This is a genomic window from Streptosporangiales bacterium, assembly GCA_009379955.1.
In the GTDB taxonomy this organism is placed as follows: domain Bacteria; phylum Actinomycetota; class Actinomycetes; order Streptosporangiales; family WHST01; genus WHST01.
This window is the reverse complement of the sequence record WHST01000024.1, coordinates 1-54,649: the sequence shown is the minus strand read 5'-3', so window position 1 is coordinate 54,649 and position 54,649 is coordinate 1. Positions and strand designations below refer to the sequence as shown.

Sequence of the window (54,649 nt, the reverse complement as noted above, 5' to 3'; positions counted from 1 at the left end):
GATCACCCAGACCGACGACACGCACCTGCACTGGGTGATCTCGGTCGCGGGCCGGACGCGCGAGTTCGACGCGGAGATCACCGAGCAGCACCCGGACGAGCGGATCGCCTGGACGTCCACCGAGGGCGCCGGCCACGCGGGAGTCGTCACGTTCCACAGGCTGAGCGACAGCTCGTCGCGGGTCATGGTCCAGATGAGCTGGTCTCCCGAGGGCCTTGTGGAGAAGGCCGGCGCGGCGGTCAAGGCCGACGACCTGCAGGTCAAGGCCGACCTCAAGCGCTTCAAGAGCCTGGTCGAGGACAAGGGCGGCGCCGGCGGCTGGCGCGGCGAGGTCCCCCGCGACTGACGCGGGCAGCGGCCGGCAACGCGCACGGTGTGAAGGGCACCGTCACCACGTCATGGTGTGGTGACGGTGCCCTTCACACATCCGACGACCACCGTCTAGACGGACTGGCAGGGTGGTACGCCCACCGACCTGCCCGCGCTGCAGTGGCGTGCCGCAACGCGGGCAGCGACCGCCGTCGGGGTCGTCGCGGCGGCCGGTGAGCCAGGAGCGGTGGCCGGAGACGTGGCCGACCCTGGAGGCGGAGTGGAGCACCTCGCCCGTCCGGCGGTGGATCCGCGCCACAGCGTGCTCACTGAGCTCGCCGACCGGCGCCCGCGGGTCGATGCACGCGCGCCAGTGGATCTCGTCGACCGTGAGGTTGCCCAGGCCGGTGACCACCGTCTGGTCCATCAGTGCGGACTTGATGCGGCCGCGACGGCCGGAGAGCAGGTCGGCGAGGTCGCGGCGGGACATTCCGGCGGCGTCGGGACCGAGGCCTTCCACCAGGTCGGCCCATGCGGTGTCGTCGGCGAGCAGCCTGATACCGGTCAGCTTGCGCATGTCGCGGTAGCGCAGCTCTCCCCTGTCCGTCACCAGGATGACGCGGTCGTGGCGGTGACGATCCTCGTCGGCGGTGCACCAGGCGAGGGAGCCGGTCATGCCGAAGTGGTAGGCGACCGTGGGTTGGTCCTTGCGGTGGCGCCTGCCGGCGTCGCGCAGCGGGACGCCGAGCCACTTGCCGTGCCGTTGCGGGGTGCCGAGCACCGCCCCCCGGCAGGGCTCGGCGCAGGCGGGCGCCCGTCGTGTCTCGGAGCACGCCGATGTCCGTCACCACGACAACGTCGTCCCGCGGCCCGTGCCGCGACGCGGCGGAAGCCCTCGACGTCGGGGAGCTCCGGCATCGGCCTAGGCACATCCGCAGCCGGCGACGACGGTGCAGGAGACGACGATGTCGTGTGCGTCCTCGGTGCGGGCGCAACGGACGTCGACCATGCACTCGAGCTCGCCGTCGTCGTGGCGGATGAGCGGGCCGTGGCAGTGGTCCCAGCCCCGCACGCACCAGGAGCATGTCGGGGAGAGCGCGGGCGTCACGAAGCCTTCTTCCGTTGCTTGCGCGAGGTGCCCTTCTTGGCGGCCTTCCCGGACCCGTCGACGTCGAGGAGCCGGAGGACTTGCCGTCCTTGGTCTTCCTCGCCTGCGCGACGCTCTCCTGCAGCGCGTCCAATGAGGTTCACGACATTGGTCGACTCCGGCGGCTCGTTCTCCTCGATGACCTCCCTACCCCTGCGCTTCGCCCTGATCAGCTTGTCGACCTTCTCGCGGTAGGTGTCGGCGTATTGCTCCGGCTTCCATGCCGTGGTCATCGACCTGACGACGACGTCAGGCGTCGCCACCCCGCGCTCGGCCCGGTCGTCGTCGTGCGCCAGTTCCGGGCAGTCCAGCGGGATGCCACGTCCTTGGTGACGCGGAACGACGGACCGAAGATCGCCTTCGCCGCGGTCGCGCCGAGACACACCAGCACCGTGGGACGCAGGAGCGCCATCTCGGCCAGCAGCCATGGACGGCACTCCCGGATCTCGGTGCGGTTCGGCGTCTCGTGGATCCGCCGCTTGCCGCGGACCTCGCCGTACTTGAAATGCTTGACGACGTTGGTGCGGTACGTCCGCGCCGGCTCGATGCCCGCCTCGCCGAGCGCCTTCTCCAGCAACCCACCCGCCGGCCCCACGAACGGCTTGCCCTGCTCATCCTCCCGGTCGCCCGGCTGCTCACCGAGCAGGAGAATGGCGGTGTCGCTCGCCCCCTCGCCGAGGACCGCCTGCGTGGCGTTCTCATACGGCTCGCGGCCGCGGCACAGTTGCGCCGCCCCCCCGCAAGCTCCGTCAGCGACGCCTCGGCCGACACGTACGCGGTCGCATCCGCCATGCTTGTCTCGTTCCCCACTCGCGCGCGATCAAACGCTCGCAGCGGCCGATGACACGGTCGTGGCTGCCGCCCCATGCCGCCCGCAGCGAATCGCAGACGCAGGCATCGGGTGGCACACCGTCGCGCAGACCGGGTACCTCGATCAGCGCGAACGCCCGGCGCGGTAGCGGCGCATCTTGGCGCGTGCCCCGCAGCCGTTCATGCTGCACCAGCGTCTGCTGTGGTTCCGGCTGAAGTCGAGGAAGAGCAGCGAAGTGTCGATCGCGTTCGCACCACCCATACCGGCAGCCTGCCGCGACCACCGGAGCTCGAGGAGGCGATGCTGGCGTCCTCCGTCGGCGACCAGCGGCCGGACCCGGTCGACCGCTGGTACTGTCCCGCACGGGTGATCCGGCCCTTGTCGCCGGCCTGGTGGAAGACGTGGGCGGTGCCATGGGCGCGGAGCGGACCGGTGACGACGCATTGACGTGCTGGCCGCGGTGCCCAAGGTGGCCGAACTGCTGCTCACCGAGCAGCCCATGGACGTGAACCGGTTGCTGGAGCGGGTGGCGATGCTCGCTGCCGACGCGCTGCCGGAGGCGACGGCGTGCAGTGTGACGATCGCTGCAAGCGACGAACCTGCCGGGCGAAGACGATCGCCGGTAGCGGTCAGTTGGCCTTCGAGATCGATCAGCTCCAGTACGATCTCGACGAGGGCCCATCGTTGACCTGCCTGCGAGACGGTGTCGTGGTGCGGTTGCCCGACCTGGCCGGTGAGCGGCGGTGGCCGCGGTTCGGCAAGCAGGCGCTCGACCGGTTCGACGTCCACGCGATGCTGTTCCTGCCTCTTCAGCACGAAGCGCATACCTCCGGTGTGTTGAATATGTACCGCTCGCCGGCCCGCCGATATACCGACGGCGAACTCCTGGCCACCAGGGTGTTCGCGAACGAGGTCGCAGTGATGGTCACTGCTGCCACGCGTTTCGCCGGCCAGGACGAGCTGATCGGTCAGCTCAATCAGGCACTGACGAGCCGAGCCACGATCGATCATGCGATCGGGATCGTCATGGCGCAGAACCGGTGCTCGCCCGAGGCAGCGTTCGCGTTTCTGTCCACCACCTCACAGAACAACAACGTGAAGGTACGGCAGATCGCTGCGCATATCGTCGAGTCGGTCCACCAACTACCGAGCGACCGGACCCAGGAGCGCTGAATCTCGGCCCGGGCAAGTGGTAGCCGGGAATCCCGTAGTGCCGTGTTTACGACACCCCGCCGGCGGTACGTGTTGTGCATGCAGGACAGTGAGCGACGACACGAGGACGTCCGCAGAGTACGGGTGGTGCCGGGCGGCCCTGTGCTGGTCGAGGGACCAGTTGAGGTGGTGCTCGACGATGGCGGTGTGATGCGGTGCGACAGGTTCCAAGTCGCCCTGTGCACGTGCCGTCGCAGCCACCGCTTCCCTCTGTGCGACACCAGCCACCGCAAGCGTGTGCGAGACGGTGCGCCGTCCGAGGAGCACCGTTAGGGCGCGGGTAGCGTCTCGCGCATCGAGGTGCGCCCGGCCCGCCATGCAGTCAGCGTGTAGTCGGCGAAGCGGTCCTCGGTGAGGGTGGCGGCGCCGATGCCGAAGACGACGTCGGACGCGAGGTGCGGTTCGTGCCGGACCAGGTCGGCGATGACGTCGTGACGCAGCACCTGCTCGTGGACGGCATCGGCCTCGATGTGCTCGGTGTAGTAGTGGAGGCACGCGGGGTGGGCGGCGAGTCGTTCGAGTGCCTGCACCAGGCGGCGGGCGGCCGGTCCTGAGGTGATCTCGACCGTCGCGAAGTGGCCGACGAGGGCACCGCGCAGCGACCGGTGGAGTCCGAACAGCGAGATGACGTTCACGATCGCGAGCATCTGGGCGGGTGCCGTGTCGAGGTAGCCGCCGTAGGTGTGGTCGAGGCCCATGCCGTCCATCAGGTCCGCAAAGAGCCGCGAGTGGACGCGTTCGCCGCGTCCGCCGCCGAACTCGTCGTACTCGACGGCGACGAGGGCCGCTTTGGCCTGCCCGTCGATACGCGGGATTACCCAGGCGTACGGGTCGGCCTCCTTCAGGTGGTAGATCGACCGGTGCGCGGCGTACTCGCGCATGTGCCACCACTCGCCGTCGTCGCGCAGGAAGTGCGAGACACCGGCCGCGTCGATCGGCTCGACGAGCAGTTCGTCGAGGGCAGAGGCGACGTCGTCGTGGCGGGGGGCGTCCTCGCGCAGGGCACGCAGGAAGCGTCGTTCGAGCGCGCCGCGCAGGCCGAGTAGGCCCGCGTCCCACTCCCACTCGGGGTCGACATCGTCGAAGCCGCGGTAGCTCAGCTCGTAGCTGAGGTAGAGGGTCAGTTGGACGTCGTCGCCGTACGCATCCGTGGGAACGGGAATGTCGGCGAACGAGGTGTGACCTGGGACGCCGCGCAACGCGTCGAGCACGGCCCCGGACAGCGGGCCGCGCGCCCGGGGGAGCGGCCCGCCTTCCCGGCTCACGTGTCGCGTCCTTCCAGCGGCCGGGTGGCCGGGCCGTTCAGCACGGCGCCGTCCACACCGAACCGTGACCCGTGGCATGGGCAGTCCCACGACGTCTCGGCGTCGTTGAACGCGACGACGCAGCCGAGGTGCGTGCATGTCGCGGACACCGCGTGTGCGGCGCCGGCGCCGTCGCGGTAGACCGCGCAGCGTTCTCCCCGCAGGCGCACGATCGCGCCGGATCCCGGGTCGACGTCCTCGACGGAGTCCACATGCGTCGGTCGCAGCCTGTCCCCGACGAGGTGCCTGGCCACCTTGGCCTGGGCCGTCACCGCGGCGCCCGCCTCTCGCAGCGGATGAAGCCGGCGCGGATCGTAGATGTCCGCCCACGGCGGCTGCGCCACCTGGTCGGTGATCAGAGCCGCGAGCAGCAGGCCGCTCACCACCCCGTTGGTGAGGCCCCAGCCGCCGAAGCCGGTGGCGACGTAGGCATGCTTCGCGGCGGCGTGGAGCAGGCCGATGTACGGCAGGCCGTCGGTCGGCTGATTGTCCTGTGCGGCCCAGCGGTGCGTGATCTCCTTCAGCGCGAACCGTTCCCTGGTCCACGACTCTAGTCGCTCGTACCTCTCGGTCACGTCGGCCTCGCCCGGAGTGAACGACTCGCCGGTGACGATGAGCAGTCGCTGTCCTGGTCGATACGGCGCGGTGCGTACCGACCGCTTGCCGTGCTCAGGCGTGATGTACATGCCGTCCGGTGCCCGGTCCTCCGGAAGCGGGCCGGCGACCACGACCTCGCGGTGCGGTACGAGCCGAGCGAAGAGCAGCGCGCGATCGAAGATCGGGTAGTGCGTGGCGACGACGACGTCGCGCGCGGTGACGGTGGCGCCGGTATCGGTGGTGAGCTCGCAGGGTTCACCCTCGTCGAGGTCGACGACACGGGTGCGTTCATGGATCACTCCACGACGCTCCACGATCCCCTCGGCTACCGCGAGCAGGTACCGCCTCGGATGGAACTGCGCCTGGTTCTCGACCTTGACCGCTCCGGCCACGTCGTACGGCAACGGAGTGTCGGTGACGAGTGACGCGGAGAGGCCAGCGTCGCGTGCCGCGTCGGCCTCGGCGCGCGCTTGGTCGACGCCGTCCGGCGACTCCACGTAGGTGTACGCGGCGGCGCGCTCGAAGTCGCAGTCGACGCCGAGGGATTCTGCCGTCAGCTCGACGCGGTCGATCGCGTCCTGCTGGGTGCGCGCGTACCAGCGTGCTGTGTCCGCACCCGCAGACCTGCGCAGTCGGTCGTACGTGAACGTCTGCAGCGCCGACAACTTCGCCGTGGTGTGGCCGGTGACCCCCGACGCGATGCGGTCGGCCTCGAGCACGGCGACCGAGCGGCCGGCCGAGACCAGCTCCCAGGCGGTGCACAACCCGGCCACTCCGCCACCGATCATCGCCACGTCGACGCTCAGGTGGCCGTCGAGCGGAGGGTAGGCCGTGGCCTCCGTCGTCTCGACCCAGTACGACTCGCCGGTCCGATGAACGTCCATGACTACTGCGTTCCCACGCTGCACCGGTTTACACCTCGACGGCCGCGCTGCCACCGACTACGGCCCAGGACTTGAAGGCGAACTCGCCGTGCTCGAGCCGAGGAACATCGCTCCCGGGTTCGCCGCCACGGCGGCCACGGCACGCGTCGGGTCGCTGGCTCGCTCGTACGCGAGAGGTCTCATCGGGCAACCTCCCTGATCGTCGCCACGATGGTGACGTACGCACCGCAGCGGCACAGGTTGCCGCTCATCCGCTCCCTGATCTCGTCGTCGTCAAGCGCGGCGGTGGCCGCGAGGTCTCTCGTCGCGTGACTCGGCCATCCGGCGGTGACCTTGTCGAGCATGCCGACGGTGGAGCAGATCTGGCCGGAATCCACCAACACTGTGCAGCTGCCGCACTGGCCGTGGTCGCAACGCTTCTTCGGCGACGTCACGCCGAGCCGTTCGCGCAGCGTGTCGATCAGCGTCGCGCGGACGTCGACTGCGAGCTTGTGCCGCTCCCCGTCCACGTCCAGGCTGATCCGCGTGTCCATGGCACTCCGCACGAGCCGATGAGGACGTTCTCCCCACAGGTGTACGGCCTAAACCTGACGTCGGCCGTGCGCACCATGCTCGTCCTCGACCAGTGACTTGAACCGGTTGAGATCGACTCTGACCAGCAGGTCGTCGGCGCCGACGACCGAGCCGGCATGCTCCACGAGATCCTCCGGCGACCAACTCAGCTCGACCGTAACCCGGGACGAGCCCTCGCCGAGCCTGTGAAACGTGACCACGCCGGCGTGGCTGCTGGTGCCACCGCGGGACATCCAGGCGATCCGCTCGTCCGGGCGCTGCTCGGTGATCTCCGCATTGAACTCGCGGGTCACACCCGCGAGCGTGATCACCCAGTGCAGATGCGTGTCGTCGGTCCGCACGATCGAGTCGACGCCGACCATGAACCGAGGGAACGACTCGAACTGGGTCCACCGATCGTAGGCCGCACCGACCGGGACCTCGACGTCGATAGACTCCTCAACTGTCGGCATGGTGGGTAACCCCTTCCGTTCCGACCTGTTGGCGTTCTGATCACCTACCCGAACCGCCGGCGGACCACACGCTCTCGGCGGTAGTGGTGGGGCGCGCCTCCGGTCCGCGGTGTGGCCGAGCTGACCCGAGCCACTCGGCGGTGCACACTGTCCTCGGAAGGGGACAGATGACAATTCTACGACAGACCCACGTGAAGAGCGCGTACGCGGCCATCAGGGAAGAGATCCTCAACGGCCGACTTGCGGCCGGGTGCCAAGGTGGCGACGCAGCCACTGAGCGAGCGCCTCGGGCTGTCCGCCACTCCGTTGAAGGCAGCGCTCGCCGTGCTCGAGCAGGAGGGGTTCCTGACCGCCGTTCCGCACCGCGGGTACTTCGTGTCCGAGGTGACCGCGCGGGACATGCGGGAGATCTACGAGCTGCGGGAGGTCATCGACGGGATCGCCGGTCGTAGCGCCGCCGGACAGCAAGAGCACGAGTTCGCGGCACGGCTACGCGACCTGCTCGCCGAGCATGAGGCCGTCGCGACCGCCGGCGATCTGGTGGCGTGCCCGGCCGGTTGACCACCGCATTGCACGAGCACGCCGACATCATCGACGCGATCGCGGCGGGCGACCCGGTACGCGCGGAGAACGAGTGTCGTAGCCACGTGCGCAAGTCCGCCGAGGCCTTCTACCGCTACACGCGGGCGAGGGACGAAACGCTGGCCTGACGGCCGCCGTGCCTCACGAGCACGTGGCGTCCTCCAGGATCCGCAGGTTGTCCTCGGACATGGCACGGTCGCCCGATTCCAGCTGTCGCAACGTACTCGCGAGGAGCGCGAGGTGCGGAGTCGCTACTCCCGCGCGTTCGCCCATAGCGACCAACTCCTCCTGGCGGTCGGTCGCCTCGCTCGGTCGACGCCGGACGGCGATGTCCCGCCACACGCCGCTTCTGGTCTTGCTCTGACCGGCGAGCCAGGTGACGAGCCGGTCGAAGCCGGCAGCGCGTACGTCGGGCTCGGCTCCGTCGACGAACGCATGCGGCTGGTACCCGTCGAACGGTTCGAGCCGAACGGGCACCGTCGCGGCGACCCGGTAGACGTCACGCGCGAGCCGTGCCATCACGTCTCGGTGCCGGTCGATCAGATCCGCCATCGGTGCGTCGGCCAGCGCGGTGGCGGCGAGCATGGCACCGAATCCGAGCTTCGACCACAGGAAGCCCATGACGTTGTCCGTGACGGCGGCGGGGCCCCAGGCACTCAGATCCTCCGCAAGGGTGTCGACTCGCACGGACGGTGTGCCGTCGAGTTCGCCCACGACGAGCGAACCCGCCCCGCCGTCGGCGATCACGCCGGGCTCCGTCACGTCGGCGAAGAAGTCGACGAACGCTCCGACCGTACGTTCCTGCCCCACCCGTGCGGCGATCACCGGCTCGTGCAGGCCGTTCTGGACCGATACGACGAACCCGTCGGGCGCGAGCCTCGGGGCGAGCCAGTCGGCGGCCTGGGCGGTCGCACCCGGGCCCTTGACCGCGAGCAGGACACGCTCGAACCGCAACTCCAGGCCGTCGGCCTGTGCAGGGGTGTACGCGGACAGCCGGGCGCCGCGCTCCGTACCGTCGGGTGATCGGATCACCAGGCCGTTCCGCGAGATGCTGGCCACATGGTCATCGTCGACATCGACGACCACGACGGGATGCCCCGCGGTCACCAGTGCGCTCGCCAGGGTTCCACCGATGGCGCCACCGCCGATCACCGTGTACGCCCGTACGGTCACAACGGCGCCTCGTTCCCGGTCTGTACCTCGGTCGCGTCGGCCCAGTGCAACGGAAGCTGCAGGTTGCCAGCGCTCGCGCCGCCGTCGACGCGGACCGTCGTCCCGGTGATCCACGACGCGTCGGACGACGCGAGCCAGCGGATCGCACGGACGATGTCCGCCGGCTGACCTCGCCGACCGAGCGGGTTCACGGAGACCCTGGTCGCGTAGTCCTCGGTGACGGGATTGACCTGGCTCGCCACGTCGACGAACCCGGGACTCACCGCGTTCACCCGAATGCCGTGCTGGCCGAGCTCGAGTGCCGCGGCCCGGGTCAGCATCTCCAGGGCCGCTTTCGACGCGCAGTAGTGGGCAGCACCGGGCCGTGCCCTGTTGGCCGCGCCGGACGAGATCAGCACGGCGCAAGCGGTACGACCTGCCCCTGCCACCAGTCGACCGAGCTCCTTGACGAGCAGCATCGGCGCGCGGACGTTGACCGCCTGCACCCGATCCCATACCTCGGCGGTCATCTCGACGAACGGTGTCGCCGGATAGATGCCGGCGGCCGCGACGACGAGGTCGACCGGCCCCTGGCGTTCCCACGCGGTAGACACGACACCACCAGCGAACGCGGCGTCAGCCAGGTCGCCCTGGACGAACTCGCCGACGTGGTTCCGCGGCTCACGTAGATCGACGGCGGTCACGCGGTCGCCATCGAGCCTGAACGACTCACACACCGCGGCACCGATTCCACTCGCTGCGCCGGTCACCACCACATGTCGGGCAGACATCAGACACACCCTAGTCCAACGGTTTGTCCTTGGTCTCCGGCATCGTCAGGTACACGACGAGCCCGATCGCGGCGGCCACACCGAGGTACAGCGGTGTCCAGGCGGCCAGCTCGTTCGCCTGCAACCACGTGGTGATGTACGGCGCGGTGCCACCGAACAACGCGACCGCGAGCGCGTACGGCAAGGCGATCCCGGTGCCGCGCACCGCGGCGGGGAACTGCTCGGACATGATCGCCGCGCAGTTGGCCGAGTAGCCGAGCAGGAACAACATGCCGACGAGCTCGATGCCGAGGATCGTCCAGAAGTCGTTGCGCAGCAACGCGAATGCGGGCCACGAGAACACCAGGAACCCGCCCGCGAACACCGACATCGTCACCTTGCGACCGACGCGGTCCGACAGGATGCCAACGAACGGGAGGGCCACGGTGAAGCAGGTGATCGAGATGGTCTTGATCAGCAGGGCTTCCGAGAGTGGCATACCGGTGGCGACGTTGACGTAGGCCGGCATGTACGAGATCCACACGTAGTAGAAGAGCGTGCCCGCGATCGTGATGCCGACCACGCGCAGTGCCGCCCGCGGGTGATACTTGAGCACGTCGAACAACGGCCGCGACCGACGGCGTTGCGCCGCCTTCTCCTTGTCGCGGAACTCACCGCTGTCCTTCGCCGCCACCCGCAGCCACAGTCCGACGAGACCGAGCACTGCCCCGAAGGCGAACGGGATCCGCCATCCCCAGGACTCCATCTGTGCGTCCGGGATGAGGAAGGTGAGAGCGGATCCGAGGCCGGCCACGATGATGTGCGCTCCGGCGACGGTCACCTGTTGCCAGGAGCCGTAGAACGCGCGCCGGCCCGGCGGTGCGGTCTCGACCAGGTACGCGGACGAGGCGCCGAACTCTCCTCCGTTGGAGAAGCCCTGCGCCAGCCGGGCGAGACACAAGATGATGGGTGCGGCGATCCCGATGGTCGCGTAGCCGGGGCACAGGGCGATCACCAGGGACGCACCGGCCATGATGCCGACGGTCAGGGTGAGACCGCGCTTCCGGCCGAACTTGTCGACGTACGGCCCGAGGACCGCGCCGCCGATGGGCCGCATGATGAATCCGACAGCGAAGACCGCGAGGGCCGACAGGAGCGCCGCCGTCTTGTCCGCGTTCGGGAAGAACTGGCTGGCGAAGACAGGCGCGAACGTCGCGTAGATGTTCCAGTCGACGAACTCGACCGCGTTGCCGACGCTGCCGGCGACGACGGATCGTCGACGCTCTCCCAATCCCGGTGTGGCTCGAACGGCGGTGGTCATGGGGTGCCCTCCGACTCTACGGATCGCAGGTCGGCCGCCACATGCTCGACGACCTGCTGGTGTGTTGCCAGCCACACGTCGTCGTGTCCGGTGATGTGGTCGAGCAGCTCCTCGAGCACCACGATGCGCGACCTGTGCCCGATGACATGCGGGTGCAGGGTCAGCTGGAACATCCCCCGTTCCGCACGCGCCTGGTCGAACTCGTCGCGCCAGATCGTGCCGAGCGCTCGCGGCGGTGTGTGCGGCCTGATGCCCGCGAACCGGTCCATCATGAGGTACGGCGCGTCGTCGCGGATCCACTCGACGGGGAGTTCGACGATGCCCGTCTCCACGCCGTCGGCGATGATCTCGTACGGCTCGTCGTCGCCCATCAGTGAGGAGTCGTAGCGGAATCCGAGCTGCCTGATCACGTCGAGAGTGTGGTCGCTGAACTCCCACGACGGCGTGCGGATGCCGACGGGCCGCGTGCCGGACAGTCGTTCGAGCGTGTCCAGGCTCCGCTCCGTGAGTTCGCGTTCGACTGCCGCGCTGAGCAGCGTGTTGCGTTCGTGGATCCAGCCGTGCACGCCGACCTCGTGGCCGTGTTCCACGTAGCTGCGCGGCTCGTGGGGATGCAGCAGACCGGAGACCGCGGGCATGAAGAACGTGGCGGGTGTGCGGAAGCGTTCGAGCAGCCGCAGGATCCTCGGTACGGCGACCCGCGCGCCGTACTCACCCTGCGACAGCCGCCCCGGATGGGTGTTCCCGTCTCGCAGGGCGGACGTCTCGTGGTCGGAGTCGAACGAGATCGCGACGGCGACGTGCGCGTCGTCCGGCCACGTGCGCACGAGCCGTCGACCTGCCCGCACCCGTGCGACCGGCCGCCGCCAGTCGTCCTCCGACCACTGCCAGGACTCGACCGTCACGGTGCCTCCAGCTCGGGCGGGCAGGATCCGCTAAGCGAGCTCATTAGATCTAAGATCCAAAGTGCCGTCAACGATGCGTCGCCGTGGCTCAGGCTGCTGGCAGGGTGAGGGTGACGACGGCACCGCCGAGCGGCTCGCCGTTCCTGACGTGCGCGGCGCCGTCATGGGCGGCGACGAGTGCGCGGACGATGGCAAGGCCGAGCCCGGCGCCGGTGTGGCGTGCGGGGCCGGCGTCGTCGCGGACGAATCGTTCGAAGGCTGAGCTCATGAGTGAGGGCGGGAAGCCCGGGCCGTCGTCGGCGATCTCGATGGTGACGGTGTCGCGCCCTCGCGTCACCCGCACCTGTACCTGCGCTGCGCCGGCCGCAGCGCTGTTGCCGGTGACGTTGGCCAGCACCTGGTTCAGCCGGTCGGCGTCGCCGTCCACCACGGCCGCGTCGCCGGTGACGTCGATGCGGAGTCCGAGGACCCGTTCGAGAGCAGTTGCCTCGGTGGCGAGCACGTCGTGGATGTCGACCGGTTGCCGGTCGACCATGACCGCGCCGGCTTGGGCACGTGCGAGGAGTAGCAGGTCGTCGGCGACGTCGGCCAGCCGGTTGGCCTGACCGAGAGCGGCACGCAACGACCGCTCTACCTCCTCGCGGTCGTCGGCGGCGGTCAGCGCGAGCTCGATCTCTCCGCGCAGCACAGCGATGGGCGTGCGCAGCTCGTGGCTGGCGTCGTCGACGAACGCCCGTTCCCTGGTGAAGGCGACGTCGAGCCGAGTGAACATGTCGTCGAGCGTGCGGGCCAACCGGGCGATCTCGTCGTCGCCGGGTATCGCGGGGAGCCGGCGACGGCCGTCGAACGAGGAGATCGCGGCCGCCTCCCTGGTGAGCGCGTCGACGGGCCTCAACGCTGCGCGGACGACGAGCCAGCCGGCCACGGACAGGGTTCCGACCAGGAGAGGCGCGGCGAGCAGGAGCACGACGAGTAGGCGACCTCGGGCTGCCTCGATCGGTTCCGCCGACGCGGCGACGCTCAGCACGCGTCCCGCGGGCAGGCGTTGCGACAGTAGCCGCACCGGCTCTGCCTGCTGTCCTGGACCCAAGGTGAGTCGCCGAGTGAGGAACGTCCTGCCATCGACCGCCCGTACCTGGCCGGTGTCGAGCAGCCGGCTACCAGACAGGGACGTGGAGCTGGCGACGATGCTGCCGTCGGGTGCGTAGAGCTGCGCCAGTGCGTCGCGCCGGATGACGGTGAGGTCTCCCGTGTTCGCCGTGGCGGTGAGGTCGGTGGCCCGGTTGGCGAGGCCGGCGTCGAGCGCGGCGCCGAGCTGACGGTCGAGCAGCACGTAGAGCAGGACGAGGCAGAGCACCACCGCTGCGGACGCGCCGCAGGCGAACCCCACCACGAGTCGGGCGCGCAACGAGCGCGGCAGCAACCGCACGTTCCCACCTCCGTGTCCTCATGATCCTCTCATCGACGCACGGCCAGGCTGGCCCCATGCGCCGACCAGATGCGCCTAGTCTGGACCTCATGAGGGTCCTCGTCGTCGAGGACGATGTCGGCATGGCCTCGCTGCTCGTCCGTGGATTGCGCAGGGAGGGCTACGCCGTCGACACGGCAGCTGACGGCGACAGTGCTCTGTGGAGCGTGCTCGAGAACGACTACGACGTCGTCGTGCTCGACGCGATGATCCCGCCGCCGGACGGGTTCGAGGTGTGCCGGCGGATGCGCGCCGCCCAGCGGTGGGTGCCCGTGCTCATGCTCACCGCCCGCGACACCGTGCCCGACCGGGTGCGTGGCCTGGACGCAGGTGCCGACGACTACGTCACCAAGCCGTTCGCGCTGGCCGAGCTGTTCGCACGCATCCGGGCGCTGACGCGCCGCGACCCGTTGGAACGTCCGCCCATCGTCCGGGTCGGTGATCTCATGCTCGACCCGAGCACCCGGGTCGTGCGACGGGGTATGACCGAGATACCGCTCTCGCCCAAGGAGTTCGCGCTCCTGCATGAATTGATGCGTCGCTCCGGGGAAGTGCTCAGTCGGACGTACCTGATCGAGCACGTATGGGACTTCGCCTATGACGGCGGATCCAACATCGTCGACGTGTACGTCCGCTACCTGCGCGACAAGCTCGACCGACCGTTCGGCCGGCACAGCGTCCGTACTGTACGCGGCGCCGGCTACCGGCTCGACGTCGAAGGCTGACCCGTCGATCGTCGACCGGTCGCATCCTCCCCACGTCACTCCGGCGGGCGGCTGTCCACCTGCACGGTCACGCGCAGCGCACCGCATCTCGGACAGGCGATCCCGCCAGGGACGGTCGGTGTGACGGTGGGCACGCCGCCCAGCGAGTAGTAGTCGCAGCCGTGGCCATGGTCGTCCTCCACGTGCCTGACGTCGTACTCGGTGACCCAGACGTACTGGCAATGCCAGCAGGTGAACCTGACTGCTTGTGCGGTCTGCTCATGGCGCATTTGCCGTCTCGCCTCTCGTCGCCTTCTGTCAGGTCGTCTACCAGCGTCCGGCAACCGGCATGAGAAGACGATGAGAGCCCGGTACGGCCCCCCGGTGACCGGTCCGGCAGTATGCGTGCGGACGATGATCACCGCTCGGGGAGGCCACGTGTCGGCGCTCGATGATCTGCAGACCAAGGCGCAGGCGGCGAGGGATGCGCTCGACACGCCCGAGGGTGTGGTGTCCGAGCTGGACTCCGAGACCGGTGACGTGGCCGGTCGGTTCGTGGCGCTCGGTTCCGAGACGCCCGCGCAGGTACTGCAGCAGGCTGGCAGCGACGCGCTGACCCGTGCACGGGAGTACCTGGTGCAGGCGCGGGGCGCGCTGGATGACTACGTGGCCGCGTGCGAGCAGGCGAAGGGCTCGGGTGGCGATTGACTGCCGCGAGGCTCAGGAACGCCAGCAACTACATCAGCGAGCAGCGAGCCTCCCATTCGTTCAGGATGGGAGGCATCAGGCGTTGGCGACCATCCCCGGCGGCCAGCATCGTTGACGCTGTCGGACCGGCGCCGCCGGCACATCCTGGACGGTGACCCGGACAGCACCAGCGGCGGTCACCGGTACGGCACCGGGAGGCCGGGCAAGACTGAGTTCCCCCAGGCGTGGAGCGACGAGACGATCGTGCAGCGCGTCCTGTCGGTGGCACAGTCACCGGATGAGACGCCGCGGCTGCAGAACAACGGCAAGTGGTACACCCATGGACTGCACGACGGCGTCGATGTGGTGGCTGTGGTGCACCGGAGGGATGGGATCGTGACGGGCTATCCGCTGCCGGGAGGCCGTGGTGTCAGACAGAACCCGGAGGAGTGAGCATGGATGAGAAGGAGACTGCGCGGCGTGCGAAGGCGTTGCCCGACCGGTTCGCGGACCGGGTGGGTGACGAGCTGTCCATCCTTCGCTCACATGCTGCCGGCGGTGAGTGGGGCGAACTGGTAGACGACCTCTTAGCCACGCTCGCCAAGCACAAGGCGCCCGTCACCCCCGCCGAGCGCGACGAGCTACGCGCGCTGGCGGAGGCGACCGGTGAGGGTGGGAAGTATGTCGACGGGCTGACCGTCCAGGCGTGACCAACGATCCATCCGGCTGCCTACCAGGGCTTCGTCCGGGGGGCCGAACGGCCTTCTACCGACACCGAGACGTCGGCCAGTTCGTGTAGTAGCGCGGCCCGCGTCGTGAGGTGCTGTGGGTCGTCCCAGAGGTTGACCAGCTCGTCGGGGTCGGCGGTCAGGTCGTAGAGCTCGCCGCTTCGTTCGCGTTCGGTGGTCGGGTGTCCGTGCCACACGACGAGCTTGTGGTCGCCGGAGCGCAGCATCGTCGTGTGGACCTCAGGCTCGTTGGCGTAGCCGGAGTCGCGGTACTGCGACAGGGCCCAGGTCCGTGCGGCGCAGTCGCCGCGTGCGACCGCGACGAGGTCGAGGCCCTGGTCCCTGGGAGAGGGCTCGACGTCGGCCGCCACCCGCACGGTGCGCGCCACGTCGTGGACGCCGACGAAGCCTGGCTCGCGGACGCCTGCCGGCACGTGTCCCGGCCACCGGACGACCATCGGAACCCGCACCGCGACGTCGTACATCATCGGGCCCTTGAGCAGCATGGCGTGGTCGCCGAGCATCTCCCCGTGGTCGCTGGTGAAGATCACCAGGGTGTCGCGCGCCAGGTCACGTTCGTCGAGGTGGTCGAGCACCCGGCCGACGCAGTCGTCGACCAGCGTCACCATGGCGTGGTACGTGCGCCGGATCTCGTCGATGCCGGCAGGGTCGAAGTCGGCGAATGCCGGACCGTGGCCCGCATAACTGGTGTGCGACGACTCGGTCTGGAACGGCGGCTTCGCGGCGAGCTCGTCCGGTCCGCCCACCGGTCCTGGCACCGACCCCGGCGGATACATCTCGAGATACTCCGGTGGAGCCGCGAACGGATGGTGCGGATCGAAGTAGTTCGCGACCAGGAAGAACGGCTGGTCCTCGGGCTGACCGTCGAGGAACTGCAGCACCTCCTCGGTGACCCAGGTCGAGTAGTGCGCCTCCGTCGGCATCTCGTCGAAGGCGGTGTTGGCGTGTGTGAAGCCCTCCAGGTCGGGAGTGACCACGTCACCGACCGCGGCGGCCCAGAGCCCGGGGAACCTTTCGGCGAGCCACTGGTGGTACGCGTTCTCCGGCGAACCGTGGAACGGGTCGTGCGCCCACCGGAAGACCTGGAAGCCGTCGTCCACCCGCTGCTCGGTCAGGCCCTGGTAGGCCGCAGAGAGGTGGAGCTTGCCGATCAGCCCGGTCCGGTAGCCGTCGGTGGCCAGCTCACGCGAGATCATGTCGGTGCGCTCGGGCATCGTCACGCCGTTCGCCCAGAGCCCATGGGCGCTCGGGTACTCGCCCGTCAGCATGGACGCCCGTGCCGGCGAACACACGGGGCTGGGTGAATAGCAGCCGTCGAACACCGCTCCCTCGTCGGCGAGCCGCTGCAGGCTGGGTGTTCTTGCCACGCTCCCCGGGTGCGTGGAGATCACGTCGTAGCGGTGCTGGTCGGTGCAGATGATCAGGACATTGGGGCGACGCGGCACGTCGAAACGCCTCTCTGAACGAAGGACATCACTTGATGCTTCCCACCGAAAGGCCGCCGATCATGTACTTACCGAACACGACGGCCAGCAGGATGAGAGGCAGGGAGAGGAGCACGACCCCGGCCATCATCTGGTTCCACTGCAACGAGTAGCTGCCAAGGAACTGCTGCAGCGCCAGCGGCACGGTACCGGCTCGGCTGCCGGTGAGGACCAAGGGGAAGAGGAAGTTGTTCCACGAGAACAGGAACGTCATGATCGCCACCGACGCCGTACCCGGCCGGGCGATCGGCAGGATGACCGACCAGAGGGTTCGCATCGGGCCCGCGCCGTCGATGGCGGCGGCCTCGTCGATCTCCCGCGGGATGCCGTCGAGGAACACCTTGAGGAGGACGGTGGCCAGGGCGACGTTGTACGGCAGGTAGACGATGAGCAGCGCCACCAGGGTGTCGTCGAGGCCGATCCGGTTGAAGATGGCGTAGGCCGGGATGCTCAGGCCGATGGCGGGAAGGGCGCGTGCGCACAGCAGCCAGAACCCCATCGGACCGGCCGCCGACGAACGAGAACGGCTGAGCGCGTAGGCAGCCGGCGTGGCGATGACGAGGGCGAGCACGGCCGATCCCAGACTCGACTGCAGGCTGTTCAGGAGCGGCCCGGTGAACGAGTACTCGGCGAAGAGTGAGCGGAAGCTCTCCAGTGTCGGCGTGAAGATCCACTGCGGTGTCGGCTCGTTGCTCACGATCCGCGGCTGGAAGGCGGTCAGCACGGCGTACACGATGGGCAACAGGAAGAATCCGAGCAGCAGGACGAGGACCGCGTAGCCGACCACGGCGGACAGTCCTCTCGGACGGCGCCTACCGGCTGCCGTCGGGGGACCGGACGTGCTCCGGCGCTTGCTCACAGGGCGCGCTCCATCCGCCGCTGCAGGGCGAGCAGCATGACGACGCAGGCCATGGTGAACACCACGACCAGGACCGCGATCGCCGCGCCGAGACCGAAGCGCAGCTCCCCGAAGAAGACCTGGTAGTTGAAGTAGGTGAGCAGCTGGGTGCTGCTGCCGGGACCGCCTCGGGTCAGCACGTAGATGGTCGGGAAGACCTGGATCGCGTCGATGAAGCGCAGCAGGGTGATCGCGACGATGGCCGGGGCGATGACGGGCAGCACGACGTACCGGATCACCGTGAGTGGCCCGGCACCGTCGATGTGTGCCGCCTCGCGCAGCTCCGGCGGAAAGCCGGCAAGGGCGGCCAGGGTGAGCAGGATGACGAACGGGGTGTACTGCCAGACGTCGACGGCGATGATGACGCCCATGGCCGACTCTGCCTGCGTGAGCCAGGCCTGGTCGATGCCCACCGCGGACAGGTAGTACGACACCAGTCCGATGTCACCTTGCAGCAGGTACTTGAAGACCAGCGCCACGGCGATGGGCGGGAGGACCGCCGGCCAGAGCAACAGCATCCGCACCACGGGGTTCCGCGGGACGAGCCGGTCCAGCAGCAGCGCCGCCGAGACGCCGAGGACGATCTCGATGGCAAGGGCGCCGACGAGGAACTCGACAGCCAGTGCGACCGACCGCCAAAGTGCGCCGCTTGCCAAGGCGGTACCGAAGTTCGCCACGCCCTGTACCGACGTGATCCCGAGGTCGCCATCTTCGTCGCCGAGCGCGAGAGCGACCATGTACCCGATCGGCAGGATGGTCGTGGTCACCAGGACCACGACCAGCGGTGCCATGAAACCCCGCTGCCACCGTCGGTGCCGCGACACCGCCGTCAAGAGCCCATGGCTCGCGCGGCGGCCTGGAGTGCCTTGGCAGCCGAGGTCTGGCCCGTCACCGCCTTGCTCAGCTCCTCGGAGACGCGCTGGCCGAGCGTGTTCCACCGTGAGGTCCGCGGCAGGTAGCTCGCGTCGTCGAAGGGGGTGAATCCTCCCTTGTTCGCGGTCGCGATCGTCCCCTTGACCGAGTCGACGAAGTCGTCGAACGCGTACCGCTTCCGGTACGCCGGGCTGTCGTAGACGGACGCCAGCGGCGGTGTCGAGAAGGCGACCTTTCCCGTGGTGGCCGCGGTCAGCGTCTGGCTGAGCGTGGCCCACTGCGTGAACAGCCACGCCGCGTCGGCGGCCTTGCTCTTCGCCGAGATGGACCAGCCATGGGCGTTGTAGGGCACGAAGGATCCTTCGGGTCCGGCCGGGATGGCGAACGTCCCGACCTTGCCGGCGGCCCGGGAGGCGTCGGGATCGTTGAAGGTGTCACCGAAGACCGCGCCCTCCTGCACCATCGCCACCTGCCCGGTGGTGAAGGCCCGAGTCACGTCCTCGACGCTCCAGTTCGTGGAACCGGTGGGCGCGTAGTGGCGCGTCAGGTCGATGTACAGTTCGAGCGCCTGCAGGGCCTCAGGACTGTCGATGGCGACGCCGGAGTAGGCGCCGTCCCGGTAGGAGTCGTAGTAGCGACCGCCGAACGCGTACAGCCAGGCCGACCACACGAACATCAGCTGCGAAGGGCTCGGGGCGCTGCGCAGCGCGATCGCCGAGACGCTGTCGCTGTGTACGGTCCGGCAGGCCTTCCTCAGCTCACCGAGGGTGGTGGGCGGCTCGACCTTCTTCGCCTCGAAGATGTCCGTGCGATAGAAGAAGATCTGGGTCCCGATGAACGACGGGGCTGCGTAGAGCCGACCGTCCACGCTGAGCTGTGCGGTGGTGCCCTTCCCGTACGCTGCCGGGTCCCACGCCGGAACGGTGGCCTTGGAGGACGCCTTCAGCTTCGTCATGTCGGCGAGCCACTCCCGCTCGACATACGTGGGCACCAGACCGGATGTCGACTGCACGACGTCGTACCCGCCGCTGCCCGACCCGAGGGCGACGGCCGCCCGGTTCACCGCCGACTGCTCGTCCAGGCTCGTCCACCTGACCTTGATCCCGGTCAGCTCGGTGAACTGGCCGATGATCGCCTTGATGGCGTCCGCCTGAGGCGCGGCGTAGGCGAGCACCGTGAGGTCGGTGGTGCCCAGCGTCGGGCCGATCTTCTTCAGGAAGGCGTCGGTGCCGCCACCCAGGCTCGGGGCGTCCGTCGCCGGCGCACCGCCCCCGCCGGCCGCGCAGGCCGACAGTGCCCACAGTCCTCCCAGCGCGGCGCCGCCCCGCAGCAGGTTCCGCCGGGTGAGGGGCTTCATCGGGTCTGACACGTCTCCTCCTCGGGTCCGCCGTGGACGCTCGTATGAGCGTGTTCACGCGTCCGCTCACGTGTAGATTGAAGTGACTGGGAGATCGGCGGTCAAGCCGGCGTCGCTGATCGCTCAAACGAGCGTTCAGATGTTCTGTGAGGGAGCGGTCGTCATGGGGTCGCGGCACCGGGTGACCACCAGTGAGGCGGTGCTGATGACCAATGTGGGGCGCCGCTACTACCTGCACGGGCAGTCCAAGAACGAGATCGCCGACGTGCTCGGGATCAGCCGGTTCCGGGTGGCCAGGCTGCTCGAGCGGGCGCGTGAGGAGGGCATCGTCCGCATCGAGGTCGGCCTTCCAGGACAACAGGACGCGGGACTGCGTCTGGAGCTGGAGCAGCGGTTCGGCCTCGGCCGCGTCGTCGTCCTCGACGTGCCGGACGAGGGTGGCAGGGACCTGCTGCGCAGGCTCGGCCGGGCGGCGGTGGAGCTGCTGGGCGAGGTGGCCACGGCCGATGACGTGATCGGCCTGGCCTCCGCGCGCCCGCTGCTGGGCATCCGCGAGGACGTGGACGCCTTCCCTGCATGCACGGTGGTCCAGCTCACCGGGGCGGTCTCACGCCCCGATGCCCTCGACATCATCCAGAGCATCCGTGACGTCACGAAGGTCGGCGGCGGCGAGGCCTACGTCTACTACGCACCCATCGTCGGCGCGGCACGGGCAGACGATCTGCGGCGCAATCCCGACGTCGCCCGTGCCTTCGCCATGGTCCCCAGGCTCACCGCCGCTGTCCTCGGAGTCGGGGCGTGGGCGCCGGGGTTGTCGACGGTCTACGACGCGGTCACCGACGCCGACCGGCAGCAAGCGGCCGAGGTCGGTGTCCACGCCGAGATTGCCGGCATCTATCTGGATCGTGACGGCGTGCCGATGCACCCGCGCATCGAACAGCACACTCTCGCGCCGTCGTTCGACGAGCTGACGAGGATCCCGACGAGGGTCGGAATCGCCTTCGGCTCCGGCAAGGCTTCCGCCACCCGCGCCGGCATCGTGGGTGGCCTGCTCAACAGCCTCATCACCCACCGCAGCGCCGCGGAAGAGCTCCTCGCGCTGCCCTGACCCGATACCGCAACGAGGAGCACCACCATGACGATGGCAGCGTCCCGAGGGCGAACCGGTGGAACGGCGATGATGCGCGGCGTCCGGCTGCCGGGCGACAGCACTGTCGAGCACGTCGAGGTCCCGGTCCCCGAACCGGGCCATGGCCAGGTGCTGGTGCGCATGCGCGCCTCGTCGATCTGTGGCAGTGACATCCGTGCCATCTACCGCGAGCATCTCGGGCACGGCGCCGAGGCGTACCAGGGCGTCATCGCGGGTCATGAACCGTGCGGGGAGGTGGTGGCGCTCGGCGCCGGCACGCGTCGCCTGACCGAGGGCGACCGTGTCGTCGTCTACCACATCGCCGGCTGCGGGATGTGCGACGAGTGTCGCCGCGGCTACGCGGTCGGCTGCCATTCGCCCTTCCGCGCCGCGCACGGCTGGCAGCGTGACGGCGGTCACGCCGACTACCTGCTGGCCGAGGAGGCGTCCTGCATCCTGTTGCCCGAGCCACTGACCTTCGTCGACGGTGCGCTCGTCTCCTGCGGGTTCGGCACGGCGTACGAGGGCCTGCTGCGGGCCGACCTGACGGCACGGGACCGGCTGCTGGTCACCGGGCTCGGGCCTGTCGGCCTCGCCACCGCGATGCTCGGGCGGGCGCTCGGCGCGTCCACGATCATCGGCTCGGACCCGTCGGCGGACCGGGTGGCCCTGGCCGAGCGCCTCGACCTGGTCGACCACGCGGTCGTCGACCCGGGCGCTCTCGACGACGCCGTCGCCGACGTCACGGGTGGCCTGGGCTGTGAGGTCGCCGTCGACTGCTCCGGCAGCGCCCATGCACGCGAGGACGCGCTGCGCAACACGCGAGCGTGGGGGCGGTGCGTCTTCGTCGGCGAAGGTGGCACGGTCACCTTCGCGGTGTCAGACCTGTTGATTCACAAGCAGATTCGGTTGCACGGCTCGTGGGTCACATCGATGCATCACATGGAGCAGCTTCTCGAGAACCTGATCCGCTGGGACGTGCGGCCCGAGCAGATCGTGACCCACCGCCTGCCCCTCGCCGAGGCGAACACCGCGTACCGGATCGCCGACGAGGGCCAGGCCGGCAAGGTGTGCCTCACCTGGGACTGACGTCCACGACCAGCCGCACCGTGACGGTATCGCCCTCGTCGAGCCCTTCGGTCCGGCGCACCGCATCCTTCACCGGTAGGACGTACAGCCCGTCCTTGGGGAACAGCGAGGTCGCCCACTCGGTGGCACCGATCCGCGCCCGGACCGGGATCATCCCCCAGCCGTAGGTCACGGCCTTGGACACCGCGTGCAGGTCGAGGCACTCCTCGTCCGGCACCGAGACGAAGTAGTACGGCGACGGGCCCCGCCAGTGCCAGATGTCGCCGGTGAAGTCCAGGTGCATCCCGTCAGGATCACCCCTCACGCGGTGTCCTCGGTGATGTGCTCCGCTCCGTCGGCCTGCTCACGCGCCATCCGGCCGGCGGGTCCTCGCCGGCCAGACCGTCGACCGCCTCGCGGAGCAGGTCGGCGTGCCCGGTGTGCCTGCCGTACTCCTCGATCAGGTCGCAGACGAGCCGACGCAGGCTGGCATGGCGACCGTCGGGCCCGGAGACGTGGACGAGCTGGTCGAGCCCGCCGTCGGCCAAGGCCGCGTGGAGCCTCGCGCGGGACCGTTCGACGGCGCCGTCCCAGAGCGCGTAGAGCTGGTCGGGGGTGTCGTCGGTGGCGGAGGCGAACTCCCAGTCGTTGCTGCCGTCCCAGTCGGTGGTGTCCCACGGCGCGCCGATCGGATCCCCGGTCAGCTTGGCGGTGAAGATGTAGTCCTCCACGGCAGCAAGATGCTTGAGCAGGCCGCCGAGGGTCAGCGAGGAGGCGCCGATGCGGGTCTGCAGTCCGGCCGCGTCGAGGTCGTCGGCCTTCCAGCGGAAGGTCGTGCGCAGGCGGTCGAGCGCACCGATCAGGTGCTCGAGCTCGGTGCCGGCGAGTGGGGGCTCCCACGGGTAGTCGCTGTCGGTCATGGCGCCACCGTAGAGCCCATTGCGGACGTTCTGTGTCCGGATGCCGTGTCACTCGTGCGGTCGGAGCCTGGCCGCCCGACGCGTGAGGTACGGCTGCGCGATGACCCACAGGTCAACGCCGGTCAACGCCGAGCGGCGCCGATGGTCCCGTCGTCGCGCATGCCCTTCAACACCGAACGTGCCGCCGTCAACGTGTCGTCGATGTGCTCACGCGTGTGCGCGCCGGACACGTGGTTCCTCTTGAGAGCGAGCGGAATCATCAGGAAGCCTGCGTCGGTCATGCGCCGGTGGAAGGTGGAGTACGCGACATCGTCGTTGGACATCAGGTCGCGGTAGCCCCGGATCGGGCCGGACGTGAAGTACAGCGAGAACACACCACCGAACCCGGCGACCGTGGCCTCGATGTCGAGCTCGGTGACGATGTCACGCAGCCCGCTGCGCATCGCGTCACCGAGCTCGTACGTCCGTTGGTAGAAGCTCGGATTCCCGGCGAGGTAGTCGATGGTGGCGATGGCTGCGCCGACGCCCACCGGATGGCCGTTGAAGGTGCCGGCGAGGAGCACGTCGCCACCGCGGCCGTCGAAGCGCTCCATCAGGTGCCTCGAACCGGCGAGACCTCCGATCGGATAGCCGTTGGCCATGCCCTTGCCGAACGTGGTCAGGTCCGGGTGGACGCCGCAGATCTCCTGGTACCCGCCGAACGCGTGCCGGAAGCCGGTGATGACCTCGTCGAAGACCAGCAGCGCGCCGTTGTCCGAGGTGAGTGCTCGCAGTCCTTCCACGAACGCTGCCGTGGGGAGCAACGCCCCGACGTTGTGCGGGATCGGCTCGAGGATGACAGCCGCGATCCGATCCGGGTGCAGCTCGAACAGGGTGCGCACCGACTCGAGATCGTTGAACTCGGCCACCAACGTCGAGTGGAAGGCGTCCGGGAGGATCCCTGCCGACAGGGGATCATCGCCGTAGGCCTTCTCCGGAGCGGAGATCACGTTGCGTGCCACCGCGTCGTTCGAACCGTGGAATCCACCCTGGAACTTGACCAGAAGGGGGCGACCGGTGGCGGCTCTGGCCAGTCGCACGGCCTGCGAGACGGCCTCGGATCCACTCATGGTGGCGATCATCATCTCCGCCGACGGGATCGCGTCGACGACCCGTCGGGCAAGCTCGACCTCGAGATCGGTCACTCCGATGCCGAAGAACTTGGCGTCGCGGACGGCCCGGTGGACGGCCTCGTCCACGAGGTCGCACCGGTAGCCGAGCAGGATGGCGCCGAAGGCGGCGTGGTAGTCGACGTAGCTGCGGCCGTCGGCATCGACCAGGTTCGCGCCGTCTCCTGAGCTGAACGCGTAGGGGACACCGATGGAGCGAGTCGCCGAGTTGACGCCACCGGGGATCAGTCGCTCCGCGGCGTCGGCAAGCGCCCTCCCGCGCGGTGCCACCTCGGGCGCGACGGTGCTGATCGCCGAAGGCATCAGGTCTCCAATCCAGCGGATCGAGTCGGCGACCCGGCCGCGCGATCGCGTTCTGCTCGTGGGTGTTGACCGGAGATTAGACGGTCGGACAGCGCCCTGGCAAGAGCATGGCAAAGTGTTCCATGTCGACACGTAGACGGCCTGGGCTCCTACGCAAGTCACGCAGACGACAGGTCAGGTCGCGTCTACTGCGCGTATCTGCAGGCATATCTTGACGTGCCGAGTCAGCCGTCATTACAGTCCCTCCACATGGAACAGCGTCCTATGTGTGGCTTCGATGGCCTCAGGCGGCGGAGATGATCGCCGTCTGGAGCGCGGGTGCGCCGTTCCTTCCCGCGACACGGCTGCACCTCGACGAGGCGGGAGCGTCGTACAGCGTCCTTGCCGAAGAGCCCGCCGACAGTGACTTCGACAGGGCGGCAGGGTCCGAGGTGCTGATCGTGGGCGGGAGCCCCGTGACCCGGGAGGTCCTCGCCCGCCTTCCCCGGCTCGAGCTCCTCGTCCGCGCCGGCGTCGGCGTCGAGAAGATCGACATCGACGAGGCGACCCGACGAGGCGTGATGGTCACGAACGTCACGGACTACGGAATCCAGGAGGTCGCCGACCACTCGCTGCTGCTGATGCTCGCTGCCGCGAGACGCCTCACGTACTTCGTCCGCCAGAACGAGTCCGACTGGGCGGACGCCTCGTATCTCCCGGTGGGTCGACTCAGCGGTCGTACCTGTGGACTGGTCGGTCTCGGCGCCATCGGCTCGGCCGTGGCCGCCCGTGTGACGGCGCTGGGAATGTCGGTCATCGCCCATGATCCGTGGGCGCCGGCCGAGAGGTTCGCTGCGGTCACGGCCCGTTCGGTGTCGTTGACCGAGCTCCTCGAGCTCAGCGACGTCATCAGCCTGCATGTCCCTTCGACGCCGGAGAACCGCCACCTGTTGAACGCCGAGGCGTTCGGCAGGATGCGTCGATCCCCGATCATCGTCAACACGGCCAGAGGCGCACTGGTCGACACCCCGGCGCTCGAACACGCCCTCGAGGCGGGGTTGGTCTCCGGCGCGGGCCTCGACGTGCTCGACGAGGAACCAGACGTCTCGCGGTGCGTCTCGCTGCTCCGGCGCGACGACGTCGTCGTCACCCCGCACGTGGCCTGGTACTCCGGTGCCGCCAGGGATCAGCTGGGTCGCACCGCGGCCGAGATCGCGCTCGAGTTCGAGCGGTCGGGAGTCGTGCCTCGCGTCCTGAATCCCGAGGCCGTACGGGTGGGTCGGCGATAATGCCTCGCTATCTGCTGCTGAGAGCGGGGCAGACGGTTCTGGTCATGTGGCTCGTGGCGACCACGACGTTCTTCCTCTTCAGGGTGCTTCCTGGAGATCCCGCGGCGATCACTCTCGGCGTGGACGCGTCGAAGGAGTCCCGCGCCGCGATCCGGCATGAGATGGGCCTCGACAGGCCGCTCTTCGAGCAGTACCTGACCTGGCTCGGCAGGCTCCTGCGCGGCGACCTGGGGGTGGCGTACGCGCAGGGCCGTCAACCGGTCCTCGATCTGCTCGGCGGCCCGCTGCTGCGGACGCTCGAGCTCGCCGTGATCGCGACCGTCCTCGCGATCGTGATCTCGATCCCGCTGGCCAAGGCGTCCGCGGTCCGGCCGGGCTCCGTCGTCGACCAGGTGAGCAGGGCGTTGGCGATCGTCGGGTTCAGCCTCCCGTCGTTCTGGCTGGGGATCCTGCTCCTGCTGCTGTTCTCGCAGGCTCTCGGTTGGTTCCCGGCCGGAGGCTACGTGCCCTTCGCCGAGTCGCCGATCGGCTACATCCGTTCGGTGACGCTGCCAGCCGTCGCCGTGAGCGTCATCCTCGCCGGCATCTTCATCCGTTTCCTCCGTGCCAGCATGTTGGAGGCTCTCGGGCAGGACTACATCCGTACCGCCCAGGCCAAGGGCGTGACCGAACGCCGCGTGTCGTACCAGCACGCACTTCGCAACGCACTGCTCCCCTTCGTGACGGTCGTCGGGATGCAGTTCGGTCTCCTCGTCGGCGGCCTGGTCGTGGTCGAGCAGGTCTTCAACTGGCCCGGCATCGGACTGCTCATGGTGCAGGCGATCCTCAGTAGGTCCTACGACCTCGTCCAGGGCGCCGTCCTGATCACGGCACTGAGCTTCGTCGTCGTCAACACTCTCGTCGACATCTCCTATCGCGTCATCGACCCGAGGATCACCCATGCCTGAGGGATCGGCGACACAGAGCACCGGGCAGCGGTTCCTCATGGGGCGAACACTCCGGCTGTTCCTCCGCGACCGCGTCACGGTGTTCGCGACCGTGGTCTTCCTCCTCTTCATGTTCGTGGCCGTCATGGCGCCGCTGCTGGCGCCGTTCACCGAGCGAGAGCTCGCCGGCATCCCCCTCCAACCTCCCTCGGGTGCGCACTGGTTCGGCACTGACGAGTTGGGCCGCGACATCTTCAGCCGCGTCCTGTACGGGGCTCGCACGTCGCTCACCGTCGGTGTGCTGGCAAGCGTGATCTCGTTGCTGATCGGGATGCCCTGGGGTCTGCTCAGCGGGTTCTACGGCAGCTGGGCGGATGCCGCCTCGATGAGACTCACCGATGCACTACTCGCCTTCCCCGGGATCATCCTGGCCCTGGCGGTGGTGGCCGTCGCCGGGCCGAGCACCGTCAACCTCGTCATCGCCATCGGTGTGATCCAGGCTCCCCGGTTCACCCGCCTGATACGTGGTGAGGTGCTGAGCCTGCGGGAACGCGACTTCGTCGCCGCCGCACGATCGTTCGGCGCCACCAACCTGTTCATCATCCGCCGAGCGATCCTGCCCAACGTGGTTCCCATCGCCACCGTCCAGTTCACCCTCACCTTCGCCACCGCGGTGCTCATCGAGGCCTCGTTGAGCTATCTCGGTCTCGGAGTCCAGCCGCCGACGGCCGCCTGGGGCGGGATGCTGCAGACGGCCAGGAGCTTCATGGCACAGAGCCCCACCTACAGCATCTTCACCGGCGGAGCGATCTTCCTCACCGTCCTGAGCCTCAGCCTCATCGGAGATGCGCTGCGGGACGCGGTCGATCCTCGGCAACTCACCTCCGGAGCGCGAAAGCTCGTGAGGCAGTCGGTATGACCTCCAGCTCGCCCGAACCCAAGGAGTTTCCATGAGGGGTATCTCAGCCAGACGACGACTCGTCTGCGTGACGCTGGCGATCGGACTGGCGTTGACCGGCTGCTCGTCCGGCGGAGGGACGGCGTCGCCGTCGAACGGCGGAAGCGGCCCCGGCAAACCCGTCTCCGGCGGCGAGCTGGTGGCAGCCGTCAACGCGGACCCGACCAGCCTGCATCCATGGCAGTACTCCTCGGTGGTCGACCGCCATGTGCTGGTCAACGTCTACGATCGGCTCATCGAACGGAGTCCCGTCGACTTCACCCTGAAGCCCTCCATCGCCAAGACCTGGAGCGTGTCGAAGGACGGCCTGACGGCAACGCTGAACCTCCAGGACGGCGTCACGTTCCACGACGGTTCGAAGCTGACGTCCAAGGACGTGGTCTTCTCGATCGAGCAGGCGCGGGACCCGGCCGCGTCACGCACGTCGGCGTTGCTGAGTGCGGTCGAGACCGTCGAGGCGAAGGACCCGCTGACCGTCGTCCTCGCGCTGAGCAAGCCGGACATCGAGATCTTCAACACGCTCGAGGACGTCTTCGTCGCACCGGCACGTCCCAAGGCCGACTACAACGCCGAGCCGATCGGGTCCGGGCCCTTCAAGTTCGTGTCCTGGAGCCCGAACAACCAGGTCGTGCTCGAGAAGTACGACGGGTACTGGCGCGACGCTCGGCCTTACCTGGACAAGGTGACGTTCAAGGTCATCCCGGACCAGTCCACCGCTCTCCTGCAGTTGCAGAGCGGCCAGGTGGACATGATGGCGGAGGTGTCCTACGCGCAGACCGACCAGGTCACCAAGGGGGGTGCGGCCCTCGAGGTCCCGCGCGACAAGGTCCCGGGCGGTTACTACGAGATCTTCGTCAACACGCGTGAGAAGCCGTGGTCGGACAAGCGGGTACGCCAGGCACTCAGCTACGCCATCGACCGCCCGGGGGTCAAGAAGGTGCTCCCCGGGATCTTCACCCCGACGTCGAATCCCGTGCCGAGCAGCAGGGCGGACTTCAGCGACGCCGCCGCGTCTTACGACGAGCAGAACATCGCCAAGGCCAAGCAGCTACTCGCCGACGCCGGGCACCCGAACGGGTTCGACGCCGGAGAGATGTACGTCTACAGCGACGCCGGCAGCGACTACCAGGTGCTGGCTCAGGTCATCCAGGACTCGGCCGCCAAGGCGGGCATCACGATGAAGATCCGTACCGTCGACCTGGCGACCTGGGCCGACACCGTCCTCGCGAAGGAGAAGTACGGGATCGCGCTCGGCGGTGCCGTGCCGAAGCCCACCGACTACGACTACATCGCGCACACCTGGGGCAAGGCTCTCGGTGCCGCCACCGGGTGGCAGGAGCAGGCGCCCGAGTTCTACCGGCTGTTGGCGAGTGCGCGTACCCAGACCGACAAGGCGGCGTACGCGGCCGATCTGAAGGAGCTGCAGAACCTCGGCATGGACGGGCAGGCCATGATCGTCGTCGGCGGTCGGACCGTGCCGGTGGCCCGCAGTGCGAACGTCCACGGGTTCGTCGCGAACTCGCAGAACTACCTGCTCTTGCGTGACACCTGGAAACAGCGATGACCTGCGGCGCGGCGGTCGACGATCCGAGGCAGCCGGACTCTGATCGAGCGGGTGGCCTCTCGATCAGGGAGTTGGAGGTCGCCTACGCGACCGACCAGGGTCTGGTGAAGGTGCTCAACCGGGTGAGCTTCGACGTACGGCCGGGAGAGACTCTCGGGGTCGTCGGGGAGAGCGGCTCGGGGAAGACCCAGACGGTCCTCAGCGTCCTCGGTCTGATTCCCCGGCCGCCGGGTCGCATCCTCGGAGGAGAGGCGATCCTCGACGGCCGAGACCTGCTGACCCTGTCGGCGGGCGAGATGCGCCAGGTGCGCGGCGCGCAGATCGGCATGGTCTTCCAGGATCCGATGACGTCGTTGAACCCGGTCATGCCCATCGGGAAGCAGGTCGCCGAGGCCGTCAAGGCGCACTCACCACAGCAGTCGCGTGCGCGCCTCAGGGCGCGGGCGACCGAGCTGCTGGACATGGTCGGGTTGCCGAGCCCGGCCAGACAACTCACGCGCTACCCGCACGAGCTCTCCGGCGGCATGCGACAGCGGGTCGGTATCGCGATCGCCATCGCCAACGGTCCCCAGGTGCTGATCGCCGACGAGCCGACGACCGCACTGGACGTCACCATCCAGGCGCAGGTGCTCGAGGTGCTCCACCGCCTGAAGGCCGAGACTCGGGCGTCGCTCGTCCTGATCACCCATGACCTGTCCGTGATCGCCGAGTTCGCCGACCGGGTGGTCGTCATGTACGCGGGCCAGGTCGTCGAGTGCGGTGACGTCGACCAGATCTTCCACGCTCCCAGGCATCCGTACACGGTCGGTCTGATCGCGAGCAAGCCGGCCATCGGCGGGCCGGGCAAGGACGGTCACGACCTCGCTGCGATCCCCGGGCAGCCGCCGAGTGCGCTGAACCCGGCGAAGGGGTGCTCGTTCCAGCCACGTTGCCAGCTCTCCGGCGACCGGGCCGTCTGTCGCGAGGACCCACCCGAGCTGGTCGACGTCGGCGAGTCGCACACGTCCAGGTGCCATTGGACCGACGAGGTGCAGGCGTTCGCGGAGAGCCGGATCGATGTCTGAGGTCGTGCTCCGTGTCGACAACCTGGTCAAGCACTTCCGTCCGGCCGCCGGAAGGTCCGGCTCTATCGTCAAGGCGGTGGACGGCGTCTCGCTGACCCTGCGGGCGGGTGAGACCTTCGGACTCGTGGGGGAGTCGGGCTGTGGCAAGTCGACCGTCGGCCGGACGGCGGCTCGGCTGATCGAGCCCACGTCGGGAACGGTGAGCTTCCGCGGGGAGGACATCACCCGCTACGACTCTCGACGACTGCGCCCGATTCGCCGGCAGGTGCAGTTCGTCTTCCAGGATCCGTACGCGTCGCTGAACCCCCGCAGCACCGTCAGGCAGCTGCTGACCGAACCGCTGCGGGCGCAGGGGTGCTACGAAGGTCGAGCGTCGAACGTGCGCGTGCAGGAGATGCTCGAGCTCGTCGGCCTCAGCCCCGACCACCTGAACAGGTTCCCGCACGAGTTCTCCGGCGGTCAGCGCCAGCGCATCGTGATCGCCCGGGCGCTGATGCTCGACCCGAGCCTCCTGATCCTGGACGAGCCGGTCTCGGCGCTCGACGTCTCCATCCAGGCGCAGATCATCAACCTGCTCGCCAGGCTGCAACGAGAACTCGGTGTCGCCTACCTGCTCATCGCTCACGACCTGTCCGTGGTGCACCACATCTGCGACCAGGTGGCGGTCATGTATCTCGGCCGGATCGTCGAGTCAGGGTCCCGTGACGAGATCTACCGGTACGCGAACCACCCGTACACGCAGGCGCTCTTCTCGGCTGTACCCGTCTCCGATCCACGGCTGCGCGGGCAGCAGGCGCGCATCCGGGTCCAGGGCGAACTGCCCACGCCGTACGACCTGCCGTCGGGCTGCCACTTCCGCACGCGCTGCTGGAAGGCCGACGAGCGTTGCGCCGACGAGGACCCGGCGCTGAGCGTACGTGGCGAGGCACGTCACCCGAGTGCGTGTCACTACGCGGCCCCGCTGACCTCGTCGACGACGAACGTCTCGTCGTCCGCACATCAGCCGCTCGACGAAGGTGAGGGACCTCGGTGAGGATCGACGACCCCGTTCCCATGCTTCCTGACTTCCCGATGACGAGGGAGTCGCCGCTCGATCCCCCGTCGGGATATCGGCGGGTACGAGACGCCGGGGGGCTGGCAAGGGTCAGGCTCTGGGACGGTCGGGTGGCCTGGCTCGTGACCGGTTACGAGGAGGCGCGCTCGTTGCTGAGCGATCCGCGGATCAGCGCCGACCGGACCAACGAGGACTTCCCCTATCCGAGTCCGGGGCGTGCGGCGCTGGAGACGTCGGGCCGGACCTTCATCATGATGGACCCGCCCGAGCACGGCAGGCTGCGTCGCGTCTTCACGCGCTACTTCGCCATCAAGCGAATCGAGACCCTCCGGCCGATCGTGCAGGAGATCGTGGACGACCTCGTCACGGGCATCGCGAACCTCGGCCCACCGGTGGATCTCGTGGAGCTGTTGGCGCGTGAGGTGCCTGCCCGGACGATCTGCCGCGTACTCGGCATCCCGGTGGAGGAGCGGTTCTTCTTCCAGCGGCTCGACAACGAGCGCAACACCTTGGGCACGTCTCCCGAGGCCGTCCGGCGTGCCACCGACCAGATGCTCGACTACGTCGACCGGCTCATCGCCGTCAAGCAACGTCAGCCCGACGACGGGCTCGTCAGCGTGCTGGTGCAGGAACAGCTCGCGGCCGGGACGATCGAGCGCGACGAGCTGATCGCGGCGATCCGGCTCCTCATCACGGCGGGCCACGAGACAACCACGAACATGATCGGCCTCGGCGTCCTCACCCTGCTGAGCAATCCCGAGCAGCTCGCCCAGCTGCGGACAGATCCCACGCTCGTGCCGCAGGCGGTCGAGGAGCTGCTGCGCTACATCAGCGTGTTCCACATCTCGCCGACCCGGGTCGCCACCGACGCCATCGAGATCGCGGGAGAGGTCATCGCGGCAGGCGACGGTGTGATCCCGGTGATCGCGGGCGCCAACCGCGACGGAGCCGCCTTTCCCGACCCTGACGCGTTCGACATCCACCGGGAGGCGCGGCACCATGTCGCGTTCGGTTACGGCGTGCATCAGTGCCTCGGTCAGTCACTGGCACGGATCGAGCTCCAGGTGGTCTTCGAGACATTGTTCCGGCGCATCCCCACCCTGCGTCTGGCGGTCGAGACCGGTCAGCTCACCGTCAAGGAGTACGCGTTCCTCAGCCTCGTGGAGCTGCCGATCACGTGGGACCCGCCCGTGGACGGCGACCGACAAGGAGTCCGGGCATGAAGGTCAGCGTGGATGTCGATGCCTGCGTCGGCGGTGGTCAGTGTGTCCTCGCCGCCTCCGACGTGTTCGACCAGGACGACGACGGTCTGGTCCTGGTCCTGCAGAGCGCTCCCGGCCAGGACCAGGCCGACGCGGTCAGGTTGGCGGCCCGACTGTGTCCTGCCCGGGCGATCACCGTGGACGACGCGTGACGGTCGCACCTCGACGCATCGTGGTCGTGGGTGCGTCGGCGGCCGGTCTCACCGCCGTGGAGACGCTGCGGGCAGAAGCGTTCGACGGAGAGATCACTCTCGTGGGCGCCGAGAGACGAGCACCCTATGATCGTCCGCCCCTGTCCAAGCAGGTTCTCTCGGGCACGTGGGCGCCGTCGCGGACCGAGCTGAGACCCGAGGCGAGCTACGAGGAGCTCGACCTGAGCATGCGCCTGGGGAGGTCGGCCGTCGGCCTCGACGTGCGCGACCGGACGGTGACGCTCGACGACGCGAGCCGGCTCGAGTACGACGCGCTGCTGATCGCGACAGGCGTGCGACCCCGTGAGATCCCGGCCATGGCCGGATCCCCCGGCGTACACGTGTTGCGAACGCTGGACGACGCCCTCGCCTTCCGGGCCGCGGCTCTGACCGCCGATCCGGTGCTCGTCGTCGGGGCAGGTTTCCTCGGAACCGAGGTGGCCGCCACGCTCACCGTGCTCGGCAGGCAGGTGACGATGGTCGACGCCGAGCGGGCTCCGATGCGTCGACAACTCGGTCGTGTCGTCGCGGAGCGTCTGCACCGGCTGCACACCGAGCGTGGGGTGGATGTCAGGACGGAGACCGCGCTCCGGCACTGCCTGCCCCGAGACGGCGGCGGCGTCGACGCGGTGCTCACCGACGGCACCGTCGTGCGGACCGGCTGCATCCTGATAGCCATCGGTGCGACCCCGGCGACGCAGTGGCTCGGGCACAGTGGCCTGCGCATCGATGACGGCGTCGTCTGCGATCCCAGGTGTCAGGCGGCACCCGGAGTCCATGCCGCCGGCGACGTCGCCAGCTGGACTCACCGGGGGAGCGGAGCCCGTCTGCGTGTCGAGCACCGCACGAACGCCACCGAGCAGGCGATCACCGCGGCTCGCAACATGCTCGGTGCGGACGAGCCGTACCTGCCCGTGCCCTATTTCTGGAGCGACCAGTTCGGGGTCAAGATCCAGGTGTACGGGAGTGTGACCGCCGCCACCGAGTTCGCAGTGATCCATGGCGACCCGAACGAGGACACGTTCGTCGCTCTCTACGGTAGCGGCGGGCGCGTGGTGGGCGCGCTCGGATGGCGTGCTCCGCGAGAGCTTCTTCGAGCACGTAGCCTGGTCGCCGGTCAGGTTCCATGGCAGGAGGTTTGCGTTGCCGAGCGTACCTAGTTCGAGGCGTAAGAGCGCTGTCTCGAGCGCGGCTCGAGTGCTCGAGGGCGGCCCGGAGTCGGCCACCTACCACTCGAATGCACTGGCCCGTGGGCTCGCTCTGATGGAGTCGTTGGCCGGCAGCCAGGAGCCACGGACCCTCAACGACTTCGTCGACGCCACCGGGCTACCGAAGAGCACTCTCGTGCGGTTGCTCAGTGTGCTCGACGAGATGGACTACGTGGTCCGGGTGGATGCGCGACCGTCGTATCGACTGGGACACAAGGTCCTGCAGCTGTCCGACGCCTACCTCGCGGCTCTCGACCTGTCGGTCGTGGCGGACCCCTACCTGGCGCCGTTGGCAGAACGGACCGGCCAGACCGCCAACCTCGGGATGCTCGACGGGACACAGGTCATCCACGTGTGCGTGCACGAGCCCGATCGTCCCATCCGGTTCCAGGCCGCCGTCGGCATGCGCGACCACGCGTACTGCACGGGCCTGGGCAAGGTGCTGCTCGCTCATGCGAACCCGGACGAGCTCGCCGTGCACCTGCCGCCCGAACCGTTCGTCCCCTTCACCGAACACACGATCACCGGATACGACGAGTTCGTCCGCGAGCTGCGACGCACCCGGCGACGCGGCCATGCCTTCGACGACGACGAGCGCAGCCACGGGCTCCGCTGCGTGGCCGTTCCGGTCACGGTCGACGGCGAGTGTCTCGCAGCGGTGAGCGTGTCCGGTGCCTCGGGCGAGTTCGGCCCCGACCGGCGACAGTCGTACGTCGACCGGCTCACCGAGACCGCTGCCGAGCTGGCCGACGACCCGGACACCGTGGCCGCCCTGCGCGTCGCTCGTCGGTCCCTCCAGCCGGCAGTACACGAGCGATAGGACCTTGTCGCGTGTTCGACATCCATACGCACTGCCAGCAGCCGCAGCACTGGGGCCCGGAGTGGGACGACCACTGGAGACCGGTCTACGGCCGTGCCGCCGACAGCTTCACCCCCGGTGAGTACGACAAGGCGATGGCCGCCGGTGGGGTGACCGTTGCCGCGGTGTTCGGTCTACGGGCGACGGCCGTGGGCGTCGCGACACCGAACGAGTACGTCGAATGGTTCTGCGCCGAGACGACGACCGAGACCATCGGTTTCATGGCACTCGACCCGACCGACCAGGACGTGCGCGAACAGTTCGCCGACGGCGTGGCTCGTGGTCTGCGCGGGATCAAGCTGTACCCGGTCCTGGCGCGGTTCGATCCCAGGGACGAGCGCTTCGATCCGTTCTACCGAGCCGCAGCCGACGAGGGGATGGTCGTTCTCTGGCACATGGGCGCGACGCCCAGTCCGGCCGGCGAGCTGGCCGTCAGCCAGCCACTCGTGGTCGACGAGGTCGCTCGACGGCACCCGGACCTCACCCAGGTGATGGCACACATGGGTCACCCTTGGCAGCGCGAGACCATGGTGGTCTGCCGAAAGAACCGCAGGGTCTTCACCGACGTCTCGGCGGCCTGGGCCCGACCGTTCGACGGTTACCACGCACTCGTGAGAGCTCAGGAGTGGGACGTCGTGGACAAGCTGCTGTTCGGCTCCGACTTCCCGCTGTGGACCCCGACCGAGGCGGTCGAAGGCCTGCGGGAGATCGCGAGCGTCCAGCCGCCGGGCTTCCCCGCGATTCGTCCCGAGACCCTCGACTGGCTCGTCGACGGTGACCCGCGTTCTGCGTTGGGCCTGACCTGAACGGTCAGCCGGCGAGGTGGGAGAGGACCTGCCCGACGACCACCATCGTGATGCCGCCTGCGATCGTCAGGTACGGGAGGACGCCCGCGCGGCGTACCGGCGCTACGGCGGTGCCTTCCGGGCCCTCGTACATGGACGGCGGGAACGTGCCCTTGTCCCTGCCGTAGTGGCGGAACAGGAACACCGGCACGATCAGCGCCGCGAACACCAGGCCGGTCCACAGCGCACCCGGTCCCCAGACCGCCGCGCCCCAGCCGAGCAGCAGCGCGTTGCCGAAGCCGAGGATGCCGCCGATCGCGATGAGCGCGGTCGGTGCGCGCCACGGTCGGTGCGCGTCCCTGTTGTCGATGCGGTGCAGCCAGCCGGCGTTCAGGTTGAGGAAGTTGAAGATCATGTAGCAGACGGTGGACGCCGCGAGCACGAACACCGTGTCGCTCAACAGCAGCAGCACCAGGTTGAACGCCAGGTCGGTCCACATCGCGCGGGTCGGTGCGCCGTGCTTGTTCGCCTTGCCCAGGTACTTCGGCAGCCAGCCGTCCAGCGACCCCTGGTACAGGGTGCGCGACGAGCCGGCCATCGTGGTCATGATCGTGAGCAGCAGTGCCAGGATCAGCATCACGGTGAGCAGGTTGCCGATCACGGCCCCACCGCCGACCATGTCGACCATCGCGGAGGCCACACCCGTGCCGGCCACGATGGGGTCGGTCAGCAGTCGCTCGACGCCGAGGGCTCCCTGGAAGCTGAACGGCACCAACGTGTAGATCAACAGGCACACCAGCCCGGCGGAGACGATCGCCTTCACCGTGTCGCGGCCAGGGTCCTTCAGCTCGCGCGTGTAACAGATCGCGGTCTCGAAGGCGTACGCCGACCACGCCGCGAGGAACAGGCCGCCGGCGAACAACGTCCAGCCGTCCAGGTCCCACGCTCCGCTCAGTGGCGCGAACGGCGCGAAGCTCGTGCTGACGACGTCACCGGTGAGCAGCGGTACGACGCCGACGACGACGAGCGGGACGAGCACCGCGATGCCCACGATCATCTGCACCCGGGCCGCACGCAGGATGCCGTGGTGCTGCAGCGCGAACACCAGCAGCAGGAACGCCACCGCGATGACGAACTGCGCGTTCAGCCTGATCGCCAGGCCGTCCTTCAGGAACCCGAGGTCGACGAGCGAGAGCGACCAGGTGTTGATCGCGGCGTCCGCGGGGAACAGCGCGGTGAGCACGTACCCCGCGGCGAGGCTCGCGCCGATGGTGAGCACGGGTGACCAGGCGAGCCAGTTGCACCAGACGGAGACCGGCGCGATGAACTTCGAGTACGGCAGCCACGCCATCGCCCCGTAGACGGACGCGCCGCCGGACTTCTGCGGGTACATGCCCGCGATCTCCGCGTAGGTGAGGCACTGCACCAGCCCGAGCACCACCGACACCGTCCATACCAGGACGGACGGCGTGCCGATGGTCGCGGCGATCGAGCCGACGGAGAACAGCACGAGCGCCGGGACGCCGCTGGCGATCCAGAACGCGCCCTTCCAGCCGATCGTGCGCTGCAGACCGTGGTCGGCGGTACCCGTGACCGTCGATGGAGTCGCCGTGTTGTCCGTCATGACGGGCTCCCCAGATTTCTCACCCCCGCTGGTGGTGTCGGTCAGTGCCCGACCGGTGGCTGCCAGCCCTCCAGTCGGGGTGGGCTCCAGTCCTCGCCGACCGTCGCCGACCCCTGCAGCCACGACCCGAGCTCGGGCTGGGGGAACTTCGCGTGCTGGTGTTTGAGCCAGATGCCGTACGAGTTGCCCTCCTGCAGGTGCTTGATCAGCACCTTGCGCGCGTACTCGTCCTCGCGCCCGGCGGGGATCTCGAAGTGGATCTTGAGGAATGCGTTGGTGTAGCGGTCGAAGACGGCGGGCACGCCGTCCTCGGTCATCAGGTGGATGTCCTCGAGCCAGTTCAGGTCCTCGCCGGGTGTCGCGGCGACCAGGTCGATGTCGTCGACCAGGCTCTGGTCGAACTGGTAGGGGAACGTCCGCCCGGTGAGCTCCTCGGTGTCGATGCCGCTGGTGCCGGACAGCCGGCGGTCGGCCAGGTCGAACTGGGTCTTCGGAGAGACGTCAGACATCGTGGCCGCCTCCCATGCCGTCGTTCGCCACGTGCTTCTCCAGCAGCGCCTTGATCTCGCCGAGCGTGCGCTCCTCGGTGACGCCCGGCACGTAGTTGGTGCCGGCCAGCGGCACCTTGGCCATCGCCGCCGCCTCCGTGGTGAGCGCGCAGAGGTCCTCGGGCTCGAGGCTGTGCACGTTCGTCTTGCCGCACGCGCGCGCCAGCATCTGCACCTCGAGGGTCAGCGTGTGCAGGAAGTTGTAGACGCGCTCGGCGGCCTCGTCGACCTTCAGCCGCTTGCGCAGCTCGGGGTCCTGGGTCGTGATGCCGACGGGGCAGCGTCCGGTGTGGCAGTGGTAGCACTGGCCGGCCGGCACCCCGATCGTGCCCTCGTAGTCGGTGACGCCTGGGATCTCCTTGTTGCAGTTCAACGCCATCAGCGACGAGTGCCCGATCGCGACGGCGGTCGCGCCGAGCGCGATGCACTTCGCGACGTCGCCACCGTTACGTATCCCGCCCGCGACGACGAGGTCGATCTCGTCCGCGAGGCCGACGTCCTCGAGCGCGCGACGTGCCTCGGGTATCGCCGACATCAGTGGCACGCCGGTCTCCTCCGTGGCGAGGTGCGGGCCCGCACCGGTTCCACCTTCAGCCCCGTCGAGGTAGATGATGTCGGGCCCGCACTTCGCGGCCATGCGCACGTCGTCGTAGACGCGTGCGGCGCCGAGCTTGAGCTGGATCGGCACCTGGTAGTCGGTGGCCTCGCGGATCTCCTGCACCTTGAGCGACAGGTCGTCGGGGCCGAGCCAGTCGGGATGACGTGCCGGGCTGCGCTGGTCGATGCCGGCCGGCAATGAGCGCATCTCGGCGACCTGCTCCGTCACCTTCTGGCCCATCAGGTGCCCGCCGAGGCCGACCTTGCAGCCCTGCCCGATGAAGAACTCGACGCCGTCGGCCAGCATCAGGTGGTGCGGGTTGAAGCCGTACCGGCTCTGGATCACCTGGTAGTACCACTTGGTGGACAGGTCGCGTTCCGGCGGGATCATCCCGCCCTCGCCGGAGCACGTCGCGGTACCGGCCATCGAGGCGCCCTTGGCCAGCGCCATCTTCGCCTCGAGTGACAGCGCGCCGAAGCTCATCCCCGTGATGTAGACGGGGATGTCGAGCTCGAGCGGCTTCTTGGCGAACCGCGCGCCGAGCACCGTCTTGGTGGTGCACTTCTCCCGGTACCCCTCGATGACGAACCTGGTCAGCGTGCCCGGCAGGAACATCAGCTCGTCCCAGTGCGGGATCGGCTTGAACATCGAGAAGCCGCGCATCCGGTACCGACCGAGCTCGGCCTTCGTGTGGATGTCGTTGATGACCTCGGGCGTGAAGATGCGGCTGCGGCCGAGGGCGTGCACCGACTCGTCGTTGGACATGCCTACCCCTCTACAGGACGAGCTTGCGTTCGTTCGGCTCCAAGTTGTCGTAGTTCCACAACTTCTTGCCGCACACGAACTTGCGGAAGGTGTCTGGACGGTCGAGCCGGTAGCTCTTGAACTTGCGGTCGAGGAACTCCTCGTCCTCCGCGACCAGCTCCGCCTCCACGCAGTCGATGCCGAGCGACGCCACCTTGCCCGCGACGTAGATCGCGCCGTCGTACATCGAGTCGCCCATGCCGTGGCCGACGTCACCGCAGAGGATCTGCCGCCCACGCTGCATCATGAACCCGGTCATCGAGCCGGCGTTGCCGCCGACGATGATCGTGCCGCCCTTCTGGTCGATGCCCGTCCGCGCGCCGACGTGACCTCGCACCACGAGGTCACCGCCGCGCAGCGCGGCACCGGTGAGCGAGCCCGCATTCTTGTCGATGACGATGACGCCGGACATCATGTTCTCCGCCACCGACCAGCCGACGCGTCCCGTGATGTGGATCTCGGGACCGTCGATCAGGCCGCAGCCGAAGTAGCCGAGGCTGCCCTCGATCGTGATCCTGCACCGCAGCAGCAGCCCCACGGCGAGCGAGTGACGCGCGCCCGGGTTCTGCAGGGTGACCTCGGTGACGCCGCAGGAGTAGAGCAACCTGCGGAGCTCGAGGTTCACCTGGCGCGTGGTCAGGTCGGCCGCGTCGAGCGTCGCGGTGTGGCCGCTGACGACTGCCGTCTCGGGTGCGACGGTGTCGGGCTCGGCCAGGCCGCGGTTGTCGTACCTACCGCGCTGAGTCACCGGTGCCACACCATCACCTCCCCTTCGTAGGGGTCGTACGTGTCGATCTCCCGGTTCACCACCGCACGGATCGAGCCCTCCTCCGACGCCATTGCGACAAGGTCGTCGGTCTCGTACAGGACGAGCGGCTTGGCGGCCATCTCGTCCTTGGCCATGCCGAGGCTGTCCTCGGTCACCACCAGGTACGTGAACACGCCGTCGAGGTCGTCGAGGCTCTGCTTCATCGCCGTCTCCAGGGACAGCCCGTCGGCCATCCGCTGGGCGAGGTAGACGGCGATGATCTCCGAGTCGCATTCGGACTGGAACCTGTGCCCGAGTCGTTCCAGCCGGCGCCGCCACCCGTGGTAGTTCGTCAGCTGTCCGTTGTGCACGACCGCGACGTCGGAGAACGGGTACGCCCAGTACGGGTGCGCGCCCGCGATGTCGACGTCGGACTCGGTCGCCATCCTGACGTGGCCGATCGCGTGCGTGCCCTGGAAGTCGTCCAGCCGGTACTGCTCGGCGACCGTCGCGGCGTCGCCGAGGTCCTTCACGATCTCGAGCGAGTAGCCGATGGAGAGGATCTCGGCGCCGGGCACGTCCTCGACGTAGTCGGCGAGCGGCTTCAGCTCACCCTCGTAACGGAACGTCGCCCGGTACGCGTACTCGTTCGCGCCGTCGACCCTGTCGATGGTCGCGCCGATCTTGGCGAGCCGCGACTCCACCTCGCGCCTGCTGCGCGCGAGCCGGTCCCCGTAGGAGAAGTCGCCGGAGTCGTTCGGGTCGGCGAGCTTGAACCGCATGACGAGGAGGTCGGTCTTCTCGCCGTACAGCGCGTAGCCCGTGGAGTCCGGGCCGCGGTGTCTCATGGCCTGCAGCATGGATGCCATCTCGTGCCCGACGGCTCCGCTGTCGCCTCGATGGATGATGCCGGCGATCCCGCACATCGGCGCGGCTCCTTCCCCGTACGGAGTGAGGGTGGGTGGGGGGAATCAGGGCAGGATGTCCAGGTACTCCGCGACGTCCCACTCGGTCACCTGCGCGCAGAAGCGCTCCCACTCGTCGCGCTTGTAGTGCTCGAAGACTCGATACATGTCACCGGGCAGCGCGCTCTTGACGACCTCGTCGGCTCGAAGGGCGTCGAGCGCGTCGCCGAGGGTCATCGGGATCTTGCGTACCTGCTTGCCCTCGGCCATCGCGTCGTAGATGTTGCGCTCCTCCGGCTGGCCCGGGTCGACGTTGCGGGCGATGCCGTCCTCCATCGCCTTCAGCAGGCCGGCCATCGACAGGTACGGGTTGACCGCCGAGTCGACCGAGCGGTACTCGAACCTGCCGGGAGCGCTGACCCGCAGCGCCGTCGTGCGGTTCTGGAAGCCCCAGTCTGCGTACAACGGCGCCCAGAAGCCGGTGTCCCAGAGCCTCCGGTACGAGTTCACCGTCGGCGCGGTGAGGCAGGTGAGCGCGTCGAGGTGCTCGAGCACGCCGCCGATCGAGGCGAGGCCGACCTTGCTCGGCATCCGCGGGTTGTCGCCGTCGGGCAGGAACGCGTTCTCGTCGCCGGTCCAGAGGGAGATGTTGTGGTGGCAGCCGTTCGCCGAGACGCCCATGAACGGCTTCGGCATGAAGCAGGGGAACGCGCCGAGCTCGCGTCCCACCTGACGGCAGATCTGCCGGTAGGTGGTGAGCCGGTCGGCGGTGAGTTCCGCGCGGTCGAACTGCCAGTTCAGCTCGAGCTGCCCGGGCGCGTCCTCGTGGTCGCCCTGGATCATGTCGAGACCCATCGCCGTGGCGTACTCGTTCACCTTGTGGATCAACGGCTGCAGCTCGGCGAACTGGTCGATGTGGTAGCAGTAGGGCTTCGTCTTGCCCTCGACGGACGGTGTGCCGTCGGGGTTGAGCTTGAGCCACATCATCTCCGGCTCGGTGCCGACCCGCAGGTGCAGTCCGGTCTCGCGTTCGAAGTCCTCGTGCAGGCGTCGCAGGTTGCCCCGGCAGTCGGACGTCAGGAACGCGCCGCCGTCGACGTCCTCCTCACGACCGCGGAACAGCGTGCAGAACACCCGCGCGGTCTTGCTGTCCCAGGGCAGGACGCAGAACGTCTCGACGTCGGGGATGCCGATCAGCTCACGCGCCTCCGCGCCGTAGCCGATGTAGTCCCCGTGCCGGTCGGTGAAGAGGTTCGCCGTCGCGCCGTAGACGAGCTGGAAGCCGTCGTGGGCGAACTTCTCCCAGTGTTTGGCGGGCACCCCCTTGCCGACGATCCTGCCGGTGACCGAGACGAACTGGAGGTAGATGTACTCGACCTCGCGTTCGTCGATCTCGCGACGTACCTCGGCGATCTGGTCCTCGCGGCCTGGTCGGCCGACGAACTGTTCGAGATCGGAACTCATCTGATGGTCTCCTCGGCCAGGCCCATGACGTCCACGGCCAGTAAACTCTGTCCCGTGCAAGGAGACAACACCTCGACGGTGATTTCGTCCGCGGTGGGCCGTAGCGCACACGGGGTTCACGATGCGTCCCGCCCGGGTTGCCATACTCCACCGGTGACCGAGAAGGGGGCGCGTCCCCATGACTGAGGACGAGACGACGGGCGACGAGCTCGTCGTGGCCGGTGGTATCGGCGAGGCGCTCGGTGCCGTCATCGCGGAGCGCGTGCGCGACTTCCGCCAGGACAGGGGCTGGACGGTCGGCCGGCTCGCCGACGAGAGCGGCGTCTCCAAGAGCATGCTGTCGAAGATCGAGAACGCCCAGGCGTCGCCGAGCCTGATGACCCTGGTGCGCCTGTCCGAGGCGCTCACCGTGCCCGTGACGGCGTTCTTCCGCGGGTTGTCCGAAGAGCAGGACATGGTCTTCGTCAAGGCGGGCAAGGGCCTCGACATCCACCACAAGGGCTCGGGCCCGGGGCACAGGTACCAGATGCTCGGCGCGATGCGCGCGCCGCACGACAGCCTCGAGCCGATGCTGGTGACCTTGACCGACCGCTCGGAGGTCTTCCCGCTGTACCAGCACGCGGGCACCGAGCTGATCTTCATGATCTCGGGGAAGATGGAGTACAGCTACGGCAGCTCGCGGTATGTCCTCGAACCCGGTGACTCCATGCAGTTCGTCGGCGAGGTGATGCACGGGCCCGGCGAGCTGATCACGCTGCCGATCCAGTTCATCGCCGTGAAATCGGTGCATCCAGGAGGCTGACGCTGGTAGCGCAGCGTTGAATTCGCTGCAACGAAGTCTCCTCGAGGGGTTTACAGCAAGCCGCCGCTGGTCGCATGATCTATCCACTGAAACTGACGGCGACACCTCCGTGCGAAGACGCCGACATCGAGATGGCGCCGCTGCTGTGGTGCGTCACGGTGCCGGAGGAGTGTGGGATGTCCGACCAGGCCAAGGCGCAACGACTTCGAGTCGACCACCGCAACCGCCAGGTTCGCTGGGGTTTCATCTGGGCGATCTGGTGCGCGGTGCTCTGGGGCGCCTGGTACGTGCCCGGCACCGCGATCTACTCGGAGGGCCCGTTCGTCGACCTGGCCGAGACCACGGGTGACTACCTGCTCGCGGCGATGGTGATCACGTCGCTCAACGCGATCGCCGTCCTCCTCGCGATGTTCGTGTGGATCGGTGTGCTCGGCAAGACCAAGGACTACGTCCGCACCATGCGGCAGGTGAAGATCTCCCGCTGGTACGCACCCGCGGGCCTCGCCGGCATGCTGGCCATCTTCGGCTCGATCCTCGCCATCGCCTACGTCGGCGCCGCGTTCGCCGCTGTCGCCGGACTGCTGTACCCGATCATCGGCGCGCTCGTCGCGAAGGTCTGGTACAGCGAGCGCATCACCAAACAGGCGGCGATCGGCATCATCGTCATCGTCGCGGGCGGCGTCGTCATCTTCGCGCCTGGCATCGTCGGTGAGCTGACGGGCGCGGGTGGCGGCGGCTTGCTCGGTTACGTCGGTGGCGCGCTCGCGTTCGTCGGCTGGGGACTCGAGGGCGCGATCGCGGGACGCGCGCTCGACGTCAGTGACCCGGACGTCGGCCTGACGTTGCGGTTCACCGCCGAGGTCGCGCTGTGGCTCATCGTCGCCGTGCCGATCACGATCATCCTCGCCGGCGGCGAGTTCTTCGCCACCGTCGGCAGGTCGCTCACCAACCCGAACGTCCTGCTGCTGCTCGTCCTACTCGGACTCACCTTCGGGTTCTGCTACGTGTCCTGGTACAAGTCGTTCCCGCTCATCGGGGTCGGCCGCGGCCAGGCCATCGCGGCGCTCTACGGCCCGCTCGCGCTGGTCTGGCTGTTCATCTTCACGCTGGAGCCGCCGGGCATCCAGTTCGCGATCGGTGCGGTCATCACGGTCATCGGCAGCTTCGTCCTGTTCACCGAGAAACGTGACGTGCTCGAGGTGATCAGGGCGGTGCCCGCACGCGCCTCGGCTGCCCCCACGAAGGAGGTGTCCTCATGAGCGACCTGCACATGAAGGGTTACATGCTGCAGCTGCTCGCGAAGCGGGGACCGAGCTGGGACCACGAGATCGCGGCCGCGGTGATCGAGGAGTACGGCCTCGCGGGCGAGTACTGGTACGGCACGGTGCGGCTCACCCTCACCGACCTCTTCTCCGGTGGGCTCGTCGACGAGATCGAGACGACGATCGACCCGGAGAAGTCGTTCGGCAAGGAACGGCTCCTGTTCAAGTTCGCTCTCAACGACTTCGGCCGCGAACGCATGCGACAGTCGGGACTACTGGAGGCCACATCATGATGGACTTCTTCGCGTACGCGTTCGGGCCCGTGCTCGCCGTGATCCTGTTCGTCGGCCTGCCCGCGCTCGCCCTCTACCAGGCGAGGACGTTCGTCAAGAAGCTCTGAGGGGGACCATGACCGTAGTCACACCCGCACCGCGACTGCGACTGCCCGGACTCATCCCGCTGGAGCCGGGCCTGGAGACCTACCTGGTGCGTCCCGGCGGCGTGACGGCCGTTGCGTTGGACGGCGGCGACCGGTTGACCGTGATCGACCGCGCCGGCAGGCAGCCCGCCGAGCTGACAGTGCTCGGCGCCGGCGGTGCTGACGGTGCCGCGCTCGGCGTCACCGCCAACACTCCCGCGTGTACCCTGCGCGCGCTGGCCGCGGCGGAACCCGGCGGGGGACGCGACCACATCATCGGCGTGCTCGCGGCGGCCGAGGTGGACCCGACGCAGACGACCGCGACCGAGCTGTTCGGCGAGTGGTCGCCGGCGGGGGCCAGCGAGACGTTCACCGCGCAGGAACCGGTACGGGTGCTCGTCGCCGCACCGGCTCGGGTGATGAGTGTGGTCGAGGAGGCCGCCAACCCGCCGTCGGAGCTGATGCTCGAGGTGCGCAGGGCGCGGGAACGTCCCTCGCACGGGGCCATGGTGCCTGAGCCACTGGCCGACCCGGTGCTCGACATGCGCATCGACGCCGCGACGGTGAGCAGCTACGAGGTGAAGAAGGGCCAGTACATCCAGGTGATCGACGTGGAGGGCCGGCAGTGCTCGGACTTCCTCGCGTTCCACGGCCACCGGTTGCAGGAAGGCGTCGAGCGCGGTCTCGACTCGACCACGACCAGGTACTTCATGGGCAACGCGTACCCGCAGCCGGGCCTGTTCGGCAAGTTCTACGACCAGGACACCCAGCCGCTCATCGAGATCGTGCGCGACACCGTCGGCAGGCACGACACGTTCGGGCTCGCCTGCAACGCCAAGTACTACGAGGACTTCGGCTACCCGGGCCACGTCAACTGCACCGACAACTTCAACGCGCAGCTCGACCGTTACCGCATCGCGCCGCGTAAGGGCTGGCCGGCGCTGAACCTCTTCTACAACACTGCCTTCGACGACGCGAACCTGCTGGTCTTCGACGAGCCCTGGTCACGGCCTGGCGACTACGTGCTGATGCGCGCGATGACCGATCTGGTCTGCGCGTCGTCCGCCTGTCCCGACGACATCGACCCGGCGAACGCGTGGGTGCCCACCGACATCCACGTCCGGGTGTACGACGCGGAACGGAAGTTCTCCATGGCCATCTCGCATCGGGTCACCCCGGAGTCCGAGGCCACGTTGACCAAGGAGACCGCGTTCCACACGCGGATCGCCGAGCGCACCGGGCAGCTGACCGAGTACCGCGGCTACTGGCTGCCGACGAGCTTCGACAACCACGGTGCACTCGAGGAGTACTGGGCGTGCAGGGAGCATGCGGCGGTCATGGACCTGTCACCGCTGCGCAAGTTCGAGGTGCTCGGCCCGGACGCGGAGGCGTTGCTGCAGGCGTGCGTGACACGCAATATCCGTAAGCTCTCGCACGGTCAGGTCGTGTACTCCGCGATGTGCAACGACACCGGCGGGATGATCGACGACTGCACCGTGTTCCGGCTCGGCGACACCAACTTCAGGTTCGTCGGCGGTGACGAGTACGACGGCGTGTGGCTGCGGGAGCAGGCGGAACGGCTGGGGCTCGACCGGGTGTGGGTGAAGCACTCCACCGACCAGCTGCACAATCTCGCCGTCCAGGGGCCGTCGAGCAGGGACCTGCTGACGGAGCTGGTGTGGACGCCTCCCACGCAACCGGACTTCACCGACCTCACCTGGTTCAGGTTCGCGATCGGCAGGCTCGGTGACCACAACGGCATCCCGCTGCTCGTGTCGCGCACCGGGTACTCGGGAGAGCTCGGCTACGAGATCTGGGTGCACCCGAAGGACGGACCCGCGCTGTGGGACGCCGTCTGGGCGGCGGGGGAGTCGTACGGTCTCCGTCCGCTGGGCCTCGACGCGCTCGACATGCTGCGGATCGAGTCCGGTCTGGTGTTCGCCGGCTACGACTTCGACGACCAGACCGACCCGTTCGAGGCCGGCATCGGCTTCACGGTCCCGTTGAAGACGAAGGACGACGACTTCGTCGGCAGGGACGCGCTGCTGTCCCGCAAGGCGAGCCCGCAGCGCACCCTGGTGGGACTCGAGCTCGCCGGCAACGAGCCGGCGGAGCACGGCGACTGCGTGCACGTCGGCAGGTCGCAGGTCGGCGTGGTGACGAGCGCGACGCGTTCGCCGATCCTCCGCAAGAACATCGCGCTGTGCCGGATGGCCGTGCAGTACGCGGACATCGGCACCGAGGTCGAGGTCGGGAAGCTGGACGGTCATCGCAAGCGCATCCCCGCCGAGGTCGTCCGCTTCCCCTTCTACGACCCGGAGAAGGCCCGCCCCCGTTCCTGAGGTGAGTCATGGCCGAGGCGCTCCGCGTCCTGTACGTCCAGCATCAGGACGACTGTCCGCCCGGCTATGTGGGGGAGCGGTTGGCGCAGCGCGGTGCGCGCGCCGAGGTCGTGCGCGCACAGGACGGTTCGTTGCCCGACCCGCGGGACTTCGACCTGGTCGTGCCGCTCGGTTCCGACGATGCCGCGTACGACGAGTCGTTGCCGCACCTGCCCGACGAGTGGCAGCTGCTCAGCACGGCTGTCGAGGCCGACGTACCCGTGTTCGGCATCTGCTTCGGCGCCCAGCTGCTCGCCCGCGTCCTCGGCGGTCGGGTGCGCAGGATGGAACGGCCGGAGATCGGCTGGCTCACCGTCGACACCACGGCGCCTGAGCTGGTCGAGCCGGGCCCGTGGCTCGTGTGGCACCTCGACGTCATCCACGACCTGCCCGCAGGCATGGAGGTGGCGCGCACGTCCGAGGGCGTTCAGGCGTTCGCGTACGGTCCGCACGCGGGCACGCAGTTCCACCCGGAGGCGACGGTGGAGAGCGCGCAGACCTGGGCCGACCGTTACACCGACTCGCTGGCGAGGGTCGGCGTCGACGGCGACGCGCTGATGGCGGAGACGGTCGCCAGGCAGGCGGAGTCGCGGCAGCGCGCGTACGACCTCACCGACCGGGTGCTGGACCGCGCCCTCGCGCGCCGTGCCCGCTAGGACACCGGCTAGCCGCCAAGACTCAGCTACCCAAGGAAGCGGGCCATGGAGTCGTCCATCTCGGTCCACCAGGGCGTGTGATGGACGGGCGCCTCGCTCGACGTGCACGGCGAGGAGAAGCCGCGGTCGCGGTAGCCGATGATGCTCTCCTCCTTGTCGTGCTCCCACTTCTTGAAGTGGGCACGGGTGAGATCGACGTCGAACTTCGGGTAGTCGACGTCCTTCAGCAGGTCGACCATGTGGTCGGCCTGGAAGTCGATCTCCTCGAACGCGCTGGAGAGCTTGTCCTGCCGGTCACGCCACAGCGCGATGTCGTCGGCCATCTCCGCGCGGGACGGCAGCTCGATCCTGCCGAGCACGTAGTCGCGTGAGTACCAGGCCTCGGCGTCGAAGAGCGTGAACGTGTAGTACTGGTCCTGCATGCTGAGGTACATCAGCTTCGGGTTGTCCAGCCAGAAGACACCCTTGTAGAGGCCGGGTGTGTAGAGCACGTTCGAGGTACGCAGCCGCAGGCTCTCCTCGATGAACGACAGGTTGTGCAGGTAGCCCGTGCACAGCACGATCGCGTCGACCTCACGGGTGCTGCCGTCGGTGAAGTGCGCGGTCTTGCCGTCGAGCTTCACCAGCAACGGCACCTCGGCGATGCCCTCGGGCCAGGGGAAGCCCATGGGAGCGGAGCGGTACGAGATGGTCACCGACTTCGCGCCGTACTTCTTCGACTGCAACGCGACGTCCTCGGCCGAGTAGCTGCTGCCGACGACGAGCAGGTTCCTGCCCTCGAACTCCCGCGCGTCCCTGAAGTCGTGCGAGTGCATGATCCGGCCGGGGAACTGCTCGAACCCCTCGTACGAGGGAACGTTCGGGGTGGAGAAGTGACCGGTGGCGACGATGACGTAGTCGAACTGCTCGGTGCGGGTCTGTCCCTCGGTCAGTGACTCGACGAGGACGTCGAACGTGCCCTCGTCCTCGTCGTAGCTGATCCACTTGACCTCGGTGTTGAACTGGATGAACTTCTGCAGGTTGTCCTTCTTCGCCCGGCCCGTGACGTAGTCGTGCAGCACCTCGCGTGGCGGGAACGAGGGGATCGGCTTGCCGAAGTGCTCGTCGAACGTGTAGTCGGCGAACTCCAGGCACTCCTTCGGGCCGTTGGACCACAGGTACCTGTACATGCTTCCGTGCACGGGCTGGCCGAACTCGTCCAGTCCGGTGCGCCACGTGTAGTTCCAGAGGCCGGCCCAGTCGCTCTGCTTCTCGAAGCAGACGAGCTCGGGCACGTCGGCGCCCTTCTTGCGCGCCTCCTCGAACGCGTGCAACGCGCTGAGTCCACTGGGTCCTGCGCCGACGACAGCGACACGTGAAGTCATGTCATACGCTCCTCGAGGAGGGGTCGACGTCACCGGCCAGAACTACATCGACATGAGACTCTGTCCACTCCCGGTGGATGCTAGTTGCAGGCGCGACAGCGTGTCCAGAGGGGCGGGTACGGCAGCGCCGGCAACGGCGAGGCCGCGTACCGAGGTCACGGTACGTGCCCGAGTGCCCGTCTCCTCTCGTTCACCATGCGTGTGCGGTGTGGCGCCCCGTTGATCACGTTGACGTGATCAACGTGGACTTCACCTCGTGCCGGGACGAGGTGAAGTCCACGTCGGTGAGGTGAAGCTCCGCCGACGACCCTCGCAGCGCACCCGTGAACGGCACCCTCACCGTGTCGGGGCGCGGTGAGGGTGCCGTTCACGGGTGGCGGCCGCGAGGTGACCGACGCCATCTTCGTCTACACCGTGGTGGAGCCGGTCAGACCGTGTCGGGGCGTGGGCCGTGGCGGCCGTCGAGGAGGCGTTCGAGCAGCCGCGGGTCCTCCGGCCACGCGTCGAGTAGGACCGGTCGGGGGATGCTGCGTGCGGCGTAGCGCAGCAGCAAGACGACGGCGACCACGTCGTCGAGCGGCCCGATGACCGGCAGGAACTCCGGGATCAGGTCGATCGGGGAGAGAACCCAGACCACCGCGACGGCGAGTGCGATCTTCGCGCGCCGTGGCACCTCGGGTCGGCTGCGCAGTCGCCGTGCGGCGGTGACGCAGGCGGGCAGGAACGCGGCCAGGTCACGAAGTAGCCCGGGCGGCAGACGCCGAGCGAGCAGGACCAGCAGCCCCCAGCTGGCGACCCATACCGCCGCGGCCACGACGACCGACACCACCACACGCTGAACGAACACATCTCCACGTTACACTTGTGACATCGGAGGTGTGCGATGGTCGACGGTCCGCGACGGTGGATGGTGCTCATCTGTCGGATGCCCGCCGAACCCGCCCGACACCGCATGGCGTTGTGGCGCGACCTACGCCGCGCCGGCGCGATCCCACTCGCCCAGGGAGTCTGGGCGCTCCCCGACGTCCCCGCCGGCGAGCCGTTGCTAACACGGGCCCACGAGCACGCCGCGGCCGCCGGTGGTGATCTGGTCGTGCTGGCGGCAACGGGCCGAGACGAGCAGGCCGCCGAACGCCTGGAGGAGCAGTACAGGATGGCGCGGGCCGAGGAGTGGGCCGAGTTCGGCGCCGACTGCGCCAAGTTCCTCGCCGAGTTGGACAAGGAAGAGCGCATCGGCAAGTTCACCCTCGCCGAACTCGACGAGGAAGAACACAGCCTCGACCGGCTCCGCCGCTGGTACCGAGACCTACGCGCCCGCGACATCCTCGGCACCCCCGCCGCCAGCGACGCCGAGCACCAGCTCAAGCAGTGCGCCGCCCGACTCGACGAGTACGCCGAACACGTCTACGCAGCCCAAGGCACCCCCGCCAGCCCGACTGGTTAGAGCCCGGCGAGGAAGAGGGCGGCGGCGGCGAGAAGGCCCACCTCGACGGCGATGACAAAGACGCGGTCGCTGATCCGGTTGACCAGCTTCTTGCCGACCCAGGCGCCGAGCAGGGTCGCCGGGGTGAGCGCGAGGCCGTAGACCAAGACGATGCGAGTGAGGAGGTCGCCGGAGCCGTAGGCGGCGATCTTGGTGACGTGCATGGTCAGGGCGCTGGCGGCTTCGGTGCCGATGTAGGCGGCGCGGGTCAGGCCGGCGGCAAGGAAGAACGGCGCCGTCAGCGGGCCGACCGAGCCGAGCAGCGCGGAGCCAAGGCCGGAGCCGGCGCCGACCGCGGCGAACACCGGGTCGGCGGGCCGGCGTGGTCGGCGCTGGAGGCGGCGCCAGATGACCACGGCGATGAGGAAAACGCCGAGGAGTCGTTTCAGCGGCGCGAGTGGGGCGTGGGCGAGCAGGAGACCGCCGGCAACCGCGCACGGCACGGCACCGACCGCGAACCAGCCGATCAGGCGCCAGCGGAGGTCACCGCGGTTAAGCCAGACCCGAGAAGCGTTGCTGAACAGCTGGGTCAGCGTCAGCATCGGCACCGCGACCCGCAGGCCGAACAACGCCGTGAACACCGGGAGCAGCAGGACCCCACCGCCGAACCCGGCGACCGCGGACAACACCGCAAGCGCGAACGCGGTCGCCGCGGCAGCGAACAAGGTGGGGAGCTCGGCGACCATGTCAGTCAGCCTGCCAGCTGGCCGGGCCGGGTCAGCTACGGCGAGGTAGGGCATGACGTGACACGTGAAGAGAGCCCACCCCGCGCGCAGACAGAACGCTGGTTATCGGACATGCTTCCGAGGTCGCACCCTTTGGCATCAAGACCATGCTGGTCGAGCCTGGGTTCTTCCGAACCGAGTCCTGAGCCCGCAGTCCACGCAGTACGCCGAGCCCTCGATCGCGGACTACGCCGAGCGCACGGCCGCGACGGTGGAGGCTTGGTAGGGCATGGACGGCAAGCAGGGGCGGTGACCTCGCGAAGCTCGCCGACGCCCTCGTTCAGCTCTCGGCCCTCGAGGAGCCCTAGCGCGCTTTGCTGGCCGTCCTCGTTAAGCCGTTCCACTGACCTCGGGGCGGTCGGTGTAGTGGATCGCTTCGACCTCGTCGATGACCACGGTGCCATCGGTGATGATTTCGTCGAGCTGGGGGAGGAAGGCGCGGACGCGGTCTGGGTCGTCGACGATGATCACGATCAGGGGCAGGTTGTCGGCGAAGCTGAGGATTCGCATGGTGTGGACCACCCGGCCGGCGCCGTAGCCTTCCACCCCGCGGATCACGGTCGCGCCGGCGAGGCCGGCCTCGTACGCGCGATGCACGATCTCGTGGTAGAGGGGTTTGTGGTGCCAGTGGTCGGTGTCGTTGATGAAGATGCTGACTCGCAGGGCCGGGCCGCGGTGGCGCATCAGGATTCTCGTTCCAGATAGGTGTCGGTGTCGGGTCGCGGCTGGGCCGGCGCAGGGACGGGTCCGTCGGCGGTGTCGCGGCCGGGGTGGGCTGGCGTCGAGGTAGTGGCTGGTCTTGGTGGTGAGAAGTATCGCTGGGCGATCGCGGTCGGTATCACCGCGGAGAGCACCACGACGGTGACGAGGACGGAGAACTGTGCTTGGTTGATTAGGCCGGTGCTGTACCCGTAGGTCGCGGAGATCGTGCCGAAGGTCAGTCCGGTGCTCATCAACAAGGTGGTGAAGCCGGCGTGCGGGCGGGCGAAATGTCGGGCCAGCGGGTACACGGTCACCGATTTCATCGCGAGCTTGACCCCGAGCAGCGCGGCGAGCAGGCCGAGGTTCACCACGACCAGCGGCAGCGACACGTTCATCCCGGAGCGGAGGAAGAAGAACGGGGTCAGCAGCGCGAACGCGACCACCCGGAACCGTTGTTGGGTCGCGCGGTGCCGGGCCAGGGTGCGCGACACCGCGAGCCCGAGGACGAACGCCGGCAGAACCGCATGGCTGTGCGCCTGGTCCCCGAGCCACATCAACACCAGCAGGGCCGCGAACGCGCCCTTGATCTCCGGTTCGATGACGCGGTTGCCGTAGCGGGTGAAGAACCACTCGTCGAGCCGCGGCATCACGACCACCAGCGCCACCGAGACCGCGGCGAACGGGACCAGCCACCAGGTCGGGGAGACGAACAACACCGACAGCGCGATCACGGTGCCCATGTCGGTGACGAACGTGGCCGACATGATCAGCTTGCCGATCCCGGTGGCGTTCAGCCCGGTCTCCACCAGAACCGCGTACACGACGGCCAACGACGTGGTGGACAGTGCGATCCCACCGATCTGTGCGGCCTGCCAGGTCCAGCCGAAGCCGTACCGGCAGGTCAGCATCGCCGCGCCGAAGGGGATCAGGAACGACAGGCCACCGATCAACAGGCTCGCCCGCCAGGTTTGCGCCAGCTCGCCGGGGTCGACTTCCGCACCGGCCAGAAACGTCAACACCACGCTGCCGAAGCTGGCCAGGAACACCAGCCATTGCGGCGTCGACAGGTGCACGACGTTGCCGACCACCACGCCCGCGGCGATTTCGATCACCGCGACTGACAGGCCGACCTTGACCGAGATCATCGCGGCGACCAGTGCGACGGCCGCGAGTACCGCGGCAACGAACAACTCCGATCCCATCCTCGCCTCCAGCGGGGTTCCATGGCTCAGTGCCAGGAACCATCAGCCGCGGATGGCGGTTCGGGCCAAGAAGGCCCGGGCGGGATCCATCGCCACCTGCGAGCAAACCCGCTTCCTCGGTGCACGTCAAGCACCGTGACTGAAAGGACGGGGTCGAGGAGGAACGTGTCACCGAAGACCAAACCTGGACGGAAGGGTGGCGGGGGCTAGCGAGCGGTCGAGGGCGGTAACGGTTCGGTTGTTGGGTCGCCGTACCAGAACTCCAGATCGGCGTCGAGTTGCACCAGGTCGGGGTGGCCGAATAGGCACCGATCGATCGCGCGGGCGTGCCACCAGTGGGCAACCGTCACCGTGTCGTCGGGGATCAGTCGATCGGCGATCATCAGCGCCACCGGTACCAGGAACGCGCCTGTCACGATCACGGTCGCGAAGATCACGCCGAACACGGCACGCGCCGAGTGTTAAGAACGCCGTCGGGCCACGCCGACGACCGGAGTGTGCGAGCCATCGGATCCGCCGGACATGACCGGCCTCCGCTCGATCAGACACCCGCACCGCGACCTGCCGCATCACCTTGACTGGCGGCACCATCGACACCATCGCCGGTATCAGCGGGCGAGCCCTCACAGAACCGCAGCCCATTCCCGACACGACGCAGCCCGAGCACGGAACCGCGGAAGCTACGGCCAGTAATCGCCCTTCCGGGACCGTTTGTGTAGTGCCCCCGGCAGGAATCGAACCTGCGACACACGGTTTAGGAAACCGTTGCTCTATCCCCTGAGCTACGAGGGCCCGCGCCAAGCGTACCGGGCCGGCGTCGGCCGGTCCCTGGGTCCTACCTGCCGGCCGAGGTGACGCGCTAGTGTCGCCCGCCGGAAATTCGTAGGTTAAGTCGGTATGGTGGTGGCATGCCGAGAACTGGGCGTCCGAAGGCGGAGTTGGTGTTGACCGGTGCCGAGCGGGAGCAACTGATCGGCTGGTCTCGGCGGGCGAAGT

At 68.4% G+C, this 54,649-nt stretch carries 61 protein-coding genes, 1 tRNA gene and 2 pseudogenes (1 of these 64 cut by a window edge); 29 read left to right on the top strand and 35 right to left on the bottom strand.

Annotated features, from left to right (window positions below):
- Window positions 1–346, top strand: the 3' portion of a protein-coding gene (locus GEV10_10070) for a cyclase (GenBank protein MQA78804.1). 107 nt of this gene lie to the left of the window's left edge; only the last 346 of its 453 coding nucleotides appear in the window; its start codon lies beyond the left edge, outside the window; it ends in the stop codon at window positions 344–346.
- A gap of 42 nt (window positions 347–388) precedes the next feature.
- Here GEV10_10070 and GEV10_10065 read toward each other — a convergent pair.
- The 5 genes and pseudogenes from GEV10_10065 to GEV10_10045 form a co-directional block, all read right to left on the bottom strand.
- Window positions 389–1,227, bottom strand: a pseudogene (locus GEV10_10065) (Fpg/Nei family DNA glycosylase).
- A gap of 4 nt (window positions 1,228–1,231) precedes the next feature.
- Window positions 1,232–1,417, bottom strand: a complete 186-nt coding sequence (locus tag GEV10_10060; protein ID MQA78803.1) for a hypothetical protein — start codon at window positions 1,415–1,417, stop codon at window positions 1,232–1,234.
- Window positions 1,414–1,689, bottom strand: coding sequence for a hypothetical protein (locus GEV10_10055; GenBank protein MQA78802.1), 276 nt, complete (start codon window positions 1,687–1,689; stop codon window positions 1,414–1,416). The genes GEV10_10060 and GEV10_10055 overlap by 4 nt, the downstream gene beginning before the upstream one ends.
- Complete coding sequence (locus GEV10_10050) at window positions 1,686–2,180, bottom strand: uracil-DNA glycosylase (GenBank protein MQA78801.1); 495 nt, start codon at window positions 2,178–2,180, stop codon at window positions 1,686–1,688. Before GEV10_10050 ends, GEV10_10055 begins: the two co-directional genes overlap by 4 nt.
- A gap of 210 nt (window positions 2,181–2,390) precedes the next feature.
- Window positions 2,391–2,768 (bottom strand): hypothetical protein, encoded by a 378-nt coding sequence (locus GEV10_10045; GenBank protein MQA78800.1) that lies wholly within the window; start codon window positions 2,766–2,768, stop codon window positions 2,391–2,393.
- Between the two features lie 66 nt (window positions 2,769–2,834).
- Here GEV10_10045 and GEV10_10040 point away from each other — a divergent pair, with 66 nt between their 5' ends.
- Together GEV10_10040 and GEV10_10035 are read left to right on the top strand one after the other, a co-directional pair.
- Window positions 2,835–3,440 carry an ANTAR domain-containing protein gene (locus GEV10_10040; protein MQA78799.1) on the top strand — a complete coding sequence of 202 codons (606 nt, stop codon included), beginning with the start codon at window positions 2,835–2,837 and terminating at the stop codon, window positions 3,438–3,440.
- Between the two features lie 78 nt (window positions 3,441–3,518).
- A complete protein-coding gene (locus tag GEV10_10035) occupies window positions 3,519–3,752 on the top strand; it encodes a CDGSH iron-sulfur domain-containing protein (protein MQA78798.1) in 234 nt (77 codons plus the stop codon).
- Here the strand turns inward: GEV10_10035 and GEV10_10030 are convergent.
- The 4 genes from GEV10_10030 to GEV10_10015 form a co-directional block, all read right to left on the bottom strand.
- A complete protein-coding gene (locus GEV10_10030; GenBank protein ID MQA78797.1) occupies window positions 3,749–4,822 on the bottom strand; it encodes an iron-containing redox enzyme family protein in 1,074 nt (357 codons plus the stop codon). The two genes, GEV10_10035 and GEV10_10030, sit on opposite strands and share 4 nt — an antisense overlap.
- Window positions 4,741–6,264, bottom strand: a complete 1,524-nt coding sequence (locus GEV10_10025; protein ID MQA78796.1) for an FAD-dependent oxidoreductase — start codon at window positions 6,262–6,264, stop codon at window positions 4,741–4,743. Before GEV10_10025 ends, GEV10_10030 begins: the two co-directional genes overlap by 82 nt.
- 179 nt (window positions 6,265–6,443) lie before the next feature.
- Window positions 6,444–6,797, bottom strand: coding sequence for a 2Fe-2S iron-sulfur cluster binding domain-containing protein (locus GEV10_10020; GenBank protein MQA78795.1), 354 nt, complete (start codon window positions 6,795–6,797; stop codon window positions 6,444–6,446).
- A 48-nt stretch (window positions 6,798–6,845) separates the two neighbouring features.
- Window positions 6,846–7,289, bottom strand: coding sequence for a cyclase (locus tag GEV10_10015; GenBank protein ID MQA78794.1), 444 nt, complete (start codon window positions 7,287–7,289; stop codon window positions 6,846–6,848).
- Between the two features lie 240 nt (window positions 7,290–7,529).
- Between GEV10_10015 and GEV10_10010 the strand changes: the two genes are divergently transcribed.
- Window positions 7,530–7,850: a GntR family transcriptional regulator gene (locus GEV10_10010; GenBank protein MQA78793.1), complete on the top strand. Its 321-nt coding sequence runs from the start codon at window positions 7,530–7,532 to the stop codon at window positions 7,848–7,850.
- Window positions 7,835–7,999, top strand: coding sequence for an FCD domain-containing protein (locus GEV10_10005; protein ID MQA78792.1), 165 nt, complete (start codon window positions 7,835–7,837; stop codon window positions 7,997–7,999). The genes GEV10_10010 and GEV10_10005 overlap by 16 nt, the downstream gene beginning before the upstream one ends.
- 13 nt (window positions 8,000–8,012) lie before the next feature.
- On the opposite strand, the gene GEV10_10000 is transcribed toward GEV10_10005, so the two are convergent.
- The 5 genes from GEV10_10000 to GEV10_09980 all read right to left on the bottom strand — a co-directional run bounded on the left by GEV10_10000 (window position 8,013) and on the right by GEV10_09980 (window position 13,448).
- Window positions 8,013–9,158, bottom strand: coding sequence for a ketopantoate reductase family protein (locus tag GEV10_10000; protein ID MQA78791.1), 1,146 nt, complete (start codon window positions 9,156–9,158; stop codon window positions 8,013–8,015).
- On the bottom strand, window positions 9,041–9,817 hold the full coding sequence (locus GEV10_09995; GenBank protein MQA78790.1) for an SDR family oxidoreductase: 777 nt from the start codon (window positions 9,815–9,817) through the stop codon (window positions 9,041–9,043). Before GEV10_09995 ends, GEV10_10000 begins: the two co-directional genes overlap by 118 nt.
- A gap of 7 nt (window positions 9,818–9,824) precedes the next feature.
- Window positions 9,825–11,114 (bottom strand): MFS transporter, encoded by a 1,290-nt coding sequence (locus GEV10_09990; protein ID MQA78789.1) that lies wholly within the window; start codon window positions 11,112–11,114, stop codon window positions 9,825–9,827.
- Window positions 11,111–12,043, bottom strand: coding sequence for a polysaccharide deacetylase family protein (locus GEV10_09985; GenBank protein ID MQA78788.1), 933 nt, complete (start codon window positions 12,041–12,043; stop codon window positions 11,111–11,113). Before GEV10_09985 ends, GEV10_09990 begins: the two co-directional genes overlap by 4 nt.
- Window positions 12,044–12,107: 64 nt before the next feature.
- Window positions 12,108–13,448, bottom strand: coding sequence for a HAMP domain-containing protein (locus GEV10_09980; GenBank protein ID MQA78787.1), 1,341 nt, complete (start codon window positions 13,446–13,448; stop codon window positions 12,108–12,110).
- 89 nt (window positions 13,449–13,537) lie between these two features.
- Between GEV10_09980 and GEV10_09975 the strand changes: the two genes are divergently transcribed.
- Window positions 13,538–14,212 (top strand): response regulator, encoded by a 675-nt coding sequence (locus tag GEV10_09975; protein ID MQA78786.1) that lies wholly within the window; start codon window positions 13,538–13,540, stop codon window positions 14,210–14,212.
- A gap of 35 nt (window positions 14,213–14,247) precedes the next feature.
- On the opposite strand, the gene GEV10_09970 is transcribed toward GEV10_09975, so the two are convergent.
- Window positions 14,248–14,481: a hypothetical protein gene (locus tag GEV10_09970; GenBank protein ID MQA78785.1), complete on the bottom strand. Its 234-nt coding sequence runs from the start codon at window positions 14,479–14,481 to the stop codon at window positions 14,248–14,250.
- A gap of 148 nt (window positions 14,482–14,629) precedes the next feature.
- On the opposite strand from GEV10_09970, the gene GEV10_09965 reads away from it, so the two are divergent.
- From GEV10_09965 to GEV10_09955, 3 genes are read left to right on the top strand one after another with little or no spacing between them, the layout of a single operon-like run.
- Entirely contained in the window at window positions 14,630–14,899 is a 270-nt protein-coding gene (locus GEV10_09965) for a hypothetical protein (GenBank protein ID MQA78784.1), read from the top strand.
- Entirely contained in the window at window positions 14,900–15,331 is a 432-nt protein-coding gene (locus GEV10_09960) for a hypothetical protein (GenBank protein MQA78783.1), read from the top strand.
- 2 nt (window positions 15,332–15,333) lie between these two features.
- Window positions 15,334–15,588 (top strand): hypothetical protein, encoded by a 255-nt coding sequence (locus GEV10_09955; protein ID MQA78782.1) that lies wholly within the window; start codon window positions 15,334–15,336, stop codon window positions 15,586–15,588.
- Between the two features lie 20 nt (window positions 15,589–15,608).
- On the opposite strand, the gene GEV10_09950 is transcribed toward GEV10_09955, so the two are convergent.
- The 4 genes from GEV10_09950 to GEV10_09935 form a co-directional block, all read right to left on the bottom strand.
- Window positions 15,609–17,072: a sulfatase-like hydrolase/transferase gene (locus GEV10_09950; GenBank protein MQA78781.1), complete on the bottom strand. Its 1,464-nt coding sequence runs from the start codon at window positions 17,070–17,072 to the stop codon at window positions 15,609–15,611.
- A 28-nt stretch (window positions 17,073–17,100) separates the two neighbouring features.
- Complete coding sequence (locus GEV10_09945; protein MQA78780.1) at window positions 17,101–17,898, bottom strand: ABC transporter permease subunit; 798 nt, start codon at window positions 17,896–17,898, stop codon at window positions 17,101–17,103.
- Between the two features lie 68 nt (window positions 17,899–17,966).
- Complete coding sequence (locus GEV10_09940) at window positions 17,967–18,800, bottom strand: ABC transporter permease subunit (GenBank protein MQA78779.1); 834 nt, start codon at window positions 18,798–18,800, stop codon at window positions 17,967–17,969.
- A gap of 38 nt (window positions 18,801–18,838) precedes the next feature.
- On the bottom strand, window positions 18,839–20,251 hold the full coding sequence (locus tag GEV10_09935; protein MQA78778.1) for an extracellular solute-binding protein: 1,413 nt from the start codon (window positions 20,249–20,251) through the stop codon (window positions 18,839–18,841).
- A gap of 127 nt (window positions 20,252–20,378) precedes the next feature.
- Between GEV10_09935 and GEV10_09930 the strand changes: the two genes are divergently transcribed.
- Both GEV10_09930 and GEV10_09925 read left to right on the top strand, forming a co-directional pair.
- A complete protein-coding gene (locus GEV10_09930) occupies window positions 20,379–21,347 on the top strand; it encodes a transcriptional regulator (GenBank protein ID MQA78777.1) in 969 nt (322 codons plus the stop codon).
- A 72-nt stretch (window positions 21,348–21,419) separates the two neighbouring features.
- On the top strand, window positions 21,420–22,457 hold the full coding sequence (locus GEV10_09925; GenBank protein MQA78776.1) for an alcohol dehydrogenase catalytic domain-containing protein: 1,038 nt from the start codon (window positions 21,420–21,422) through the stop codon (window positions 22,455–22,457).
- Here GEV10_09925 and GEV10_09920 read toward each other — a convergent pair.
- The 3 genes from GEV10_09920 to GEV10_09910 all read right to left on the bottom strand — a co-directional run bounded on the left by GEV10_09920 (window position 22,444) and on the right by GEV10_09910 (window position 24,828).
- A complete protein-coding gene (locus GEV10_09920; protein ID MQA78775.1) occupies window positions 22,444–22,740 on the bottom strand; it encodes a DUF1905 domain-containing protein in 297 nt (98 codons plus the stop codon). The two genes, GEV10_09925 and GEV10_09920, sit on opposite strands and share 14 nt — an antisense overlap.
- A 10-nt stretch (window positions 22,741–22,750) precedes the next feature.
- Window positions 22,751–23,356 carry a DUF664 domain-containing protein gene (locus tag GEV10_09915; protein MQA78774.1) on the bottom strand — a complete coding sequence of 202 codons (606 nt, stop codon included), beginning with the start codon at window positions 23,354–23,356 and terminating at the stop codon, window positions 22,751–22,753.
- A gap of 122 nt (window positions 23,357–23,478) precedes the next feature.
- Complete coding sequence (locus GEV10_09910) at window positions 23,479–24,828, bottom strand: aminotransferase class III-fold pyridoxal phosphate-dependent enzyme (GenBank protein MQA78773.1); 1,350 nt, start codon at window positions 24,826–24,828, stop codon at window positions 23,479–23,481.
- 296 nt (window positions 24,829–25,124) lie between these two features.
- Between GEV10_09910 and GEV10_09905 the strand changes: the two genes are divergently transcribed.
- From GEV10_09905 to GEV10_09855, 11 genes are all read left to right on the top strand, one after another.
- The gene (locus tag GEV10_09905) at window positions 25,125–26,096 is read left to right on the top strand and encodes a C-terminal binding protein (protein MQA78772.1); all 972 of its coding nucleotides are present in this window, start codon (window positions 25,125–25,127) and stop codon (window positions 26,094–26,096) included.
- Window positions 26,096–27,043, top strand: a complete 948-nt coding sequence (locus tag GEV10_09900; protein MQA78771.1) for an ABC transporter permease subunit — start codon at window positions 26,096–26,098, stop codon at window positions 27,041–27,043. Before GEV10_09905 ends, GEV10_09900 begins: the two co-directional genes overlap by 1 nt.
- Window positions 27,036–27,941, top strand: coding sequence for an ABC transporter permease subunit (locus tag GEV10_09895; GenBank protein ID MQA78770.1), 906 nt, complete (start codon window positions 27,036–27,038; stop codon window positions 27,939–27,941). The genes GEV10_09900 and GEV10_09895 overlap by 8 nt, the downstream gene beginning before the upstream one ends.
- Before the next feature lie 31 nt (window positions 27,942–27,972).
- Window positions 27,973–29,544, top strand: coding sequence for a hypothetical protein (locus GEV10_09890; GenBank protein MQA78769.1), 1,572 nt, complete (start codon window positions 27,973–27,975; stop codon window positions 29,542–29,544).
- Window positions 29,541–30,608, top strand: a complete 1,068-nt coding sequence (locus GEV10_09885; protein ID MQA78768.1) for an ATP-binding cassette domain-containing protein — start codon at window positions 29,541–29,543, stop codon at window positions 30,606–30,608. The genes GEV10_09890 and GEV10_09885 overlap by 4 nt, the downstream gene beginning before the upstream one ends.
- The gene (locus GEV10_09880) at window positions 30,601–31,641 is read left to right on the top strand and encodes an ATP-binding cassette domain-containing protein (GenBank protein ID MQA78767.1); all 1,041 of its coding nucleotides are present in this window, start codon (window positions 30,601–30,603) and stop codon (window positions 31,639–31,641) included. Before GEV10_09885 ends, GEV10_09880 begins: the two co-directional genes overlap by 8 nt.
- Window positions 31,642–31,661: 20 nt before the next feature.
- Window positions 31,662–32,885, top strand: coding sequence for a cytochrome P450 (locus GEV10_09875; GenBank protein MQA78766.1), 1,224 nt, complete (start codon window positions 31,662–31,664; stop codon window positions 32,883–32,885).
- On the top strand, window positions 32,882–33,076 hold the full coding sequence (locus GEV10_09870) for a ferredoxin (GenBank protein MQA78765.1): 195 nt from the start codon (window positions 32,882–32,884) through the stop codon (window positions 33,074–33,076). Before GEV10_09875 ends, GEV10_09870 begins: the two co-directional genes overlap by 4 nt.
- On the top strand, window positions 33,073–34,275 hold the full coding sequence (locus GEV10_09865; protein ID MQA78764.1) for an NAD(P)/FAD-dependent oxidoreductase: 1,203 nt from the start codon (window positions 33,073–33,075) through the stop codon (window positions 34,273–34,275). Before GEV10_09870 ends, GEV10_09865 begins: the two co-directional genes overlap by 4 nt.
- A 103-nt stretch (window positions 34,276–34,378) precedes the next feature.
- A complete protein-coding gene (locus GEV10_09860) occupies window positions 34,379–35,143 on the top strand; it encodes a helix-turn-helix domain-containing protein (protein ID MQA78763.1) in 765 nt (254 codons plus the stop codon).
- Entirely contained in the window at window positions 34,969–35,988 is a 1,020-nt protein-coding gene (locus GEV10_09855) for an amidohydrolase family protein (GenBank protein MQA78762.1), read from the top strand. Before GEV10_09860 ends, GEV10_09855 begins: the two co-directional genes overlap by 175 nt.
- A 4-nt stretch (window positions 35,989–35,992) precedes the next feature.
- Here GEV10_09855 and GEV10_09850 read toward each other — a convergent pair whose 3' ends face one another.
- From GEV10_09850 to GEV10_09825, 6 genes are read right to left on the bottom strand one after another with little or no spacing between them, the layout of a single operon-like run.
- Window positions 35,993–37,591 (bottom strand): amino acid permease, encoded by a 1,599-nt coding sequence (locus GEV10_09850; protein ID MQA78761.1) that lies wholly within the window; start codon window positions 37,589–37,591, stop codon window positions 35,993–35,995.
- 41 nt (window positions 37,592–37,632) lie between these two features.
- Window positions 37,633–38,100: a hypothetical protein gene (locus GEV10_09845; protein ID MQA78760.1), complete on the bottom strand. Its 468-nt coding sequence runs from the start codon at window positions 38,098–38,100 to the stop codon at window positions 37,633–37,635.
- On the bottom strand, window positions 38,093–39,502 hold the full coding sequence (locus GEV10_09840) for an FMN-binding glutamate synthase family protein (GenBank protein ID MQA78759.1): 1,410 nt from the start codon (window positions 39,500–39,502) through the stop codon (window positions 38,093–38,095). The genes GEV10_09845 and GEV10_09840 overlap by 8 nt, the downstream gene beginning before the upstream one ends.
- Window positions 39,503–39,512: 10 nt before the next feature.
- Window positions 39,513–40,298 carry a GXGXG motif-containing protein gene (locus GEV10_09835; GenBank protein ID MQA78758.1) on the bottom strand — a complete coding sequence of 262 codons (786 nt, stop codon included), beginning with the start codon at window positions 40,296–40,298 and terminating at the stop codon, window positions 39,513–39,515.
- Window positions 40,286–41,215: a glutamine amidotransferase gene (locus GEV10_09830; protein MQA78757.1), complete on the bottom strand. Its 930-nt coding sequence runs from the start codon at window positions 41,213–41,215 to the stop codon at window positions 40,286–40,288. Before GEV10_09830 ends, GEV10_09835 begins: the two co-directional genes overlap by 13 nt.
- Window positions 41,216–41,260: 45 nt before the next feature.
- On the bottom strand, window positions 41,261–42,658 hold the full coding sequence (locus GEV10_09825) for a glutamine synthetase (GenBank protein ID MQA78756.1): 1,398 nt from the start codon (window positions 42,656–42,658) through the stop codon (window positions 41,261–41,263).
- Between the two features lie 178 nt (window positions 42,659–42,836).
- Between GEV10_09825 and GEV10_09820 the strand changes: the two genes are divergently transcribed.
- The 5 genes from GEV10_09820 (at window position 42,837) to GEV10_09800 (ending at window position 48,177) form a co-directional block, all read left to right on the top strand.
- Entirely contained in the window at window positions 42,837–43,460 is a 624-nt protein-coding gene (locus GEV10_09820; GenBank protein ID MQA78755.1) for a helix-turn-helix domain-containing protein, read from the top strand.
- 176 nt (window positions 43,461–43,636) lie between these two features.
- Window positions 43,637–44,719, top strand: coding sequence for a hypothetical protein (locus tag GEV10_09815; GenBank protein ID MQA78754.1), 1,083 nt, complete (start codon window positions 43,637–43,639; stop codon window positions 44,717–44,719).
- Window positions 44,716–45,015: a hypothetical protein gene (locus GEV10_09810; protein ID MQA78753.1), complete on the top strand. Its 300-nt coding sequence runs from the start codon at window positions 44,716–44,718 to the stop codon at window positions 45,013–45,015. Before GEV10_09815 ends, GEV10_09810 begins: the two co-directional genes overlap by 4 nt.
- A 115-nt stretch (window positions 45,016–45,130) precedes the next feature.
- Window positions 45,131–47,482: a DUF1989 domain-containing protein gene (locus tag GEV10_09805; protein MQA78752.1), complete on the top strand. Its 2,352-nt coding sequence runs from the start codon at window positions 45,131–45,133 to the stop codon at window positions 47,480–47,482.
- Window positions 47,483–47,490: 8 nt separating this feature from the next.
- Window positions 47,491–48,177: an aminotransferase gene (locus GEV10_09800; GenBank protein ID MQA78751.1), complete on the top strand. Its 687-nt coding sequence runs from the start codon at window positions 47,491–47,493 to the stop codon at window positions 48,175–48,177.
- A 26-nt stretch (window positions 48,178–48,203) separates the two neighbouring features.
- Here GEV10_09800 and GEV10_09795 read toward each other — a convergent pair whose 3' ends face one another.
- Together GEV10_09795 and GEV10_09790 are read right to left on the bottom strand one after the other, a co-directional pair.
- Window positions 48,204–49,541 (bottom strand): SidA/IucD/PvdA family monooxygenase, encoded by a 1,338-nt coding sequence (locus tag GEV10_09795; protein ID MQA78750.1) that lies wholly within the window; start codon window positions 49,539–49,541, stop codon window positions 48,204–48,206.
- Between the two features lie 427 nt (window positions 49,542–49,968).
- Window positions 49,969–50,388, bottom strand: a complete 420-nt coding sequence (locus GEV10_09790; protein MQA78749.1) for a DUF1232 domain-containing protein — start codon at window positions 50,386–50,388, stop codon at window positions 49,969–49,971.
- Window positions 50,389–50,424: 36 nt separating this feature from the next.
- Between GEV10_09790 and GEV10_09785 the strand changes: the two genes are divergently transcribed.
- Window positions 50,425–50,985 (top strand): chromate resistance protein ChrB, encoded by a 561-nt coding sequence (locus GEV10_09785; protein ID MQA78748.1) that lies wholly within the window; start codon window positions 50,425–50,427, stop codon window positions 50,983–50,985.
- Here the strand turns inward: GEV10_09785 and GEV10_09780 are convergent.
- Window positions 50,982–51,710, bottom strand: coding sequence for a TSUP family transporter (locus tag GEV10_09780; GenBank protein MQA78747.1), 729 nt, complete (start codon window positions 51,708–51,710; stop codon window positions 50,982–50,984). The two genes, GEV10_09785 and GEV10_09780, sit on opposite strands and share 4 nt — an antisense overlap.
- A gap of 146 nt (window positions 51,711–51,856) precedes the next feature.
- Between GEV10_09780 and GEV10_09775 the strand changes: the two are divergent.
- A pseudogene (locus tag GEV10_09775) lies at window positions 51,857–52,068 on the top strand (short-chain dehydrogenase/reductase).
- Window positions 52,069–52,079: 11 nt separating this feature from the next.
- Here GEV10_09775 and GEV10_09770 read toward each other — a convergent pair.
- From GEV10_09770 to GEV10_09755, 4 genes are all read right to left on the bottom strand, one after another.
- Window positions 52,080–52,433, bottom strand: coding sequence for a DUF190 domain-containing protein (locus GEV10_09770; GenBank protein ID MQA78746.1), 354 nt, complete (start codon window positions 52,431–52,433; stop codon window positions 52,080–52,082).
- On the bottom strand, window positions 52,433–53,653 hold the full coding sequence (locus tag GEV10_09765) for a cation:proton antiporter (GenBank protein ID MQA78745.1): 1,221 nt from the start codon (window positions 53,651–53,653) through the stop codon (window positions 52,433–52,435). Before GEV10_09765 ends, GEV10_09770 begins: the two co-directional genes overlap by 1 nt.
- 206 nt (window positions 53,654–53,859) lie before the next feature.
- Window positions 53,860–54,090, bottom strand: coding sequence for a hypothetical protein (locus GEV10_09760; protein ID MQA78744.1), 231 nt, complete (start codon window positions 54,088–54,090; stop codon window positions 53,860–53,862).
- A 282-nt stretch (window positions 54,091–54,372) separates the two neighbouring features.
- Window positions 54,373–54,445 (bottom strand) — tRNA-Arg (locus GEV10_09755).
- Between the last annotated feature and the right edge of the window lie 204 nt (window positions 54,446–54,649).

Excerpts from the sequence above, each read along its gene's own strand:
- GEV10_09930 (MQA78777.1), top strand. The coding sequence starts at position 20,379 with ATGTTCTGTGAGGGAGCGGTCGTCATGGGGTCGCGGCACCGGGTGACC.
- GEV10_10025 (MQA78796.1), bottom strand. The coding sequence starts at position 6,264 with ATGGACGTTCATCGGACCGGCGAGTCGTACTGGGTCGAGACGACGGAG.
- GEV10_09915 (MQA78774.1), bottom strand. The coding sequence starts at position 23,356 with ATGACCGACAGCGACTACCCGTGGGAGCCCCCACTCGCCGGCACCGAG.
- GEV10_09920 (MQA78775.1), bottom strand. The coding sequence starts at position 22,740 with ATGCACCTGGACTTCACCGGCGACATCTGGCACTGGCGGGGCCCGTCG.
- GEV10_09970 (MQA78785.1), bottom strand. The coding sequence starts at position 14,481 with ATGCGCCATGAGCAGACCGCACAAGCAGTCAGGTTCACCTGCTGGCAT.
- GEV10_09785 (MQA78748.1), top strand. The coding sequence starts at position 50,425 with ATGGTCGACGGTCCGCGACGGTGGATGGTGCTCATCTGTCGGATGCCC.
- GEV10_10055 (MQA78802.1), bottom strand. The coding sequence starts at position 1,689 with ATGACCACGGCATGGAAGCCGGAGCAATACGCCGACACCTACCGCGAG.
- GEV10_09850 (MQA78761.1), bottom strand. The coding sequence starts at position 37,591 with ATGACGGACAACACGGCGACTCCATCGACGGTCACGGGTACCGCCGAC.
- GEV10_10045 (MQA78800.1), bottom strand. The coding sequence starts at position 2,768 with ATGGGCTGCTCGGTGAGCAGCAGTTCGGCCACCTTGGGCACCGCGGCC.
- GEV10_09940 (MQA78779.1), bottom strand. The coding sequence starts at position 18,800 with ATGGCACCGCTGGTCGTGGTCCTGGTGACCACGACCATCCTGCCGATC.
- GEV10_10030 (MQA78797.1), bottom strand. The coding sequence starts at position 4,822 with ATGCCACGGGTCACGGTTCGGTGTGGACGGCGCCGTGCTGAACGGCCC.
- GEV10_09815 (MQA78754.1), top strand. The coding sequence starts at position 43,637 with ATGTCCGACCAGGCCAAGGCGCAACGACTTCGAGTCGACCACCGCAAC.
- GEV10_09840 (MQA78759.1), bottom strand. The coding sequence starts at position 39,502 with ATGTCCAACGACGAGTCGGTGCACGCCCTCGGCCGCAGCCGCATCTTC.
- GEV10_09830 (MQA78757.1), bottom strand. The coding sequence starts at position 41,215 with ATGTGCGGGATCGCCGGCATCATCCATCGAGGCGACAGCGGAGCCGTC.
- GEV10_09895 (MQA78770.1), top strand. The coding sequence starts at position 27,036 with ATGCCTGAGGGATCGGCGACACAGAGCACCGGGCAGCGGTTCCTCATG.
- GEV10_10020 (MQA78795.1), bottom strand. The coding sequence starts at position 6,797 with ATGGACACGCGGATCAGCCTGGACGTGGACGGGGAGCGGCACAAGCTC.
- GEV10_10015 (MQA78794.1), bottom strand. The coding sequence starts at position 7,289 with ATGCCGACAGTTGAGGAGTCTATCGACGTCGAGGTCCCGGTCGGTGCG.
- GEV10_09805 (MQA78752.1), top strand. The coding sequence starts at position 45,131 with ATGACCGTAGTCACACCCGCACCGCGACTGCGACTGCCCGGACTCATC.
- GEV10_09860 (MQA78763.1), top strand. The coding sequence starts at position 34,379 with ATGGAGTCGTTGGCCGGCAGCCAGGAGCCACGGACCCTCAACGACTTC.
- GEV10_09870 (MQA78765.1), top strand. The coding sequence starts at position 32,882 with ATGAAGGTCAGCGTGGATGTCGATGCCTGCGTCGGCGGTGGTCAGTGT.
- GEV10_09825 (MQA78756.1), bottom strand. The coding sequence starts at position 42,658 with ATGAGTTCCGATCTCGAACAGTTCGTCGGCCGACCAGGCCGCGAGGAC.
- GEV10_09875 (MQA78766.1), top strand. The coding sequence starts at position 31,662 with ATGCTTCCTGACTTCCCGATGACGAGGGAGTCGCCGCTCGATCCCCCG.
- GEV10_09800 (MQA78751.1), top strand. The coding sequence starts at position 47,491 with ATGGCCGAGGCGCTCCGCGTCCTGTACGTCCAGCATCAGGACGACTGT.
- GEV10_09780 (MQA78747.1), bottom strand. The coding sequence starts at position 51,710 with ATGGTCGCCGAGCTCCCCACCTTGTTCGCTGCCGCGGCGACCGCGTTC.
- GEV10_09880 (MQA78767.1), top strand. The coding sequence starts at position 30,601 with ATGTCTGAGGTCGTGCTCCGTGTCGACAACCTGGTCAAGCACTTCCGT.
- GEV10_09795 (MQA78750.1), bottom strand. The coding sequence starts at position 49,541 with ATGACTTCACGTGTCGCTGTCGTCGGCGCAGGACCCAGTGGACTCAGC.
- GEV10_09820 (MQA78755.1), top strand. The coding sequence starts at position 42,837 with ATGACTGAGGACGAGACGACGGGCGACGAGCTCGTCGTGGCCGGTGGT.
- GEV10_09900 (MQA78771.1), top strand. The coding sequence starts at position 26,096 with ATGCCTCGCTATCTGCTGCTGAGAGCGGGGCAGACGGTTCTGGTCATG.
- GEV10_09890 (MQA78769.1), top strand. The coding sequence starts at position 27,973 with ATGAGGGGTATCTCAGCCAGACGACGACTCGTCTGCGTGACGCTGGCG.
- GEV10_09885 (MQA78768.1), top strand. The coding sequence starts at position 29,541 with ATGACCTGCGGCGCGGCGGTCGACGATCCGAGGCAGCCGGACTCTGAT.
- GEV10_09990 (MQA78789.1), bottom strand. The coding sequence starts at position 11,114 with ATGACCACCGCCGTTCGAGCCACACCGGGATTGGGAGAGCGTCGACGA.
- GEV10_09925 (MQA78776.1), top strand. The coding sequence starts at position 21,420 with ATGCGCGGCGTCCGGCTGCCGGGCGACAGCACTGTCGAGCACGTCGAG.
- GEV10_09765 (MQA78745.1), bottom strand. The coding sequence starts at position 53,653 with ATGGGATCGGAGTTGTTCGTTGCCGCGGTACTCGCGGCCGTCGCACTG.
- GEV10_09770 (MQA78746.1), bottom strand. The coding sequence starts at position 52,433 with ATGCGCCACCGCGGCCCGGCCCTGCGAGTCAGCATCTTCATCAACGAC.
- GEV10_09810 (MQA78753.1), top strand. The coding sequence starts at position 44,716 with ATGAGCGACCTGCACATGAAGGGTTACATGCTGCAGCTGCTCGCGAAG.
- GEV10_09910 (MQA78773.1), bottom strand. The coding sequence starts at position 24,828 with ATGCCTTCGGCGATCAGCACCGTCGCGCCCGAGGTGGCACCGCGCGGG.
- GEV10_09955 (MQA78782.1), top strand. The coding sequence starts at position 15,334 with ATGGATGAGAAGGAGACTGCGCGGCGTGCGAAGGCGTTGCCCGACCGG.
- GEV10_09905 (MQA78772.1), top strand. The coding sequence starts at position 25,125 with ATGATCGCCGTCTGGAGCGCGGGTGCGCCGTTCCTTCCCGCGACACGG.
- GEV10_10035 (MQA78798.1), top strand. The coding sequence starts at position 3,519 with ATGCAGGACAGTGAGCGACGACACGAGGACGTCCGCAGAGTACGGGTG.
- GEV10_09975 (MQA78786.1), top strand. The coding sequence starts at position 13,538 with ATGAGGGTCCTCGTCGTCGAGGACGATGTCGGCATGGCCTCGCTGCTC.
- GEV10_09845 (MQA78760.1), bottom strand. The coding sequence starts at position 38,100 with ATGTCTGACGTCTCTCCGAAGACCCAGTTCGACCTGGCCGACCGCCGG.